Annotated in this window: 49 protein-coding genes and 2 pseudogenes; 16 read left to right on the top strand and 35 right to left on the bottom strand. The window is 73.6% G+C overall.

Translation table 11 applies throughout. The annotated features are described in order from the left end of the window. The 6 genes and pseudogenes from ACL02O_RS18480 to ACL02O_RS18455 form a co-directional block, all read right to left on the bottom strand. Positions 1-469: pseudogene (locus tag ACL02O_RS18480) on the bottom strand (phosphatidate cytidylyltransferase); the annotation flags it as partial. Positions 470-744: 275 nt separating this feature from the next. Continuing rightward, positions 745-1,302: a ribosome recycling factor gene (frr, locus tag ACL02O_RS18475; protein WP_148794906.1), complete on the bottom strand. Its 558-nt coding sequence runs from the start codon at positions 1,300-1,302 to the stop codon at positions 745-747. Positions 1,303-1,387: 85 nt separating this feature from the next. Further along, positions 1,388-2,155, bottom strand: a complete 768-nt coding sequence (gene pyrH, locus ACL02O_RS18470) for a UMP kinase (RefSeq protein ID WP_412819330.1) — start codon at positions 2,153-2,155, stop codon at positions 1,388-1,390. Between the two features lie 165 nt (positions 2,156-2,320). Beyond that, entirely contained in the window at positions 2,321-3,148 is an 828-nt protein-coding gene (gene tsf / locus ACL02O_RS18465; RefSeq protein ID WP_412819329.1) for a translation elongation factor Ts, read from the bottom strand. A 136-nt stretch (positions 3,149-3,284) separates the two neighbouring features. Beyond that, positions 3,285-4,112: a 30S ribosomal protein S2 gene (gene rpsB, locus ACL02O_RS18460; protein ID WP_412819328.1), complete on the bottom strand. Its 828-nt coding sequence runs from the start codon at positions 4,110-4,112 to the stop codon at positions 3,285-3,287. A gap of 376 nt (positions 4,113-4,488) precedes the next feature. Further along, complete coding sequence (locus tag ACL02O_RS18455) at positions 4,489-5,376, bottom strand: hypothetical protein (protein ID WP_412819327.1); 888 nt, start codon at positions 5,374-5,376, stop codon at positions 4,489-4,491. A 420-nt stretch (positions 5,377-5,796) separates the two neighbouring features. Here ACL02O_RS18455 and ACL02O_RS18450 point away from each other — a divergent pair, with 420 nt between their 5' ends. The 3 genes from ACL02O_RS18450 to ACL02O_RS18440 are packed head-to-tail and all read left to right on the top strand — an operon-like array spanning position 5,797 to position 8,866. Continuing rightward, a complete protein-coding gene (locus ACL02O_RS18450) occupies positions 5,797-6,156 on the top strand; it encodes a YraN family protein (RefSeq protein ID WP_412819326.1) in 360 nt (119 codons plus the stop codon). 2 nt (positions 6,157-6,158) lie between these two features. Beyond that, positions 6,159-7,679: a YifB family Mg chelatase-like AAA ATPase gene (locus ACL02O_RS18445; RefSeq protein WP_412819325.1), complete on the top strand. Its 1,521-nt coding sequence runs from the start codon at positions 6,159-6,161 to the stop codon at positions 7,677-7,679. Next, positions 7,676-8,866: a DNA-processing protein DprA gene (locus ACL02O_RS18440; RefSeq protein ID WP_412819324.1), complete on the top strand. Its 1,191-nt coding sequence runs from the start codon at positions 7,676-7,678 to the stop codon at positions 8,864-8,866. The genes ACL02O_RS18445 and ACL02O_RS18440 overlap by 4 nt, the downstream gene beginning before the upstream one ends. A 1-nt stretch (position 8,867) precedes the next feature. On the opposite strand, the gene ACL02O_RS18435 is transcribed toward ACL02O_RS18440, so the two are convergent. After that, on the bottom strand, positions 8,868-9,209 hold the full coding sequence (locus tag ACL02O_RS18435; protein ID WP_412819332.1) for a hypothetical protein: 342 nt from the start codon (positions 9,207-9,209) through the stop codon (positions 8,868-8,870). Positions 9,210-9,966: 757 nt separating this feature from the next. On the opposite strand from ACL02O_RS18435, the gene ACL02O_RS18430 reads away from it, so the two are divergent. Further along, entirely contained in the window at positions 9,967-10,968 is a 1,002-nt protein-coding gene (locus tag ACL02O_RS18430) for a tyrosine recombinase XerC (protein ID WP_412819331.1), read from the top strand. Positions 10,969-11,123: 155 nt separating this feature from the next. Then, complete coding sequence (locus ACL02O_RS18425; protein WP_412819323.1) at positions 11,124-12,305, top strand: aminotransferase class V-fold PLP-dependent enzyme; 1,182 nt, start codon at positions 11,124-11,126, stop codon at positions 12,303-12,305. A gap of 101 nt (positions 12,306-12,406) precedes the next feature. Here ACL02O_RS18425 and ACL02O_RS18420 read toward each other — a convergent pair. Continuing rightward, positions 12,407-13,111 (bottom strand): annotated as a pseudogene (locus tag ACL02O_RS18420) (M23 family metallopeptidase); the annotation flags it as partial. A gap of 130 nt (positions 13,112-13,241) precedes the next feature. Between ACL02O_RS18420 and ACL02O_RS18415 the strand changes: the two are divergent. Together ACL02O_RS18415 and ACL02O_RS18410 are read left to right on the top strand one after the other, a co-directional pair. Then, positions 13,242-13,916, top strand: coding sequence for a methyltransferase domain-containing protein (locus ACL02O_RS18415; protein WP_412819322.1), 675 nt, complete (start codon positions 13,242-13,244; stop codon positions 13,914-13,916). Next, positions 13,913-15,019, top strand: a complete 1,107-nt coding sequence (locus ACL02O_RS18410) for a sulfite oxidase (protein WP_412819321.1) — start codon at positions 13,913-13,915, stop codon at positions 15,017-15,019. Before ACL02O_RS18415 ends, ACL02O_RS18410 begins: the two co-directional genes overlap by 4 nt. Before the next feature lie 48 nt (positions 15,020-15,067). On the opposite strand, the gene ACL02O_RS18405 is transcribed toward ACL02O_RS18410, so the two are convergent. The 12 genes from ACL02O_RS18405 to proS form a co-directional block, all read right to left on the bottom strand. After that, complete coding sequence (locus ACL02O_RS18405) at positions 15,068-15,391, bottom strand: DUF2469 domain-containing protein (protein WP_007075222.1); 324 nt, start codon at positions 15,389-15,391, stop codon at positions 15,068-15,070. Continuing rightward, positions 15,388-16,296, bottom strand: a complete 909-nt coding sequence (locus tag ACL02O_RS18400) for a ribonuclease HII (protein WP_412819320.1) — start codon at positions 16,294-16,296, stop codon at positions 15,388-15,390. The genes ACL02O_RS18405 and ACL02O_RS18400 overlap by 4 nt, the downstream gene beginning before the upstream one ends. After that, positions 16,290-16,781 carry an NUDIX hydrolase gene (locus ACL02O_RS18395; RefSeq protein WP_412819319.1) on the bottom strand — a complete coding sequence of 164 codons (492 nt, stop codon included), beginning with the start codon at positions 16,779-16,781 and terminating at the stop codon, positions 16,290-16,292. The genes ACL02O_RS18400 and ACL02O_RS18395 overlap by 7 nt, the downstream gene beginning before the upstream one ends. A 46-nt stretch (positions 16,782-16,827) precedes the next feature. Continuing rightward, entirely contained in the window at positions 16,828-17,460 is a 633-nt protein-coding gene (gene lepB / locus ACL02O_RS18390; protein WP_412819318.1) for a signal peptidase I, read from the bottom strand. Continuing rightward, positions 17,457-18,338: a signal peptidase I gene (gene lepB / locus ACL02O_RS18385; protein ID WP_412819317.1), complete on the bottom strand. Its 882-nt coding sequence runs from the start codon at positions 18,336-18,338 to the stop codon at positions 17,457-17,459. The genes lepB (ACL02O_RS18390) and lepB (ACL02O_RS18385) overlap by 4 nt, the downstream gene beginning before the upstream one ends. A gap of 193 nt (positions 18,339-18,531) precedes the next feature. Beyond that, positions 18,532-18,891: a 50S ribosomal protein L19 gene (gene rplS, locus ACL02O_RS18380; RefSeq protein ID WP_412819316.1), complete on the bottom strand. Its 360-nt coding sequence runs from the start codon at positions 18,889-18,891 to the stop codon at positions 18,532-18,534. A gap of 144 nt (positions 18,892-19,035) precedes the next feature. Then, positions 19,036-19,824 carry a tRNA (guanosine(37)-N1)-methyltransferase TrmD gene (gene trmD / locus ACL02O_RS18375; protein WP_412819315.1) on the bottom strand — a complete coding sequence of 263 codons (789 nt, stop codon included), beginning with the start codon at positions 19,822-19,824 and terminating at the stop codon, positions 19,036-19,038. A gap of 15 nt (positions 19,825-19,839) precedes the next feature. After that, on the bottom strand, positions 19,840-20,379 hold the full coding sequence (gene rimM / locus ACL02O_RS18370) for a ribosome maturation factor RimM (protein WP_412819314.1): 540 nt from the start codon (positions 20,377-20,379) through the stop codon (positions 19,840-19,842). Continuing rightward, on the bottom strand, positions 20,379-20,639 hold the full coding sequence (locus ACL02O_RS18365; RefSeq protein ID WP_357857592.1) for an RNA-binding protein: 261 nt from the start codon (positions 20,637-20,639) through the stop codon (positions 20,379-20,381). Before ACL02O_RS18365 ends, rimM begins: the two co-directional genes overlap by 1 nt. Beyond that, positions 20,614-21,060 carry a 30S ribosomal protein S16 gene (gene rpsP, locus ACL02O_RS18360; RefSeq protein WP_412819313.1) on the bottom strand — a complete coding sequence of 149 codons (447 nt, stop codon included), beginning with the start codon at positions 21,058-21,060 and terminating at the stop codon, positions 20,614-20,616. The genes ACL02O_RS18365 and rpsP overlap by 26 nt, the downstream gene beginning before the upstream one ends. Positions 21,061-21,299: 239 nt before the next feature. Next, a complete protein-coding gene (locus tag ACL02O_RS18355; RefSeq protein ID WP_412819312.1) occupies positions 21,300-21,920 on the bottom strand; it encodes a ribonuclease FAU-1 family protein in 621 nt (206 codons plus the stop codon). A 49-nt stretch (positions 21,921-21,969) separates the two neighbouring features. Next, positions 21,970-23,376: a proline--tRNA ligase gene (proS, locus tag ACL02O_RS18350; RefSeq protein WP_412819311.1), complete on the bottom strand. Its 1,407-nt coding sequence runs from the start codon at positions 23,374-23,376 to the stop codon at positions 21,970-21,972. 91 nt (positions 23,377-23,467) lie between these two features. Between proS and ACL02O_RS18345 the strand changes: the two genes are divergently transcribed. Next, complete coding sequence (locus ACL02O_RS18345; RefSeq protein ID WP_412819310.1) at positions 23,468-24,085, top strand: TetR family transcriptional regulator; 618 nt, start codon at positions 23,468-23,470, stop codon at positions 24,083-24,085. Positions 24,086-24,188: 103 nt separating this feature from the next. Here ACL02O_RS18345 and ACL02O_RS18340 read toward each other — a convergent pair whose 3' ends face one another. Further along, positions 24,189-25,268, bottom strand: coding sequence for an amidohydrolase family protein (locus ACL02O_RS18340; protein ID WP_412819309.1), 1,080 nt, complete (start codon positions 25,266-25,268; stop codon positions 24,189-24,191). Positions 25,269-25,474: 206 nt separating this feature from the next. Between ACL02O_RS18340 and ACL02O_RS18335 the strand changes: the two genes are divergently transcribed. After that, positions 25,475-29,047, top strand: coding sequence for a S8 family serine peptidase (locus ACL02O_RS18335; RefSeq protein ID WP_412819308.1), 3,573 nt, complete (start codon positions 25,475-25,477; stop codon positions 29,045-29,047). Positions 29,048-29,105: 58 nt separating this feature from the next. Here the strand turns inward: ACL02O_RS18335 and ffh are convergent, their stop codons facing one another. The 10 genes from ffh to ftsY all read right to left on the bottom strand — a co-directional run bounded on the left by ffh (position 29,106) and on the right by ftsY (position 40,971). After that, the gene (gene ffh / locus ACL02O_RS18330; protein ID WP_412819307.1) at positions 29,106-30,659 is read right to left on the bottom strand and encodes a signal recognition particle protein; all 1,554 of its coding nucleotides are present in this window, start codon (positions 30,657-30,659) and stop codon (positions 29,106-29,108) included. Between the two features lie 376 nt (positions 30,660-31,035). Continuing rightward, positions 31,036-31,692: a response regulator transcription factor gene (locus tag ACL02O_RS18325; RefSeq protein ID WP_412819306.1), complete on the bottom strand. Its 657-nt coding sequence runs from the start codon at positions 31,690-31,692 to the stop codon at positions 31,036-31,038. Next, on the bottom strand, positions 31,689-32,816 hold the full coding sequence (locus ACL02O_RS18320; protein ID WP_412819305.1) for a sensor histidine kinase: 1,128 nt from the start codon (positions 32,814-32,816) through the stop codon (positions 31,689-31,691). The genes ACL02O_RS18325 and ACL02O_RS18320 overlap by 4 nt, the downstream gene beginning before the upstream one ends. Positions 32,817-32,837: 21 nt before the next feature. Continuing rightward, entirely contained in the window at positions 32,838-33,659 is an 822-nt protein-coding gene (locus ACL02O_RS18315; RefSeq protein WP_412819304.1) for an ABC transporter permease, read from the bottom strand. Beyond that, a complete protein-coding gene (locus ACL02O_RS18310) occupies positions 33,649-34,551 on the bottom strand; it encodes an ABC transporter ATP-binding protein (RefSeq protein ID WP_412819303.1) in 903 nt (300 codons plus the stop codon). The genes ACL02O_RS18315 and ACL02O_RS18310 overlap by 11 nt, the downstream gene beginning before the upstream one ends. Positions 34,552-34,631: 80 nt before the next feature. After that, on the bottom strand, positions 34,632-36,935 hold the full coding sequence (locus ACL02O_RS18305; protein WP_412819302.1) for a [protein-PII] uridylyltransferase: 2,304 nt from the start codon (positions 36,933-36,935) through the stop codon (positions 34,632-34,634). Positions 36,936-36,948: 13 nt separating this feature from the next. Further along, positions 36,949-37,287 carry a P-II family nitrogen regulator gene (locus tag ACL02O_RS18300; protein WP_013284578.1) on the bottom strand — a complete coding sequence of 113 codons (339 nt, stop codon included), beginning with the start codon at positions 37,285-37,287 and terminating at the stop codon, positions 36,949-36,951. A 25-nt stretch (positions 37,288-37,312) separates the two neighbouring features. After that, positions 37,313-38,671: an ammonium transporter gene (locus ACL02O_RS18295; RefSeq protein ID WP_412819301.1), complete on the bottom strand. Its 1,359-nt coding sequence runs from the start codon at positions 38,669-38,671 to the stop codon at positions 37,313-37,315. Between the two features lie 235 nt (positions 38,672-38,906). Further along, positions 38,907-39,773 carry a phosphotransferase gene (locus tag ACL02O_RS18290; RefSeq protein WP_412819300.1) on the bottom strand — a complete coding sequence of 289 codons (867 nt, stop codon included), beginning with the start codon at positions 39,771-39,773 and terminating at the stop codon, positions 38,907-38,909. Positions 39,774-39,780: 7 nt separating this feature from the next. Next, complete coding sequence (gene ftsY, locus ACL02O_RS18285; protein WP_412819299.1) at positions 39,781-40,971, bottom strand: signal recognition particle-docking protein FtsY; 1,191 nt, start codon at positions 40,969-40,971, stop codon at positions 39,781-39,783. 148 nt (positions 40,972-41,119) lie between these two features. Here ftsY and ACL02O_RS18280 point away from each other — a divergent pair, with 148 nt between their 5' ends. From ACL02O_RS18280 to ACL02O_RS18260, 5 genes are all read left to right on the top strand, one after another. Further along, positions 41,120-42,832, top strand: coding sequence for an alkaline phosphatase D family protein (locus ACL02O_RS18280; protein ID WP_412819298.1), 1,713 nt, complete (start codon positions 41,120-41,122; stop codon positions 42,830-42,832). Between the two features lie 14 nt (positions 42,833-42,846). After that, positions 42,847-43,284, top strand: coding sequence for a MarR family winged helix-turn-helix transcriptional regulator (locus ACL02O_RS18275; protein ID WP_412819297.1), 438 nt, complete (start codon positions 42,847-42,849; stop codon positions 43,282-43,284). 120 nt (positions 43,285-43,404) lie between these two features. Further along, positions 43,405-45,021, top strand: a complete 1,617-nt coding sequence (locus ACL02O_RS18270) for an MDR family MFS transporter (protein ID WP_412819296.1) — start codon at positions 43,405-43,407, stop codon at positions 45,019-45,021. 4 nt (positions 45,022-45,025) lie between these two features. Further along, on the top strand, positions 45,026-45,517 hold the full coding sequence (locus tag ACL02O_RS18265; protein WP_412819295.1) for a universal stress protein: 492 nt from the start codon (positions 45,026-45,028) through the stop codon (positions 45,515-45,517). 44 nt (positions 45,518-45,561) lie between these two features. After that, positions 45,562-46,083, top strand: a complete 522-nt coding sequence (locus tag ACL02O_RS18260; protein WP_412819294.1) for a DinB family protein — start codon at positions 45,562-45,564, stop codon at positions 46,081-46,083. A gap of 65 nt (positions 46,084-46,148) precedes the next feature. Here ACL02O_RS18260 and ACL02O_RS18255 read toward each other — a convergent pair whose 3' ends face one another. The 3 genes from ACL02O_RS18255 to ACL02O_RS18245 all read right to left on the bottom strand — a co-directional run bounded on the left by ACL02O_RS18255 (position 46,149) and on the right by ACL02O_RS18245 (position 50,870). Continuing rightward, positions 46,149-46,769, bottom strand: coding sequence for an HAD family hydrolase (locus tag ACL02O_RS18255; protein WP_412819293.1), 621 nt, complete (start codon positions 46,767-46,769; stop codon positions 46,149-46,151). Beyond that, positions 46,766-50,362 carry a chromosome segregation protein SMC gene (gene smc / locus ACL02O_RS18250; protein ID WP_412819292.1) on the bottom strand — a complete coding sequence of 1,199 codons (3,597 nt, stop codon included), beginning with the start codon at positions 50,360-50,362 and terminating at the stop codon, positions 46,766-46,768. Before smc ends, ACL02O_RS18255 begins: the two co-directional genes overlap by 4 nt. A gap of 313 nt (positions 50,363-50,675) precedes the next feature. Beyond that, positions 50,676-50,870: a hypothetical protein gene (locus ACL02O_RS18245; RefSeq protein ID WP_007456482.1), complete on the bottom strand. Its 195-nt coding sequence runs from the start codon at positions 50,868-50,870 to the stop codon at positions 50,676-50,678. Between the two features lie 358 nt (positions 50,871-51,228). Here ACL02O_RS18245 and ACL02O_RS18240 point away from each other — a divergent pair, with 358 nt between their 5' ends. After that, complete coding sequence (locus ACL02O_RS18240) at positions 51,229-52,371, top strand: CAP domain-containing protein (protein ID WP_412819291.1); 1,143 nt, start codon at positions 51,229-51,231, stop codon at positions 52,369-52,371. A 149-nt stretch (positions 52,372-52,520) separates the two neighbouring features. Continuing rightward, entirely contained in the window at positions 52,521-53,390 is an 870-nt protein-coding gene (locus tag ACL02O_RS18235; RefSeq protein WP_412819290.1) for an endo alpha-1,4 polygalactosaminidase, read from the top strand. 108 nt (positions 53,391-53,498) lie between these two features. Here the strand turns inward: ACL02O_RS18235 and ACL02O_RS18230 are convergent, their stop codons facing one another. Then, positions 53,499-53,639 carry a hypothetical protein gene (locus tag ACL02O_RS18230; RefSeq protein ID WP_412819289.1) on the bottom strand — a complete coding sequence of 47 codons (141 nt, stop codon included), beginning with the start codon at positions 53,637-53,639 and terminating at the stop codon, positions 53,499-53,501. Positions 53,640-53,893: the final 254 nt, after the last annotated feature.

Here is a 53,893-nt window from a genome sequence, read left to right as displayed (position 1 = left end):
CCCGCTCGCGCGGGTCCGGCTCGCGCCCGCGCTCCCGGGGGTCGTAACCCCGCTCGCGCGGATCCGGGTCATAACCCCGACCCCGGGCATCGCGGCGGTCGAAGCCCTCGTCGCGAGGGTGGTCGTAGCCGTCGGGCGGTCCGCCGCGGCCGGGGAAGCCCCGCTCCGCGTCCCGGTGGCCGCGACCTCGGGGGCCCCGCTCGCCCTGCTGGCGCGGTTCATCGCGCCAGCCGCGTCCGGGGGGCGGTAGCTCGTCGTACGGACGACCGTCGCGCGGCCCGTCGTAGCCGTCAGCCGGCCGCCGGTACGGGCCGGCGGCGGTCTGGGGACGACCGTACGGTCCGGCGTACGCCTCGGAGCCGGCCGGCCGCCGCCCGGGCTCGAGTTCGTTCTCCGGCCAGGGCAGTGGACGCTCCGGGCGGTCCCAGCCGCGTGGCTCGGCGGTGCCGTAGGGGTCGGGGTGGGACATCACGCACCGAAGGACGATGCGAGTGCCACCACATGACGCAAGACCAAGACCATCCCCTACAGGCGCGACTGTTCCGGTTGACCGACCCGACGGCCGGCCGATCCCCGTCGTTCATCCGTTGGTGGTCGGGAATCGTGCCGAGCCTACTGCACCCGGGAACCCGCCACGGCGGACGATGGCCCCGCGGTACGACGACGGCACCGGGCCCGCCACCCCGACGGTTCCGGACCGGGGCGGCGGCACACCGTTGCCGTGGCGGGCGCACGACGGGCCGCTCAGACCTCGAGCAGCTCGTTCTCCTTGTGCTTGACCAGCTCGTCGACGGTGGCGACGAAGCGCTGGGTCAGGTCGTCCAGCTCCTTCTCGGCGCGGCGCCCCTCGTCCTCGCCGACCTCACCGTCCTTGACCAGGCGGTCCAGCTCTTCCTTGCCCTTGCGACGGATGTTGCGGACGGCGACCTTGGCCTCCTCGCCCTTGTGCCGGGCGACCTTGATCATCTCGCGGCGCCGCTCCTCGGTCATCTGCGGGAGCAGGATGCGCAGCTGGTTGCCCTCGTTGTTCGGGTTCACGCCGAGGTCGGAGTCGCGGATCGCCTTCTCCATGGCGCCCAGCTGCGAGTTGTCGTACGGCTTGATGATCACCATGCGCGGCTCGGGAACCGCGATGGAGGCCATCTGGGGCAGCGGGGTCGGGCTGCCGTAGTAGTCGATGACGATCCGGGAGAACATGGCGGCGTTGGCGCGACCGGTGCGGATCCCGCCGAACTCCTCCTTGGCGTGCTCGATGGCACGCTCCATCTTCTCCTCCGCCTCGAGGAGGGTGTCGTCGATCACCGGTCTCCTCGCCTCCTTCTGTCGCTCGTCGTGGGCTGTGCTGGTGCTGTGTGTCGGAGGACCGCTGTCGGCTCGGACGGGCCGTTCAGGCGGTGATCAGCGTGCCGATCTTCTCACCGCCGACGGCACGGACGATCGTGTCGTCGCCCTGGGCGCCGAAGACCAACATCGGCAGGCCGTTCTCCATGCAGAGGCTGAAGGCCGCGGCGTCGGCCACCCGCAGGTTGCGACGCAGCACCTCGGAGAAGGTGATCGAGTCGAGCTTGCTCGCCGTCGGATCGACCCGGGGATCGGCGGTGTACACGGCGTCCACGCCGTTCTTGCTCATCAGCACCACGTCGGCGCGGATCTCCAGCGCCCGCTGCGCCGCGACGGTGTCGGTGGAGAAGTACGGCATGCCGGCCCCCGCACCGAAGATGACCACGCGGCCCTTCTCCAGGTGCCGGATCGCCCGCAGCGGGATGTATGGCTCGGCGACCTGGGCCATGGTGATCGCGCTCTGCACCCGGGTCTCGATGCCCTCCTTCTCCAGGAAGTCCTGGAGGGCCAGGCAGTTCATCACCGTGCCGAGCATGCCCATGTAGTCGGCCCGGGCCCGGTCCATGCCGCGCTTCTGCAGCTCGGCACCGCGGAAGAAGTTGCCGCCGCCGACCACCACGGAGACCTGCACGCCGCGGCGGACCACGGTGGCGATCTGCCGGGCGATGGCCTGTACGACGTCCGGGTCGACGCCGATCGCGCCGCCGCCGAAGACCTCGCCGGAGAGCTTCAGCACCACCCGACGGGCCCGGCCGGGCGGTGGGGCGGTCGGATCCTCCACCGCCAGGCTCCGGTCACTCACAACCTGCGTCATCCGCCCCGCCCCTTCCGTCGCGCGCCCAGTGGGCGCCGCGTACCGCGTAACTGCCGTTGCCGACCCTATGTGACGAGGAGGCCGCGGTGCCTGTCACGTACACCGGCGGCCTCCTCGTCGACGTTTTCCCTGCGCCCGGACGCGTCATGCGCCCGGTGCGACGGCTCAGGCCTGGCCGACCTCGAACCGCAGGAAGCGGGTGACCTCGATGCCGGCCTCGGCCAGCACCTGCTTCACCGTCTTCTTGTTGTCGGCGACCGAGGCCTGCTCGACCAGCACGAAGTCCTTGAAGAAGGAGTTGACCCGGCCCTCGACGATCTTCGGCAGCGCCGCCTCGGGCTTGTTCTCCTCGCGGGCGGTCTGCTCGGCGATGCGCCGCTCCGACTCGACCACGTCGGCCGGGACCTCGTCGCGGCTCAGGTACTTCGGCCGCATCGCGGCGACCTGCATGGCCACGCCGCGGGCGTCGGCGTCCGCGGCCTCGTCGGTCTTGCCGGTGTACTGCACCAGCACACCGACGGCCGGCGGCAGGTCCTGGCTCTTGCGGTGCAGGTAGACCGCGGTGGCGCCGTCCAGCTTGGCGAAGCGGTTGAGCACCAGCTTCTCGCCGATCTTGGCGGACTGCTCCTGGATCAGGTCGGCCACCGGCTTGCCGTCGATGGTGCTGGCCAGCAGCTCCTCGGCGTTGGTCGCGCCGCTGTTCTCGCCGTGCTCGACCAGCTGCTGGGCCAGGGCGATGAAAGCGTCGTTCTTGGCGACGAAGTCGGTCTCGCAGTTGAGCTCCAGCAGCGACTTGCCGGAGTGCGCGATCAGGCCGTTCGCGGCGGTGCGGCCGGCCCGCTTGCCGACGTCCTTGGCACCCTTGACGCGCAGGATCTCGATGGCCTTGTCGAAGTCGCCCTCGGCCTCGGTCAGCGCCTTCTTGGAGTCCATCATGCCGGCGCCGGTGAGGTCGCGGAGCTTCTTGACGTCCGCGGCGGTGAAGTTGGACATGACTCTCTCTTCGGTGTTTGAGACTGCGGTGGGATGGTCTGACTGCCGGTTACCCGGATCCGGGCCGGTCGTGCCCGGCGTACCCGTCGCGTCCCCACCGGCCGGGAAATCGGACGATGGGGACGCGACGGCGCGATCACTCCGCGGCGGTGGTCGCCGGCTGCTCGTCGCCCTTCTTCGGCTCCTCGAGCAGCTCGCGCTCCCACTCGGCCAGCGGCTCGTCGGTGCCGACCTGGCCCGGCTCGGGCTTCTCGTCGGTACCGCGACCGCGGCCGGAGCGGGCGATCAGACCGTCGGCGACGGCGGCGGCGACGACCTTGGTCAGCAGCTCGGCCGAGCGGATGGCGTCGTCGTTGCCCGGGATCGGGAAGTCGACCTCGTCCGGGTCGCAGTTCGTGTCGAGCACGGCGATCACCGGGATGCCCAGCTTGCGGGCCTCGTCGACGGCGATGTGCTCCTTCTTGGTGTCGACCACCCAGACCGCGGCCGGCAGCTTCTGCATGTCGCGCAGACCGCCGAGGGTCTTGGTCAGCTTCTCCTTCTCACGGGAGAGCTGCAGGGTCTCCTTCTTGGTGTAACCGGCGGCGGTGCCGCTCAGGTCGCCCAGGGCCTCCAGCTCCTTCATCCGCTGGAGCCGCTTGTACACCGTCTGGAAGTTGGTCAGCATGCCGCCGAGCCAGCGGTGGTTCACGTACGGCTGGCCGACCCGGGTCGCCTGCTCGGCGATGGCCTCCTGGGCCTGCTTCTTGGTACCGACGAAGAGGATGCTGCCACCCCCGGCGACGGTGCTGCGCACGAAACCGTACGCCTTCTCGATGTAGTCGAGGGTCTGGCGCAGGTCGATGATGTAGATACCGTTGCGCTCGGTGAAGATGAAGCGCTTCATCTTCGGGTTCCAGCGCCGGGTCTGGTGCCCGAAGTGGACACCGCTCTCCAGCAGCTGACGCATGGTCACGACGGCCATGGTGGTACTCCTAGTTCCCTGGTTGTCCCGTCCGGCCGGCGGCCGGACGCCTGGCGCCCGGTCGTCGGCCATGGTGGGCCCGATCAAGATCGGGACCAGGGGGGCCGTCGCCCCACGAGAGGTCCGTGGAGAGGGCACGCGAGGTCGACCGCGCGGGGCGGTCGCCAGTCGACCAGTGTACGCCCCTTCGCCGCGCCCCGGTCCCGGGGTGCGGGAACATCCCTTTCCGGGGCACCCCGGGATGATCGGGCCAGGGGCGCGCGGGCCACAGGTTCATGATCTACACGATCTGCGGTAGCTGGGGGCATCCGGCACCTACCGGCACCCCCGAACTCCGCAACCCGAGTGGATCATCGGGTCCCCGCGTCCGGGCGGGTCAGCGGGCGGCGAGCGCGGCGGCGACGAAGAGCACCAGGCCGACGGTCAGGTACGCCGTCGGGGGCCGCAGCCAGCCCCGGCTGCCGTCGGCGAGGGCCAGCCCGCCGGTGCGCAGCCCGTACAGTCCGGCGCCGAAGATCGGCAGCCCGACCACCAGGAACGTGCCCACCACGACGTGCGACGCGGAGACCGGGTTCCCCGTGAGTCCGTGCGCCAGCACCCGCAGCGCCGGGATCTCCAGGATCAGCACCGCCACCGCGATCAGCACCGCGAGGGCGGGCCGGCGGGTCCGGTAGACCCCGTCCCCGGGCGGCGGGGCGTCCAGCCGGGGCGCCACCGACGGCATCGGGCCGGTCGGCATCTCCAGCGGGTGCGGCACGGCCCCCGGGTCGGCCGGCCGCTCCCCCCCGGTCAGCGGTGTGGACCCGCCGAGCACCGGGCGGTCGCCGACCGCGGTCGCCGCCGGGGCGAGGGGCGGCTCGGCGGGACGGCCCGGCTCGACGATCGGGTAGCCGCCCAGCGGGCCGGACCGCAGCGGGTCGCCGCCGACGTCCCGCGCCGCTCCGGCGTGCGGATCGGCGGCCTCGCGGGCCGCCCGCCGGCCACCACGCTCGCCCGGCAGTTCACCAGAGATCTCCGCGGGGTCGTCCGGCCGGCGCGACCGCCAGCCGTCACCCTCGTCGCCCAGCGGGTCGGCGGCGCCGAACCGCCCGGTGTCGCCGTACCGGCTCTCGCCGGCGCCGCGCTGCTCGGGGGCGCGGAAGTCGTCGTCGCGGTACCGCGATTCCCCGGCCGCACGCCAGTCCGGTTCGGCGTACCCGTGGTCGCCCCAACGCGACCCCTGCTGATCATCGGGAAAGCTCCGTCGTCCGTCCACGACCGGCACGCTATGCGACCGGGCCCACCCGCGCCATCCAGGCCCCTGACCCCGTCGACGCTGGTCAATGCCGTACGCCGCGGCGACCGGGAGGCGCCGGGGGACTGCCGTGCGGCCGGCCAGGCAGCCGTGTCCCGTCGATCATGCCGGCGCGGGGCGCAGGCCGGACGGCGGCGACGGCCCGCCGCCGCCCGAGCCGGCCCCCGCCGGCACGGCGGAGGTTCGTCCGGACACCGGTGCGGCATCGGGGCGGACCGACGACGACGCCGGTCGTCGTCCGAACCCACCCGCGGCCCGGACAATGGTCGGCGGGGCAGCGCCTAGCACAGCGACCTCATGATCGTCCGCCGGTCCACAGCCGGCCCCGTCGTCCACAGGACGCGGGTCGGGGGCGGTGGCCCCGGCCCGGCGGCGCGCACCGTGACCGGCATGACGAATCGGAACCAGGCCGTCGGCGCGTACGGAGAGCGGTGCGCGGTCCGGCACCTGATCGAGACGGGGCTGCGGCCGGTCGCCCGGAACTGGCGCTGCCCCGCCGGGGAGATCGACATCATCGCCTGGGAGGGCGAGGTGCTCGCCTTCTGCGAGGTGAAGACCCGCCGGACGGACGAGTTCGGCATCCCGGCCGAGGCGGTCGTGCCAGCGAAGGCCCGCCGGCTGCGCGGCCTCGCCGCGCGCTGGCTGGCCGAGACCGGCACCACCGCCGAGGAGGTCCGCTTCGACGTGCTCTCCGTCCGGCTCCCCGCCGCCGGTCCGGCCCGGGTGGAACACCTGAAGGGCGCGTTCTGACCATGAGCTACGCGAAGGTGCTCTGCGTCGGTCTGGTCGGGATGACCGGTCACGTGGTGGAGGTGGAGGCGGACCTCGCCGCCGGACTGCCGGGCGTGGTCATCTCCGGACTGCCCGACACCGCCCTGCACGAGGCCCGGGACCGGGTCCGCGCCGCCATCGTGAACTCCGGCCAGAAGTGGCCCAACCGGCGGATCACCCTCAACCTGCTCCCAGCCACCCTGCCCAAGTACGGCTCGGCGTTCGACCTGGCCATCGCGGCGGCGGTGCTCGGCGGCTCGGGTGAGCTGCCGCTGCTGCCGCTGGACCGCACGGTGATCCTCGGCGAGCTCGGCCTCGACGGCACCGTCCGGCCGGTACGGGGGGTGCTGCCGATGGTCGCCGCCGCGGCGGGCGCCGGGCTGGACCGGGTGGTGGTGCCGGTCGGCAACGCCGCCGAGGCGGCGGTGATCCCCGGCGTGCGGGTCCGCGCGGTCGACACCCTGCACCGGCTGGTCGCGTTCGTCCGCGACGGCACCCCGCTGCTGCCCCCGCCAGGTGTCGAGCCGGCCGCCGCCGCAGACGGGCCGGACCTGGCCGACGTGGCCGGGCAGCGGCTGGGCCGCCGGGCCCTGGAGGTGGCCGCGGCTGGCGGACACCACCTGGCCCTGCTCGGCCCGCCGGGCGCCGGCAAGACCATGCTGGCCGAACGGCTCCCGTCGGTCCTGCCCGAGTTGGACGACGACGCCGCCCTGGAGGTCACCGCGTTGCACTCCATCGCCGGCCTGCTCCCGCCCGGCGGGCGGCTGCTGCGCCGCCCCCCGTTCCAGGCGCCGCACCACACCGCGACGGTGCCGTCGCTGGTCGGCGGCGGTTCCGGCCTGGCCCGCCCGGGGGCGGTGTCGCTGGCCCACCGTGGGGTGCTCTTCCTCGACGAGGCGCCCGAGTTCAGCAAGGCGTCGCTGGAGGCGCTGCGCCAGCCGCTGGAGAGCGGCCGGGCACGGGTCGCCCGGAGCCGGGGCGCCACCGAGTACCCGGCGCGCACCCAACTGGTGCTGGCCGCCAACCCCTGCCCGTGCGCGAAACCGTCGGGGGACGCCGACTGCGAGTGCACGCCCCTGGCCCGGCGGCGCTACCTGGGCCGGCTCTCCGGGCCGCTGCTGGACCGCGTCGATCTGCAGGTGCGGCTGCTGCCCGTACGCGCCGCGGAGCTGCTCGAGACGGGCGCGCCGAGTGAGTCGTCCCGGACCGTCGCCACCCGGGTCGCCGCCGCGCGCCGCGCCGCCGCCGCACGGTGGGCGGACACCAGACACCGGGTGAACGCGGACATCCCCGGCCCGTACCTGCGCCGGCCACCCTGGCGGCTGCCCGGTCGGGACACCCGGGAGCTGCGCAGGCGACTCGACTCCGGGTCGCTGTCGGCGCGGGGCTTCGACCGGGTGGTCCGGCTCGCCTGGACCATCGCCGACCTCGACGGGCGGGACCGCCCGGACGGCGGGGACATCGCCGAGGCCGTCCAGTTGCGGATGGGAGAGGGCTCATGACCGCCACAGAGGACGTGCGGCTGGCCCGGGTCGCGCTGACCTGGCTCGCCGAGCCGGGCACCCGGGCGGTGCACCGGCTGGTCGAGGAGGTCGGTCCGGTCGCCGCGCTGGACCTGCTCCTCGACGGCGGCGGGGCGGACCGGCCGATGCGGGCAGCGGTCGCGGCCCGGTCCGCCGGCGAGGACGCCCGGGCGGTGGCCGAGCAGGCCCTGGCCCGGACCGAACGGCTCGGGGCGCGGCTGGTCACCCCCGAGGACGACGAGTGGCCCGCCCGGGTCGCGGACCTGCACCGGCTGCGGCTGGCCGGGGCCGACCGCAAGGTCGACCTGGAGACAGCCCCGCCACTCTGCTTCTGGGCCCGCGGGCCCTGGCCGCTGGCGCAGGCGTTCGACCGGTCCGTGGCGGTGGTCGGTGCCCGGGCGGCCACGCCGTACGGCACGCACGTCGCCACCGAGCTGGGCTACGGGCTGGCGGACCGGGACTGGACCGTGGTCTCCGGCGGGGCCTTCGGCATCGACTCCGCCGCGCACCGGGGCGCGCTGACCGCGGGCGGTCTCACCGTCGCGGTGCTGGCCTGCGGAGTGGACCGCCCCTACCCGGCGGGCAACACGGCGCTGTTCGACCGGATCGCGGAGACCGGCCTGCTGGTCAGCGAGTGGATGCCGGGCGCCGAGCCGCTGCGGCCCCGGTTCCTCATCCGCAACCGGGTCATCGCCGCCGCGACCCTGGGCACCGTGCTGGTGGAGGCGGCGGCCCGCAGCGGCGCCATGCAGACCCTGAACCGGGCGATCGGGGTGCACCGACCGGGAATGGTGGTGCCCGGCCCGGTCACCTCCGCCATGTCGGTGGGCGCGCACGAGCTGCTGCGCGAGCAGCCCGGGGCCCGGCTGGTCACCGGCGTCGCCCACGTGCTGGAGGAGGTGGGACGGGTGGGTCACGACCTCGCCCCGCCGGCCCGGGCACCGGAACGCCCGCGCGACCGGCTCGACGACGAGGCGAGCCAGGTGCTGGAGGTGCTGCCCCGGCGCAAGGCACTCGCCCTGGAGAGCGTCGCCGCACGCGCCGGGGTGGCCCTGCGCACCGCCATGCGGAAACTGTCCATGCTGGAGGAGCTCGGCCTCGTGATCCGTCGTGACGACGGCTACGCCCTGGCCCCGGCCGCGGCCCGGACGAGCCCGCGAACCTGAGTCAGTCGGCCTCGAAGCGGATCTCGACGTCCCGGGTGTCCAGGCAGCGCCGGACGAGCAGCGCCAGCCGCCGGATGTGCTCGACCTCCGCCGGCGCCCGGGCGACCTCCGCGAGGCAGCGCAACTCGGCGAGCAACTGCGGAGCGGAACCGGCGTCCACCAGCAGTTCGCCGAGCGGGTCGAGGCGGTCCAGCAGCGGCGTCCGTCCGCCGCCGCGGACCCGCTTGAGCAGGTCCAGCAGCACGTCGTCGGGATCCGCCACCACCTGGGAGGCGACGTACGACGGTCGGCGATGGGCAGGTCCGGCGCGCACCAGCCGGTAGAGGACGGCATCCACACCCACGTCCGATTCTCCTCCTCCCGTGGGCGCCGCGTCCCTGGGGCGGCGGCGCCTGTTCCGTCCGACTCGCGAGTCACCCTTCCGCGCCGCCGTCCGGGGGGACATACCTCCTCGGCCGCCACCCGGCCACTCCCACAGGTCGGAAGGCAGCTGTCCCGGCAGCGCCGGCGGCCGGGGGTCGTTCCGCCCGGCGCGGCCGCCACCGCCCTCTTCGTGTGAACAGTTTCCCCTGTGCAGCCCCGGTTCAGCCACCCCGCACGGCGTGCCGATCCGCGGCCGGGGGCGCGTGGCGTGCCCCGGGCGGCCGGGCGGACGCGACCGGATGCCGGCACGGCCCGTATGGCGGGACGCGCCCCGGCGCCCAGGGACACCGGCGCAGGTGGTCGCGACGCCCGCGGGCGCGCCCGAGGTTCCGGCACGACAGCACCACGAGCCGGCGATTTCCTCGACCGGCAACCGCGGCGAGCGGACACCGGCCATGGTGACCGGCCGAATCGGCACCCTCGCCGTACGCTGGGCCGGTGTCCGCCGACCGCAGCCTCCGCCCAGGCACCCGCCGGTGCCGCCGGCGGACCGGCCACTGCCATCCGCAGTGGCTCCGGGTCGACCTCGGCTCCACGGCAGCCGTCAGCCACCGGTTCCGTGAGCCCCGCGGGAACGTACGGGCGGCGGCCCGGCGGGACCGGCCGGAGCCGGTCAGCAGCGACCGGAGGTGCCGGTGAGCGGCACCCGGGCGGCCCACGCGGGGCTGCCCCCGGCGATGCGGGACGCGGTGGACGACTTCGCCGACCACCTGGCCCGGGTCCGTAACCGCTCGGCGCACACCGTACGGGCCTACGTCACCGATCTGGTCTCACTGCTCGACCACGCCGTACGGATGGGCTGCGCCGACCTGTCGGAGCTGGACCTGACGGTGCTACGGAGCTGGTTGGCGAAACAGCGGACGATGGGCGCGGCCCGGACATCGCTGGCCCGCCGGGCCGCCTCGGCGCGGACGTTCAGCGCCTGGGCGCACCGGACGGGCCTGCTCGCCACCGACGTGGCCGCCGCCCTGGCCAGTCCCCGGGCCCACCGGGAGCTGCCCACCGTCCTGCGGACCGACCAGGCCGCCGCGCTGATGGACGCCCCACGCCGCCCCGCGGGCCGGGCGTCGGACCGGCAACGGAACGGCCCGCCGGGCGGGGCCCCGGGCGCGGCGCACGACCCGGGGCCGGAACCCGCCGCGGGCAACGGATCGCGCGGCACGGCGGGCGACGAGGCTGTGCTGCTGCGCGACCGGCTGCTGCTCGAACTGCTCTACGGGACCGGGGTACGCATCAGCGAGGTCTGCGGTCTGGACCTCACCGACGTCGACCACGCCCGCCGGGTGGTACGCGTGCTCGGCAAGGGCGGTCGGGAGCGGGCCGTGCCGTACGGGGTGCCTGCGCAGCACGCGCTGGACGTGTGGCTCGACCGGGGCCGCCCGGCCCTGGCCGGCCCCGGCTCGGGATCGGCGCTGCTGCTCGGGGCGCGGGGTGGGCGACTCAACCCGACCACCGCCCGCCGGCTCGTCGCCGGGTACGCCGAAGCCGCCGGACTGCCCCGGACGACGCCGCACGGGCTGCGGCACTCGGCCGCCACCCACCTGTTGGAGGGCGGCGCGGACCTGCGGGCCGTGCAGGAGCTGCTCGGCCACTCCTCACTGGCCAGCACCCAGATCTACACCCACGTGTCCGTGGAACGGCTGCGCGCGGCGTACCGGCAGGCGCATCCACGGGCCTGACCGGCCGCGCCGGCCGTCCGGGACCGCCGACGCCGGCGACCCGGCGGCACCATCGCCGGTCAGCACGTCGGCGGGTCGGCACGGGCGACCGAGGGCCGGCCGGGCGAGGCGGCTGAACGCCGAGTTGATGATCCACGACGGGCTACGATCGGCGGATGACGGTCCCGCAGCCGCCCGAGCCGATCCCCGGGGCTCGGCTGCTCTTCTCCCTCGACCCGTCGGTCAGCCACCTCAACCACGGATCGTTCGGCGCGGTGCCGATCGGCGTGCAGCGTGCCCAGCAGCGGCTGCGCGACGAGATGGAGGCGAACCCGCTCCGCTTCTTCACCCAGGGCCTCGTCGACCGGATCACTCACACCCGGCGGCATCTGGCCGGATTCCTGGGGGCGGACCCGGACGGCACGGCGCTGGTGGGCAACGCCACCACGGGCGTGGCGGTGGTGCTCCAGTCCCTCGGCCTGCGCCCGGGTGACGAGGTGCTGACCACCGACCACGGGTACGGGGCGGTCGCCTTCTCCGTGGCGCGGGAGTGCCGACGGACCGGGGCGGCGTCCCGGACCCTGCCGGTGCCGTTGGCCGCCAGCGCCGAGGAGGTCGTCGAGATCGTCCGGGCCGGGCTGCGGCCGGGGCGTACCAAGCTGCTGATCGTCGACCAGCTCACCTCGCCCACCGCCAAGCTCCTCCCGACCGCCGCGATCGTCGGCGTGGCCCGGGAGCACGGGGTGCCGGTGCTGGTCGACGCGGCGCACGCCCCGGGCATGCTGCCGATCACGGTGGCCTCGATCGGCGCCGACTTCTGGGTCGGCAACCTGCACAAGTGGGCGTACGCGCCCCGGGGCACCGCGGCGCTGGTGGTCGCCGAACCGTGGCGGGAGCGGATCCAGCCGCTGGTGGTCTCCTGGGAGCAGGAGACTGGCTTCCCGACCCGGGTCGAGTGGCAGGCGACGCTGGACTACACCGCCTGGCTGGCCGCCCCGGTGGGGTTGTTCACCCTGCGCAGCCTCGGACTGGACCGGGTCCGGGCGCACAACGCGGCGCTGGCCGCGTACGGGCAGCGGGTGGTCGGGGACGCCCTCGGGGTGGCGCCGGCCGACCTGCCGGAGCCCGACGGGCCGACGGTCGCCATGCGGCTCGTTCCGCTGCCTCCCGGCGTCGGCACCACCATCGACGCGGCCAGGGCGCTGCGTGCCCGGATCGCGGAGCAGTTCGCCGCCGAGGTGTCGGTGGCGGGCTGGAACGGCCGGGGCTGGCTGCGCCTGTGCGGCCAGGTCTACAACACCCCTGACGAGTACGACCGGCTGGCGGTCCACCTCTCCGCGCTGCTCGCCCAGGGCTGAACCGGGGCGGCACCCTCGCCGGGTGGCTGTACCGCCGGGCGGCGGCCGGGCGGCGCCCCGGTGGGGACGCGGGGCGGGTCGGCCGGGGTGGGAGCGGCCGGTTCGAGTGGGAGCAGCCGGACCGGGCCGAGGCCGAGCAGGGCGAGCGGGTCGAGATACTCCTCGCCCCGGCGCAGCCCCCAGTGCAGGCACGCCTCGGCCGGACAACCGGGATGGCCGGCGAGCAGGGTGCCGATCGGCGTGCCGACCTCCACCCGGGCGCCGGCCGACAGGCCGGGGCGTACCGGTTCGTAGGTGGTCCGCAGTCCGCCGGGGTGCCCGACGGTGACCACCGGACGCCCGGCGACCGGACCGGCGAAGAGGACGACGCCGGCACCGGCGGCACGGACCGCGCCCCCTGTGGGGCCCGCGAGGTCCACTCCGCGATGGCCGGGCAGCCACGGTTGCGGCGGCGGATCGAAGCGGCGCACGGGTCGGGGCCGGCCGGCCAGCGGCCAGTCGAACCCGGAGGCGGGGCCACCGGCGGCCGGCGCGCCGGAGGCCGGCGACGCACCCGGCCCACCGGTGCCCGGCGCCCCCGCGGCCGGCGAGGCATCCGGGCCGCGGACGCCCGGCCGCCGGAAGTCGGGCAGGTCGGCGACCGGATGTGACGCGCCGGCCGGCCCGCCGACCGGGCCGCGCCGCACCACTGCCCGCGACGCGGGTTCGCCCGACCCGGCGCCGGCCGCCGCAGGGCCGACGGCCGGCGGAGCGACGAGCAGCAGCAGGCAGAGAGCCGGGACCGCCCGGCGCAGCAGCTTCCGCATGCCCGCACCCTGCCCCGCACCAACCACTCCCGGCCAGCACCGCTGACGGCCACTGTGGACAGCAGACCGACGGTGGACGACCTGCGCGTAACGGGCTGATCTTGGTATGCACCGCGCCTATGCTGGCCGCGTGACGAAGGACTGGTACGCCTGGCACGCCGACTACGACCAGCCGGACTCGGCGCTGTCCCGGCGGCTGGCCGAGCTGCGGCACCGGATCCGGGAGGCCCTGGATCAGGCGCCGCCCGGTCCGCTCCGGGCGATCAGTCTCTGCGCCGGCCAGGGGCACGACCTGATTCCGGTGCTCGCCGACCACCCGCGGCGCGACGACGTGACGGCCCGCCTGGTCGAATTGGATCCGCGCAACGCGGAGGTCGCCCGGCGGGCCGCCGCCGAGGCCGGGCTGCCCCGGGTGGAGGTGGTGGTCGGGGACGCCGCGCGCACCGACCGGTACGCCGACCTGGCCCCGGCGGACCTCGTGCTGGCCTGCGGCGTCTTCGGCAACATCCCCGACGCGGACATCCGGAACACGGTCCGGCACTGCGCCGCCCTCTGCGCCACCGGCGGCACGGTCTTCTGGACCCGGCACCGCCGCGAGCCGGACCTGGTGCCCACCATCTGCGCCTGGTTCGCCGAGGAGGGCTTCACACCGGTCGCGGTGGGCAGTCCCGCCGACGGGGTGGGCGTGGGCGTGCACCGGTTCACCGGTACGCCGCGGCCGCTGGAGACCGGTGTGACCATGTTCGAGTTCGTCGGTTACGACCGGCTGGAATCACCCCTGACCGGCCCGAGGGAGCAGCTATGACCACTGTGGACGACATCAGCCGGCCCTCCCGGGTCGCCGGGCCCGGCGAGGCGATCAGCGCCGAGGAACTCGCGCTCGCCGCGCGCAACCACGGCATCCCCCTGGAGGCGCTGCGCTACGACGTGACCCCGGCCGGCCTGCACTATCTGCTCATCCACTACGACATCCCGGACGTCGACCCGGCGACGCACGCGCTGACCGTGGACGGGGCGGTACGGCAGCCGCTGCGGCTGGACCTGGCCGCGCTCCGGGAGCTGCCCCGGGTCACCCACCGGGTGACCCTCGAATGCGCCGGCAACGGGCGGGCGCTGCTGCAGCCGCGCCCGGTCAGCCAGCCGTGGCTGGTGGAGGCGGTGGGCAACGCCGAGTGGACGGGCACCCCGCTGGCGCCGCTACTGCGCGAGGCCGGGCTTCCCGTGGACGCGGTGGACGTGGTCTTCACCGGCGCCGACCACGGGGTGGAGCGCGGCGTCGAGCAGGACTACCAGCGGGCCCTGCCGGTCGCGGACGCGCTGCGTGCGGAGGTGCTGCTCGCGTACGAGATGAACGGGGCTCCGCTGCTGCCGCAGCACGGCGCCCCGCTCCGGCTGATCGTGCCCGGCTGGTACGGCATGGCGCACGTGAAGTGGCTCCGGAACGTCCGGGTGCTCACCGAACCGTTCGACGGCTACCAGAACGCGGTGGCGTACCGGCTGCGGCGCGACGCCGACGACCCGGGCGTGCCGGTGACCCGGATCGAGCCCCGCGCCCTGGTGCGCCCGCCGGGGTTCCCGGACTTCATGTCGCGTACGCGGGTGCTGCGGCCGGGGCCGGGCACGGTGGACGGTCGGGCCTGGTCCGGCCACGCGCCGGTGACGGCGGTGGAGGTGACCTTCGACGGCGGTACGAGCTGGACGCCGGCGAGCCTGGCGGAGCCGACCGGGGGTGAGTGGGCATGGCGGCGCTGGCACCTCGAGTGGCACCCGACGCCGGGGCGGTACGTGCTGGGGGCGCGGGCCACCGACGCCTCGGGACGCACGCAGCCGGTCGAGCAGCCGTGGAACCGGGGCGGGTTCGCCAACAACCTGGTGCAGCGGGTCGAGGTGGTGGTGCTGGCGGAGTGATCCGCCGCCGGCGCCGGGACGCGGAGCCGTCCCGGTCGCCGGGAAAGGTCAGCCGCCGAAGCCGGAATCTGCGGGAAGGGAGATGTCGGGCTTTTCGAGCTCTTCGACGTTGACGTCCTTGAACGTCATGACCCGGACGTTCTTCACGAAGCGCGCCGGGCGGTACATGTCCCACACCCAGGCGTCGTGCATCTCGACCTCGAAGTAGACCTCGCCGTCCGAGTTGCGCACGTGCAGGTCGACCTGGTTCGCCAGGTAGAACCGGCGCTCGGTCTCCACCACGTAGGAGAACTGGCGGACAATGTCGCGGTACTCCCGGTAGAGCTGCAGCTCCATCTCGGTCTCGTACTTCTCGAGATCTTCCGCGCTCATCGCACTCCGCCTTCCATGACCACATCTTCCCCCACCGGCGCCGGGGGTCGCGGCTGCTCGCTCAACGCCACGCCGACGGTACCCCCTGGCGCGCCGGAGCGCTCCATCGGCTCGTCCGGGCCGCCGGACGGAAGCTCATCCGGGCCGTCCGGGATCCCGAGGGGCAGCTCGGCTGGGACACCGGACCCGGCCACGGGGGCGGAGGGCCGGTCCGGGACGCCGACGGCGGGACGCCGGGCGCGGGGTGGCCGGCCGTCCCGGCCGGAGACGGCGGCCACGTTCACGTACGAGAAGCGGTGCTCCCGGCACGGCCCGAGCTCCCGCAGCGCGGCGGTGTGCTCGGTGGTGATGTAGCCCTTGTGCTCGGCGAAGCCGTAGCCCGGGTACCGCCCGTCCAACTCCACCATGATCCGGTCCCGGGTGACCTTGGCCAGCACGCTGGCCGCCGCCACGCAGGCGGCCACCCGGTCCCCCTTCCAGACCGCCAGCCCCGGCACGTCCAGCCCGTCGACGCCGAAGCCGTCGGTCAGCACGTACTCGGGGCGGGTGGCCAGCGAGGCGAGCGCGCGACGCATCGCGGCCAGGTTGCACACGTGCAGCCCCCGCGCGTCGACCTCGTCGGCGGGGATGACCACCACCGCGTACGCCAGCGCCCGCGCCACCACCTCGTCGTAGATCCGCTCCCGGCTGGCCGGGGTGAGCAGCTTGGAGTCGGCCAGCCCGTCGATCTCGCCGCGCCGCCCCTCCGGCAGCACCGCCGCAGCGGCCACCAGCGGACCGGCGCAGGCGCCCCGGCCGGCCTCGTCGGCTCCGGCCACGTGCCGGAAGCCCCGCCGTTGCAGGGCCCGTTCCAGGGCGTAGAGGCCGCCGTCGCGACGCACCACCGTGCGGGGCGGAGTCAGCACGCGACACCGCCGCCCTGCGCCGCCGCGCCACCGTCGCCGAGCACCCGGGTGAGACGCTCCGACAGGTCCGGCGGGTAGTAGCGCTCGGTGGTCGCGGCCAACTCGTTCACCCGCCACCAGCGGTGGCCGTGCACGCTGGCCCGCTCGACCTCGTCGAACCCCGTCGTGTCGACCTCCCAGGACGCCACCCGGACCAGGAAGAACTCCTGCTCCTGGCGGTACCAGACCCCGTCGAACGGAAACTCGACCGTCTCGGACCAGACCGGCGCCCCCAGCTCGTCCGGGCCGAGCCGCAGTCCGGTCTCCTCGGCCAGTTCCCGGGCCGCGCCCTCGGCCGGGGCCTCCCCGGCGTGCAGCCCGCCGCCCGGGGTGAACCAGTAGCCGTGGCCGGGGCGGCCCGGATCGGTGCCGGCGAACAGCAGCACCCGGTCGGCCGCGTCAACGAGCAGCACCCGGGCCGCGCGACGAGGGGTGTAGACGGTCACCGCCCAAGCCTGCCAGACGCGCCCGACGAACGCCCACGCCCTCCCGTCAGGGATTCGGGATCCCGTCGAACTGCTTCGGCACGGTGAGCCAGGTCGCCCGGCCGACCGGCCAGAAGATCGTGAAGGCCCGGCCGACAACCTGGTCCTCGGGGATGGTGGCCTCGTTGATGTCCTCGCCGGACTGCTGCCAGTGCTCCAGCGAGTCGCCGGAGGCCTCCCGGTGGTCCCCCATCACCCAGAGCCGGCCCGCCGGCACGGTGACGTCGAAGTCCTGGTCCGCCGGCCGGTTGCCGGGGAAGATGAACGGCTCGTCGATCGGCTTGCCGTTGATGATCAGCCGCTCCTGCGGGCCGCTGTGGTCGCAGCAGACCACATGGTCGCCCCCGACACCGATCACCCGCTTGATGAAGTCCTCACCCTGCGGATTACCGCTCCACTCAATGGGCGCCTTGAAGACGATCACCTCGCCCCGGTGCGGCGAGCGGAAGTCGTAGACCAGCTTGTTGACCAGCACCCGATCGTCGATCTTGAGAGTGTTCTCCATGGACGGGGACGGGATGAAGAAGGTCTGCAGCACGAAGGCACGTACCAGCACTGCGACCAGGATCGCCACGCCCAGGAGAATGGGCAGCTCCTTCCAGAAGGAGCTGCGCGGCTTTTCGGTCTGCTCGTCGATCACGGAAGGAGCCTACGTCCCCGGGTGTGGCGCAGTCGCCCCGAACCCGCGAGAACGGAAGCCGCGGCCGTGACCGGGAGGATCAGCACCACACCGCCCACCGGGTCCGGATCGACCGGCGCCGGACCGGCTGGCGCCGCGCCGGGCCGCGGCAGATTCGCGAAGGTCTCCGGTACGGGCAGGGTGGTCCACCGTTGCTGCGGCCACACGATCAGGAAGGCCCGGCCGATCACGTTGTCGATCGGCACCGGCCCCTGGCAGCGGGCGTCCTGCGAGACCAACCGGTGGTCGCCCATCACGAAGATCTGCCCCGGCGGCACGACGACCTCGGTGAACTGCCGGGAGCGGCACTCCTTGGGGTTGGGGGGCAGCTCGACCGGAGAGTCCTCGGAGACGTACGCCCGCTCGTCCAGCGGCACGCCGTTGACCACGACCCGGCCGTTGTCGCAGCACCACACATGGTCGCCGGGTAGGCCGATCACCCGCTTGATGAAGTCCTTCTCGCCGGGCCGGCTGACCCCGACCAGGTCACCGAATGTGCGCCCGACCCTGCCGAGGAAGTTGGTCGGCGGTGCCGGCGCCTCCTGGGCCACCCACTTGTCGGTGCCCCGGAACACCACCACCTCACCGCGGACCGGGTCGCGGACGTCGTAGACGACCTTGTTGACCAGTACCCGGTCACCGATGAGCAGGGTGTTCTCCATCGAGCCGGACGGGATGAAGAAGGCCTGGAGCAGGAAGGTGCGGATCAGCACCGCCAGGCAGAAGGCGACGACCAGGAGCAGCGGCAGTTCCTGCCAGAGGGGCATCTGGCGGCGGGGCCGCCGGGGCCGCCGACGCCACGGATCGACGGCGCCGTCCTCGTCAAGCATCTGCACCATGCCACTCTCCGGTCCGCGGAAACGACACTACCGCCCGGGAGCCTCGTCGTGAGGCCCCACGGGCGGTAGTGGACCGCTGTGCCACCGCGTCGAGCGACTGCGGTGCGCCGTCCTGCTGCGCCCGTACGACCAGGGTAATGGGATCCGGTCGATACGACATCCGCGCAGGTCAGGCGGCGTGGCGAACGAAAATTCAGCTCGCCGGCTGCTTCTCGCGCAGCTCCTTGATCTTGGCCTTCTTGCCGCGCAGCTCGCGCAGGTAGTAGAGCTTGGCGCGGCGCACGTCACCGCGGGTCACGACCTCGATCCGGTCGATCGCCGGGCTGTTGAGCGGGTAGGTCCGCTCCACGCCCACGCCGAAGCTGACCTTGCGGACCGAGAAGGTCTCGCGCAGACCGTCACCCTGGCGGCGGATGACGACGCCCTGGAAGATCTGGACACGGGACCGGTTGCCCTCGACGACCCGCGCGTGCACCTTGACGGTGTCACCGGCGCGGAACTGGGGGAGGTCGACCCGCTTCGACTGGGCGTCAAGGGCGTCCAGGATGTTCATCGCTGCGTCCTCGTGAGGCTCACGGCGCACCGTCAGTCGATGCGCGGATGGGTGATTCTGACCCCCGGGTGGTTGCCAGCCGGAGCCGGCCCCGGTCGAGGGTCCTCGCAGCCGCCCACGGCGTGGGCGGATGCGGCAACCCCTCTACTTTGCCACATCCCCCGGCGGCGACTGAAATCCACCCCGGTCCAGCGCCGCCCGGTCCCGCTTGTCGAGGCTCTCCGGGGGCAGCGTGGCGATCATGTCGGGGCGTCTCGTCGCGGTACGCAGCAGCGCCTCGTCGCGCCGCCAGCGGGCGATCCTGCCGTGGTCGCCGGAGCGGAGCACCTCCGGCACCTCGTGCCCGCGCCAGTTCGCCGGCTTGGTGTACATGGGCGCTTCGAGCAGCCCGTGGGCGTGCGACTCCTCGTCGAGCGAGCCGGCGTTGCCGAGCACCCCGGGCAGCAGCCGGGTGACCGCCTCCAGGATCACCAGCACGGCCACCTCGCCGCCGAAGAGCACGTAGTCACCGAGGGAGACCTCGGTGACCCGCATCCGGGCCGCCGCGTGGTCGAGCACCCGCTGGTCGATGCCCTCGTACCGGCCGCAGGCGAAGAGCAGGTGCGACTCGGCGGCCAGCTCGTGCGCCATGGCCTGGGTGAACGGCACCCCGGCCGGGGACGGTACGAGCAGCCGGGGCAGGGTGCGCCCATCCGGGCTCAGCTCGTCGGAGGCGAGGGCGTCCAGCGCCTCACCCCACGGCTCCGGCCGCATCACCATGCCGGGACCGCCGCCGTACGGCGTGTCGTCGACCGTGCGGTGCACGTCGTGGGTCCAGGTCCGCAGATCGTGCACGGCCAGCCGCAGCGTGCCGTTCGCGCGGGCCTTGCCGATCAGCGACAGGTCCAGCGGGGCGAAGTACTCGGGGAAGATCGACACGATGTCGACGCGCATCAGGGGTGGCTCCAGTCAGAGGTCGAGCAGCCCACCGGGCAGCTCCACCACCACGCGCCCGCCCGCGACGTCGACCTCGGGCACGATCGCCTTGACGAACGGGATCAGCGCGGTCCGCCCCTCGGGGCGGCGCAGCACCAGCAGGTCCGACGCGGGCGCGTGATCGATCCGGGCCACCTCGCCCAGCCGCTCCCCGGCCGGGGTGACCACGGCGAGGCCGACCAACTGGTGGTCGTTCCACTCCTCCGGGTCTTCCGGCGGGGCGACGTCGGCGCTGTCGACACCGATCAGCGTGCCCCGCAGCGCCTCGGCCACGTCGCGGTCCAGCACACCCTCGAAGGCGACCAGCAGGCGCCCCTGGTGCCAGCGGGCGGCCTCGACGGTCAGCTCCGCCGGCACCCGGTAGGCGCCGGGCTCGGGCGCGACCGCCCCCGGCGTGGTGCGCAGCACCACGCCGGGGGCGAAACGTGCTTCGGGCTCATCGGTCCGCACCTCCACGGTGACCTCACCGCGGATGCCGTGCGGCTTGCCGATCCGGCCGACGATGAGAAGCATCAGTACGAGTCGACGATGTCGACGCGCACCCCGCGCCCACCGATGGAGCCGATCACCTGGCGCAGCGCCTTGGCGGTCCGGCCGGACCGCCCGATCACCGTGCCGAGATCCTCCGGGTGCACGCGGACCTCGAGCCGCTTGCCCCGACGGGAGTCGACCATCCGCACCCGGACGTCATCCGGGTTGTCGACGATCCCCTTGACCAGGTGCTCCAGGGCGGGACGCAGCGCCATGTCAGGCCTGCTCGCCGGACTCGGCACCGGTCTGCTCCTCGGCCTTCGGCGCCTCGGCCTCCGGCTTCGCGGCCTTCTTGGCCGGCTTGGCCGGGGTCTCCGCCAGGCCGGCGGCGGCCTTCGCCTCGGCCTCGTACGCCGACTTGCGGTCGGCCCGCTCCGGGGCGACCTTCAGCGGCGCCGGGGCCGGCAGGCCCTTGAACTTCTGCCAGTCACCGGTCAGCTCCAGCAGGCGCTGCACCGCCTCGCTCGGCTGCGCGCCGACGGACAGCCAGTACTGGACCCGCTCCGACTTGACCTCGATCACCGAAGGGTCCTCCTTCGGCTGGTACACACCGACGAACTCGATCGCGCGACCGTCACGCTTGGTGCGCGAGTCGGCGACGACGATGCGGTACTGCGGGTTGCGGATCTTGCCCATCCGCAGGAGCCGGATCTTTACGGCCACAGTTGTTTCGCTCCTGTTGCGATCTCACCGGCCCGGTACGGGCGGTGTGCGGGTGAGCGCCGACCGGCACAGTGGGGTTGGGCCGGAGACTGCTCGGTGGACTGGCGACGTGCCCGGGTTAGAGGGCGCCGGACGCGCGCCGGATACCAGCGACCTATTCTGCCAGATCCGACCCGGAACTCTCACACCGGACCCGGACAGGTCACCCGGGTCATCCTGCAGGTGACGAAGGACACGCCTCAGCGGACCGGCCGCCGATCCCATCCGACCGGCAGTTCGTCCGGTACGCCCCAATCCGTCGGTGGGGTGAAGTCGCACCAGGTGCCGTCGAAGGGGAACTCCCCCGCCTCGGCGAGCCGGATCACCCGCTCCCCCTCGGCCCGGACCGCCTTCTCGTCGGGCACCCAGTAGTGCTCCGGGAAGGCGAGGCGCTCGACGAACTCCTCCTCGTCCTTCCACTCCCAACTGAGGTCCGGGCGCACCACCACGTCGAGGTCCTGGTCGACGATGTCGACCCCGGCCACCGCGCCGTCGTCCCAGCGGACGCCGGGCTCCTCCAGGTTCACGTACCAGTGGCAGAACCGGTCCCCCGCGTCACGGAACCACCAGACCGAGTGGGCGGCGCCGGTGGGCAGGAACTTCAACAGACCCGGCCCGTTCCACCGGCCGGGCACGAGCCGGTAGCCCGCGCCCAGCCACTCCGAGAAGGGCATCGCCCGCATGCCCCGGCCGTCGGCGGCCACCTCGTTCGCCACCGGGGAGGCCCGGGCCAGCCAGAGCAGCAGGCCCCGGTCGTCGTCGAGGACCACCCGGGCCGGCCGGACCCAGCCGATCCGGCCGCGCCGCACGTTGCGGTGCATGATCAGCCGACCCGGCGCGAACCGGTCCGCGGAGCCGCCCGGGCGCACGTCAGTAGGCGCGGGCGAGGATGGCGACCAGGTCCGGCTCGTCCTCGGAGTCCGGCACGGAGCCGTCGGCCCGGAGCAGGCAGCGGACGGTGACACCCTGGCCGTTCGCCTCGGCCTCGCCCTCGACGCCGACGGCCGACCACGGCACCATGGCCCAGCCGGTGGCCGCCGCCTCGATCGCCTCGGCGAGCGTGTTCACCTCCGTGGTGCGGGAGCGGCGGACCGCCAGGGCCTGGTCGTGCAGCGCCTGCTGGTCGGCCTCCAGCGCGGCGAGGACCGCGCCGACCACGTCGGCCACCGGGGTCGGCGCCTTCGAGCCGTCCGTACGCCGGACCACCACCGCGTTGCCGGCGGCCAGGTCACGGGGGCCGACCTCCACGCGGACCGGGTAGCCGCGCAGCTCGGCGTCGACGGCGCGGCGGCCGAACGCGGTGTCGGTCCGGTCGTCCAGCGCCACCCGGACGCCGGCGTCGCGCAGCGCGTCGCGCAGCTTGGCCGCGGCCTCGCCGACGCCCTCGCCGTCCTTGACGATCATCACGTACGCCTGGACCGGCGCCAGCTTCGGCGGCACCCGCAGGCCGTTGTCGTCTCCGTGGCACATGATCAGGCCGCCGAGCATCCGGGTCGAGGTGCCCCAGGAGGTGGTCCAGGCGTGCTCCCGGCCGCCCTCGGCGGAGGAGAAGCTGATGTCGAACGCCTTGGCGAAGTTCTGACCCAGCTCGTGGCTGGTGCCCATCTGCAACGCCTTGCCGTCGCCCATCATGCCTTCGCAGGTGTACGTGGCGGTGGCTCCGGCGAAGCGCTCCCGGGCGGTCTTCAGGCCGACCACCACCGGGATGCCGAGGACGTTGACCATCAGGTCCTCGTACGCCTCGTGCAGGATCCGCCGGGCGTAGCCGCGGGCGTCCTCCCGGGTGGCGTGCGCCGTGTGCCCCTCCTGCCAGAGGAACTCGCTGGTGCGCAGGAAGATCCGGGGGCGCAGCTCCCACCGGACCACGTTCGCCCACTGGTTGAGCAGCAGCGGCAGGTCCCGGTACGAGTCGATCCACTTGGCCATGAACTCGCCGATCACCGTCTCGCTGGTGGGGCGCACCACCACCGGCTCGGCGAGCTGCTTGCCGCCGCCGTGGGTGACCACCGCCAGCTCCGGCGAGAAGCCCTCGACGTGCTCGGCCTCGCGCTTGAGGTAGCTCTCCGGGATGAAGAGCGGGAAGTACGCGTTCTCCGCGCCGGCCGCCTTGATCCGGGCGTCCATCTCGGCCTGCATCCGCTCCCAGATGGCGTAGCCGGCCGGTCGGATGACCATGGTGCCCCGCACCGGGCCGTTGTCGGCCAGCTTCGCCTTGGCGATCAGGTCCTGGTACCAGCGGGGGAAGTCCTCCGCACGGGGAGTGAGCACGCGTGCCATGACCGCACATCCTATGCGCCGCCCACGCCCCCGCTGCGTCCGGGCGGCGACCCGCGCCGTGTCGTGCCGGCGACCGTAGACTTCGACCATTGTGGGTGAGCTGAGGGACTCGGCCCGGCAGCGGCTGCGGGACGCGATCGTGGACGCCGCCCGTGCCAGGGCGATCGCGTGCGGCTGGGACGGCGTACGGATGGGCGGGGTGGCGACCGCGGCCGGGGTGAGCCGGCAGACCGTCTACAACGAGTTCGGCAGCAAGGCCGGCCTGGCCGAGGCGCTCGCCCGGCGCGAGGTGGACCGGCTCGTCGGTGAGGTCCGCGCGGCGCTCGCCGCGCACGGCCCCGACGTGCGTGCCGGGGCGTACGCGGCGATCCGGCACACCCTGGCCGCGGCGGCGGACAACCCGCTGATCAAGGCGATCCTGACCAGCGCCCGGGGCGGCTCGGACGAACTGCTGCCCTACCTGACGACCCGGGCCGGGCTGGTGCTCAGCGAGTCCACCGCGGCGCTGCTGGAGTGGGCGAACCGGCATCTGCCCGAGGCCGATCCGGCGAGCCTGGCCTTCGCCGCCGACACCATCGTCCGCCTGGTGGTGAGCCACATCGTGCTCCCCCTGGCCCCCGTCGACGACACCGCCGAGCAGCTCACCGACCTCGCCACCCACCTCTTCCTGTCCGCCCCATCCCCCACCCCGTCGAGCGGCACGCGCTGATTCACGGAGAGCGTGGCCATCCGAGGCGGATCAGCCACTCTTTCCGTGAATCAGGGGCCTCCAGGAGCGTGGGGGGAGGGAGGGGGAGTGAGGGGGGACGGGGTCAGCGGATGAGCTGGCCGCGGAGGACGATGCGGGACGGGGTACGGACCACGCGCAGGTTGCGGCGGGGGTCCTCGGGGTAGACGACCAGGTCGGCGAGGCCGCCCTCGACCAGGCCGGGGAAGCCCAGCCACTCCCGGGCCCGCCAGGAGGCGGCGGCGAGCACGTCCTCGGCGGACATGCCGGCCCGTTCGTGCAGCAGCAGCATCTCCTCGGCGGCGAGCCCGTGGTCGATGCCCCCGCCCGCGTCGGTGCCGACGTAGATCGGCACTCCCGCCTCGTGCGCCGCCCGGACCACCTCGGGGAAGCGGTCGCGCAGGGCCAGCATGTGGTCGGCGTACCCGGGGAACTTGGCGCGGGCCTGCTCGGCGATGCCGCCGAAGGTCTGGATGTTGATCATCGTGGGGACCAGGGCGGTGCCCTGCCGGGCCATCAGGTCGATCAGGTCCAGGCTGAGCCCGGTGCCGTGCTCGACCGAGTCCACCCCGGCCCGCACCATGATCTCCACAGCCGACTCGCTGAAGGTGTGCACGGCGGCGCGTGCCCCGGCGGCGTGCGCGGCGGCGACGGCGGCCGTCATGGTGTCGGCGTCCCAGGCCGGCGCCAGGTCGCCCACCCCACGGTCGATCCAGTCGCCGACCAGCTTGACCCAGCCGTTGCCGGCGGCGGCCTGCGCGGCCACCGTGGCGGCCACCTCGGCCGCGCCGACCTCCACCCCGATGTCGCGCAGGTAGCGCTTGGGCGGGGCGACGTGCCGGCCGGCACGGGCCAGTCGGGGCAGTTCCGGTTCGTCGTCCAGTTCCGGGTACGGGTACGGGGAGCCGGCGTCGCGGATGGCGAGCACCCCGGCGTCCCGATCGGTGCGGGCCAGCTCGCGGGCCTGGTCGAGCGAGGTGATCGGGGCCCCACCCCGGGCGATGCCGATGTGGCAGTGGGCGTCGGTCAGGCCGGGGAGCACGAAGCCGTCGTCGGCCACGGTCTCCGCGCCGGGCACCGGTTCGAAGGTGACCCGATCGCCGATCAGCCAGACGTCCCGGACCTCGTCGTCGGGCAGGAGCACACCGCGCACATGCAGAGCCATGTGCACAGTCCTACCGGATGGCCGCCGGCCCCGCGCCGCCCCCTTACCCGAAACCACACAGAGTGCTCAACCCCCTACCCGGCGCGTAAGATTGACACATTTATTTATTTAGAGATGTCTTGATGAAGGTAAGCGCCGGTCGCAGGATTTCCAGCAAGCCTGCACGACGGGCTGTTCGCGCGTCGCCTCACCGAAGGAGCGTGACAGTGACACCACGACGATGGCGTACGGCGGTGCTCGGCCTCGCGGTCGGCCTCGCCCTCCCGATCGGCGCCACCGGCCCCGCCCACGCCGCCCCCGACCCCGACGGGGCGGCGGCCCGGGCCGAGGCCGTCGCCACCAAGGCCGAACGGAAGGTCCGCGACCGGATCGCCAAGGACGGCAAGAGCACCTTCTGGGTCTTCCTCGACAGCCAGGCCGACCTGACCGGCGCGAACCGGCTGCACCGAAAGCGGGACAAGGCCGCCTTCGTGCTCAAGGCAAAGACCGAGCAGGCCGAGCGGAGTCAGGCCGGGCTGCGCGCGATGCTGCGCAACCGGCAGGCCGACTTCACCCCGTTCTGGCTGGCCAACACCATCCAGGTCACCGGCGACGCCGCGCTGCTGGCCGACATCGCGGTACGTCCCGAGGTCGACCAGATCCTCGCCGACGACCCGGTCATCATTCCCGAGCCGGAACCCGGCGCGGAGGTCCCGGCGCTCAACGGGATCGAGTGGAACATCGACCGGATCAACGCCCCGCGGGTCTGGAACGAACTCGGTGTCCGGGGCGAGGGCATCGTGGTCGCCAACATCGACAGCGGGGTCGACTACACCCACCCCGCGGTCGCGGCCAGCTACCGCGGCCGGCAGCCCGACGGCAGCTACGACCACAACTACAGCTGGTTCGACCCGGCGGGGATCTGCCCGAGCGCGGCCCCCTGCGACAACAACGACCACGGCACGCACACCATGGGCACGATGGTCGGCCTGGACGGCACCAACGTCATCGGCGTCGCCCCGGGCGCGAGGTGGATCGCCGCCAAGGGCTGCGAGACCAGCTCCTGCTCGCGCGCCTCGCTGCTCGCCGCCGGACAGTGGGTCGTCGCGCCCACCGACCTCAGCGGGGCCAACCCCCGGCCCGATCTCGCGCCGGACATCGTGAACAATTCCTGGGGCTCCAACGCGTACGACCCCTGGTACACGGCGACCGTGTCGGCCTGGGTGGCCGCCGGCATCTTCCCGGCGTTCTCCAACGGCAACAACGGGCCGGGGTGCAACACCGCCGGCAGCCCCGGTTCGTACTCGGTCAGCTACGCCTCCGGCGCGTTCGACGTGAACAACACGATCGCCGGCTTCTCCAGCCGCGGCGCCGGCGAGAACGGCGACATCAAGCCGAACATCGCCGCCCCCGGGGTCAACGTCCGCTCCTCGATCCCCGGCGGGTACGACACGTTCAGCGGCACCTCGATGGCCTCCCCGCACACCGCGGCCACCGTGGCGCTGATGTGGTCGGCCTCGCCGGCCATTCAGGGTGACATCGCCGCCACCCGGACCATCCTGGACGACACCGCGATCGACGTGGCGGACACCAGCTGCGGCGGCACCGCCGACGACAACAACGTCTTCGGCGAGGGCCGGCTCGACGCGTACGCGGCGGTGACGGCCAGCCCGCGCGGTGCGCTCGGCGCGCTCGGCGGCCGGGTCTCCTCGGCCGGGGCCGACCTGGCCGGGGCCACCGTCGCGGTGACCGGCCCGATGAGCCGCACCGGCACCACCGGCGCCGACGGCACGTACGCCTTCGACCGGCTGATGGTCGGCGACTACACGCTGACGGTCAGCAAGTTCGGCTACCTCACCGCCACCATCACGGTGACCATCACCGAGAACGAGACCCTGACCCGGGACGTCGAGGTCACCCAGGCGCCCTCCGGCACCCTCAGCGGCACGGTGACCACCGCGGCCGGCCCGGCCGCCGGGGCGACCGTGACCGTGCTGGGGACCCCGCTGAGCACCGTCGCCGACGCGGCGGGGCACTACACCCTGACCGTGCCGTACGGCACGTACGACGTACGTTTCGCGCACAGCTACCGCTGCGCCGACCCGGTCACCCGGAGCACCAACCTGGCCGGGGACGTCACGCTGGACGTCGCACTGCCGGACCGGGTGGACGCCTTCGGGTACGCCTGCGGCGCGGCCGGCGGCTCCTTCGTCAAGGGCACCGACCTGGTGCCGCTCACCGGCGACGACAAGAGCCTTTCGATCAGCTTGCCGTTCCGGGTGCCGCTGTACGGCAAGTCGTACCGGCAGGCGTGGGTCAGCACCAACGGCGCGTTCGGCTTCGGCACGGAGTCGTCGGCCCGGGCCAACACCGCCCTGCCGAACTCGGCCGAGCCGAACCTGGCGCTCTTCCCGCTCTGGGACGACCTCTACGTGGAGACCGACTCCGGCATCTACACGGCGGTCACCGGGGCCAAGCCGAACCGCACCTTCGTGGTGGAGTGGCGCAACGTCTCGTTCTACTCCAACCGCTCGGCGCGGGTGACGTTCAGCGCGGCGATCAGCGAGGACGGCACCGTCACCTACCGGTACGCCGACGTGGACGGCACCGGCGTGGAGACCGGCGCCGAGGCGACCATTGGCCTGGAGAACGCCACCGGCACCGTCGGGTTCGAGTACTCGTACAACAGCTCGGCGGTGGCCGGCGGCACGGCGATCGCGTTCCGGCCCACCCGCAGCGCGGTGGTCTCCGGCGTGGTCACCGACGCCAACGACGGGCTGCCGGTGGCCGGGGCGACGGTGACCGCCCAGGCCGACGGCCTCGGCGTCTCCGACACCACCGACACCGACGGGTCGTACCTGGTCCAGGCGCCGGCCGGCACGGTCGCGCTGACCGTGGAGAAGCCCTACTACGAGACCGGGGCGGCCACGCTCGACCTGGCCCCGGGCGACGCGGCGAGCCGCTCGCTGGCACTGCGTACCGCCCGGATCACCACGGCCGTCGCGGACCTCACGGTGGTCGCCCCGGCGGCGCAGACCCGGACCCGGCAGCTCGGGCTGACCAACACCGGCACGCTCGGCACCGACGTCACCGTCACCGAGCTGGCGGCGGACGGCACCCCCACCGACGTCGGGTGGCTGTCGCTGACCGACACCACCGCCACGGTCGCGGCGGGCGCCCGGCACACCCTGGATGTCCTGGTCGACACCACCGACCTGGCCCCGGGCAGCTGGCATCGGGCACAGCTCCGCATCGCCTCGGCCAGCGGGCGGCGGCCGGTGGTCACCGTCCCGGTGACCGTGGTGGTGCCGAGCTACGTGCTGGCGATCGACGCCGGCGGCAAGTCCACCCACGCCGACGTCGAGGGCCAGACCTGGGGGCCGGACCCGGCCTGGGCCGCGGGCGGGGCCGGCTGGCTGGGCAACTCCAGCCAGCAGTCCACCAAGACCCCGATCACCGGTACGAACGACCCGGCCCGCTTCGCGGACCTGCGGGAGGGCATGTACGAGTACCGGGTCGACGGGCTGGTCGACGGCACGTACACGGTGGAGCTGGACTTCGCCGAGGTGCGCAGGCAGTCCCCGGACAAGCGGGTCTTCGACGTGCTGATCGAGGGGCAGGAGGTGCTGCCCTCGCTGGACGTGGCCGGCGAGGCGGGCAGCTACGCCGCGGTGAGCCGCTCGTACACGGTCCGGGTGACCGACGGGCAGCTCAACGTGCGGTTCGTGACGCACACCGGGTTCGGCAAGCCGATCCTCAACGCGCTGCGGGTCACCAACCGCCCGGACGTGGTGTCCTGACGACCTGAACACGCGGCGGGGCCCGGCCGATCCGGCCGGGCCCCGTCGGCGTACCTGGTCAGCGGGGACCCTTGTCCCCGCCCTTGCCGAGCTTGTTGAAGTCGATCTTCGGGAGCCGGAAGCCCGGCGGCAGGCCCTGACCCCCGGCCAGGTCGCCCGGGTCGAGGCCGGGCGGGAGCTGCGGCATGCCGCCCGGGAAGCCGCCCGGCACCCCGGCGCCGGTACGCGGCCGACCGCCGCCCTTGGTGCCCTTGCGCTTGTTCTTGGGCGACTTGGTCGCCTTGCGGCGCCCACCACCCGGCAGCCCCATCATGCCGCCCATCTGCTTCATCATCTTCTGCGCGTCGGCGAAGCGGTTGAGCAGCTGGTTGACGTCCATCACGGTGACGCCGGAACCGTTGGCGATGCGGGCCCGCCGGGAGCCGTTGATGATCTTCGGATTGGTGCGCTCGGCCGGGGTCATCGACCGGATGATCGCGGTGACCCGGTCGAAGTGCTTGTCGTCCAGCTCGGCGAGCTGGTCCTTCATCTGCCCCATGCCGGGCATCATGGCCAGCACGTTGGCGATCGGGCCCATCCGCCGGACCGCGATGAGCTGGTCGAGGAAGTCCTCCAGGGTGAAGGTCTCGCCGCCCATCAGCTTGGCGGTCATCTTCTCCTTCTGATCGGCGTCGAAGGCCGCCTCGGCCTGCTCGATCAGAGTGAGGACGTCGCCCATGCCGAGGATCCGGCTGGCCATCCGGTCGGGGTGGAAGACGTCGAAGTCCTCCAGCTTCTCGCCGGTGGAGGCGAAGAGGATCGGCTGACCGGTGACCTCGCGGACCGACAGCGCGGCACCGCCGCGGGCGTCGCCGTCGAGCTTGGACAGGACCACACCGGTGATGCCCACGCCGTCGCGGAACGCCTCGGCGGTGCGGACCGCGTCCTGGCCGACCATCGCGTCGATGACGAAGATGACCTCGTCGGGCTGGACCGCGTCGCGGATGTCCGCGGCCTGCTGCATCATCTCGGCGTCGATACCGAGCCGGCCGGCGGTGTCGACGATCACGATGTCCCGGGCGGCCCGCTTGGCGTGCTCGATCGAGTCGCGCGCGACCTGCACCGGGTCGCCGACGCCGTTGCCGGGCGCCGGGGCGTACACCTCGACGCCGGCGCGGCCACCGAGCACCTGGAGCTGCCCGACTGCGTTGGGGCGCTGGAGGTCCGCGGCGACCAGCAGCGGCTGGTGGCCCTGGGCCTTGAGCCAGCGGGCCAGCTTGCCGGCGAGGGTGGTCTTACCGGAGCCCTGGAGACCGGCCAGCATGATCACGGTGGGCGGGTGCTTGGCGAACTGGAGCCGCCGTCCCTCGCCACCGAGGACGTTGATCAGCTCCTCGTTGACGATCTTGACGATCTGCTGGGCCGGGTTCAGCGCCTGGGAGACCTCGGCACTCCGGGCCCGCTCCTTGACGTTCGCGATGAAGCCCTTGACCACCGGCAGGGCGACATCGGCCTCCAGCAGCGCCATGCGGATCTCGCGCGCGGTGGCGTCGATGTCGGCGTCGGTGAGCCGGCCCTTGCCGCGGAGCTTGGTGAAGATCCCGGAGAGGCGGTCACTCAAGGTGTCAAACACACGAACATCCCGTTTGTCGTTTTCGGCGGGCCTACGGCGGCCGGGCAGGCTGTCCAGCCATCGCTAGGGTAGCCCGCCGCCCGCACCCGCGCTCCCGGCCCAGCCCCGCGCCGCGCCACCACCGCGCCGCCGCACGGTCCCGCCCCACCGCCCCGCGCCACCACCGCCCCGCCGCCGTCTCGCCGCGCCGCCGTCTCGCCGCGCCACCATCTCGCCGCGCCACCGTCTCGCCGCCGCGCCACCGTCTCGCCGCCGCGCCACCGCCCCGCCGCGCGGTCCCGCCACGCCGCCCCGCCCGCCGCCCGGATGTGAGTCGTTCACGCCATCAAGTTCGTAGCGTGGCGAAGAGGCAAGGCGGCGTCGCGACCCGACCGGATCAGGAGACGACCAGGCCCGACTGGTAGGCGAAGACCACCAGCTGCGCCCGGTCGCGGGCGCCCAGTTTGACCATCGCGCGGCTGACGTGGGTACGCGCGGTGGCCGGGCTCACCACCAGCCGCTCGGCGATCTCGGCGTTGCTCAGCCCCGCGCCGACCAGCCCGACCACCTCGCGCTCCCGCTCGGTGAGGGTGTCGAGCCGGGGATGCGGCCGGGGCACCCGGGCCGGCCGGGTGGCGAACTCCCGGACCACCCGCCGGGTGACCGACGGGGAGAGCAGCGCCTCCCCCTCGGCGACCAGTCGGATGGCCCGCAGCAGCTCGGCCGGGCGGGTGTCCTTGGTCAGAAAGCCGCTGGCGCCGTGCCGGAGCGCGTCGAAGACGTACTCGTCCAGCTCGAAGGTGGTGAGCACCACGACCCGGGTGCCGCCCAGATCCGGGTCGGCGACGATCCGCCGGGTCGCCTCGATGCCGTCCACGCCGGGCATCCGGACGTCCATCAACACCACGTCGGGACGCTCGCGGCGGGCCAGCTCGACCGCGTGCAGCCCGTCGGCCGCCTCCCCCACCACCGCGAGGTCGTCCTCGCTCTCCACCAGCGCACGCAGCCCGATCCGGACCAGGTCCTGGTCGTCCGCGAGCAGCACCCTGATCATGCGGCCTCCCCCTCCACCGGCAGTGTGGCGTACACCCGGTAACCGCCGGCCGGGGCAGGGCCGGCGGTGAACGACCCGCCCAGCGCGGTGACCCGCTCCCGCATGCCGGCGAGACCGAAGCCGCCGGCCCGGGCGGGAGCAGCGGCGGCCCCGCGGCCGGTGTCGGTGATCTCGACGGCGACCTCCGCCGGCGCGTACCGGATCCGGACGGTGGCGCTGGCCGGGCCGGCGTGGCGCAGCACGTTGGTCAGCGCCTCCTGCACCACCCGGTACGCGGCCAGGTCCACCGCCACCGGCAGGGCGCGCGGCACCCCGTCGACCTCGACGGCGACCGGGACCCCGGCGCCGGCCAGCCGCTCGCGCAGCTGCGAAAGCTGGGCGAGCCCGGGGACGGGAGCCCGTTCGTCGGCGGCCTCGTCGCGACGTACCACCGTCAGCGTGACCCGCAGCTCGTCGAGGGCCTCCTTGCTGGTGCGGCTGATCGCGGTGAGTGCCGCCTCGGCCTGCTCGGGCTTGCGGGCGAGCAGGTGCAGGGCGATCTCGGCCTGCATGTGGATCGCGGCGAGCCCGTGCCCGACCACGTCGTGCACCTCCCGGGCCACCCGCAGCCGCTCCGCGTCGGCCAGCCGGCGCGCCTCGTCGACCCGGCCACGGGCCGAGTTCTCCCGAACCAGCCGCACGGTGGTACCGACCGCGAACGGCACCACCACCCAGGCGGCGGCCGGCATCAGGCCGACCAGTCCGAACGGGCGCGCCCCGACGAAGACGTGCGTCACCACCGCCACCAGCGCGGCCGCCCCGGCCACCGCGGCGGTCCGGACCTGCCGGTAGGCAGCGACCGTGTAGATCGCGACCACGAAGGAGAACAGGATCGGCCCGTACGGATAGCCGAGCAGCAGGTACGCGGTGGTCGCCGCGGCGACCACCGCCAGGGTGGCCAGCGGCCAGCGCCGGCGCACCGCGAGGGCCAGCGCGGCGACCGCGACCAGCGGGTACGTGGCCCGGCCGGTGCCGATCCCCGCGTTGACGCCGGCCGGGCCGGTGCCGACCAGTCCGATGGCGAGCAGCGCCAGGGCGATGGCGGTGTCCAGGGCGACACCGCTCCACCCGATCCGCCCCTTCACGCGCCCCTCCCCGCTCCCGGCTCAGCCGATGTCCCGCCGCCGCAGCAGCACCGCGCCGACCGCCGCGAACGCGATCAGGTACGCCGCCACGACCAGCGCCGCCTGCCCGCCCCCGACGGTCGCCGCCACCCCGGGGGTGTCCCCGGGCGCGCCGAGCGCGGCGGCCAGCGACCCGGCGTTCGGCCCGGGCAGCCCCCGCTGCGCCTGCGCCACCCAGTCGAGCAGGGGCGCGGCGATCGCGGCGAGCAGGTTCTGCACCGCGAGCATCCACACCAGGCCCAGCCCGACTGGCAGGGCCACCGCCCGCAGGGCGACGGCGAGCACGGCACCGAGCATCGCCCACATCGTCGCGATGAGCCACCCCGCCCCGATCCCGGTGAGCAGGTCGCCCAGCCCGGGCCAGCGCACCGGTTGGGACTCGGCGACCGCGATGAGCACGCTGGCCACCGCCCCGACCGCGAAGACGGCGAGCACGACGGTCAGCGCGGCGGCGGTGAGGGCGAGCAGCTTGCCGGCGTACACCTCCAGCCGGGACGGGCCCTGGGTGAGCACCGTCTTCCAGGTGGCCCAGGCGTACTCGCCGCCGACGGTGAGCACGCCGAGGATGAGCACGATCGACCCGAGGAAGACCGGCAGCCCGCCGAGCGAGTTCCCGACCAGATGGTCCGGCAGGAGCATGGGCAGGGTCCGGTCGGCGTTCGGCCCGTCCGTGCCGCCGGCGATGCCGGCGTACGGGAACAGGTAGGTGAAGATCAGCGCGAGGGCCAGCGTGATGGCCAGCAGCAGCGAGCTCGCCGGCCGGCGGACCAGCTTGATCGTCTCGGCGCGGAGGCTACCCGACATCGACCGTTCCCTTCTCGATGAGGTCGAAGAAGATCTGTTCCAGGTCCCGTTGCCGGGGGCGCAGCTCACGGACGGCGACCCCGGCGGAGACCAGCTCGGCGTTGAGCCAGGCGGCCCGCTCGGGCGGCACCGCCAGTTCCAGCCCGCCGTCGACCACCCGGACGCGGTCCGCGCCGACCAGCTCCCGGGTCCGCGCCACCGCCTCGTCGAGCGGGGCGGCGAGCACCCGCAGCCCGGCCGTGCCGCGCAGCTCGGCGACGGTCCCCTCGGCGATCAGCCGCCCCCGGGAGATCACCCCGACGCGGTCGCAGAACTGCTCGACCTCGCCGAGCAGGTGGCTGGAGACCAGCACGGTGCACCCGCCCGCGCCGAGCCGGCGGATCAGCGTGCGCATGTCCGCCATGCCGGCCGGGTCGAGTCCGTTGGTCGGCTCGTCCAGGATCAGCAGGCGCGGGTCCTTCAGCAGGGCGGCGGCCACCCCGAGCCGCTGCTTCATGCCCAACGAGTACCCGGCGTACCGGTCGCCGGCCCGGTCGGTGAGGTCCACCAGGTCGAGCACCAGCGCCACCCGGTCGGCGCCCACCCCGGCGTAGCGGGCCAGCACGCGCAGGTTGTCCCGCCCCGAGAGGTACGGGTAGAAGGCCGGCCCCTCGATCAGCGCCCCGACGCCGCTCAGCCGGCCGGCGCCGGACGGGCGGCCGAGCAGCCGTACCGTACCGGCGGCGGGGCGGACCAGCCCGAGCAGCATGCGCAGGGTGGTGGTCTTCCCGGCGCCGTTGGGGCCGAGGAAGCCGTACACCTCCCCGGCCCGGACGGTCAGGTTGAGGTCCCGCACTGCGGTCAGGCCGCCGTACCGTTTGGTGAGCCCTTCGGTCTGCACTGGCAGGTTCATGCCCCGAGGGTGCCGCCGGCGCGGCCGCGGCGCGTCGCCCGTGCGGCGGCTGCCGGTCTACGTCGACGGACGTAGCCGGCTCAGACGGCGGCCAGCACAGCGGCCTCGATCCGGTCCCGTTCCGCGTCCGACGGCCACCCGCCGACCAGGTAGAAGGTGTCCACCACGTTCCCGCCGAGGGTGGAGATGCGGGCCGCCCGCACCTGCGCGCCGGCCTCGTCGAGGGCGCAGGAGACCCGGTACAGCAGCCCGGCGGCGTCGGCGGCGCGCAGCTCCAGCAGCACCGCGTCGGTGGCCGCTTCCCGGTGCCAGACCACCCGGGGGGCGGCGCCCTGGCCGCGGGCGGCGAGGGCCCGGCCGCGCAGCCGCTGGGTGACCGACACGTCGCCGGTGACCGCGCGGCGCAGGTCGGCGGTGAGCGGGATCGGGTCGGGCGCCAGCCCGTAGCGGGGCTGCACCCGGCACTCGACCAGGGCCCGGCCGTCGACCGTGGAGGCGTCCGCGGAGATCACCTCCAGCCGGTGCAGGGCCAGGCAGCCGGCGACCGTCGCGAGCAGGCCGCGCCGGTCGGCCGCGGCCACCGACACCCGGTCCTCCCCGAGGTGTACGACCGGCAGCGGCCCGGCGACCAGCGCCGGGTCGGGGGCCGGCGGGGCGGGCACCTCCCCGGTGTCCAGCGCGGTCCGCACCCGGGCGACCAGTTCGGCGACCAGCCGTCCCTTCCAGTCCGACCACGCGGCCGGCCCGGTGGCGGCGGCGTCGGCCCGGACCAGGGCGTGCAGCAGCTCCAGGGTGGTGGTGTCGCCGACCTGCCCGGCGACCGCGGCGACGGTCTTCGGGTCGGACAGGTCGCGCCGGGTGGCCACGTCGGGCAGCAGCAGGTGCAGCCGGACCAGGGTGCCGATCAGCGCCGCCTCGGCCTCGGGCAGCCCGATCCGGGCGGCCACCGCCTCGGCCAGTGGCGCGCCCGCCGTGCTGTGGTCACCGGGGAGACCCTTGCCGATGTCGTGCAGGAACGCGCCGATCAGCAGCAGGTCGGGCCGGTCCACGTCGCGGGTGTGCCGGCTGGCCTCGTACGCGGTCTGCACCAGGTGCCGGTCGAGGGTGAACCGGTGCACCGGGTTGTGCTGGGGCAGGCTGCGCAGCCGGGTCCACTCGGGCAGCCAGCCGTCGATCAGGCCGTACCGGTCGCAGGTCTCCCAGGCGGGCACCAGTCCGGGACCCGCGCCGAGGAGGGTGATCAGGGCGGCCCGGGCGGCCGGCGGCCAGGGCGCGGGCAACGGCGGGCAGTACGCGGCCAGCCACTCGCAGGTGGCCCGGGCGATGGGCAGCCGGGTGGTGGCCGCGGCGGCGGCGACCCGCAGCGACAGGCTCGGGTCCGGACGGGCGCCGATGGCGGTGCGGGCGAGCACCAGTTCGCCGTCGTGTTCGACGACGTCCCGGGCGACCGGCCGGCGCACCGGTCGGCCGTCGGCGCCCCGGCGGCGGCCGGAGCGGAGCCGGTCGGCGGCCCACCAGGCGTCGTCGAGGGCGTGGCTGACGGTCCGGGCGTCCCCGGCCATCCGGCGCAGCAGCGCGTCCCCGTCGCCGACGTCCCCGCCGGCCTCGGATCCGCGCAGCCCGAGCAGCGCCGCGACGCCGTCGCGTTCCTGGGCGACGAGCCGGTCGACCCGGCGGCCGACCTGCTGGTGCAGGGCGTCCCGGGTGTCCAGCAGCCGGCGGTGGGCGGCGTGCACGGCCGGGCGCAGCGCGTCGGTGACTCCGGCGGTGGCGATGGCCCGCAGGATGCCCACGTCCCGCAACCCGCCGGCCGCCTCCTTGAGGTCGCCTTCGAGGAGGAAGGCCAGTTCGCCGTGGGTCTCCCAGCGGGCGGCGGTGATCTCCCGCAGCCTCGGCAGTTGCCGGACCGCGGTGCGCCGCCAGTGGTCGGTGGCGGTGTGGATGAGCTGGTCGGCCAGGGCCCGGTCGCCGGCCACGTGGCGGGCGTCGAGCAGGCCGAGGGCGACCTTGACGTCGTCCTGGGCGACGGAGAGCGCCTCGGCGACGGTGCGTACGGAGTGGTCCAGCCGCAGTCCGGCGTCCCAGATCGGGTACCAGAGCGAGGCGGCCAACTCGTCGGTGCCGGGCACCCCGGCGTGCAGCAGCACCAGGTCGAGGTCCCCGTACGGGGCGCACTGCCGGCGGCCGAGCCCGCCGACGGCGATCAGGGCGATCCCCGGCCGGGCCGGGAAGATCGACCGAAGCCAGCCGTCGAGCACGTCGGCCCGGCGGGCCCGGGCCTCGGTGCCGATCCCGGCGGGAACGCCGACGACCTCGTTGACCACGAGGCCCGCGTCACCGTTGCCGGGGTGTCCTGACGCGTCGGTCGTGGTCAACGAGGTCATCTATGCGTGCTCCCTACAGGGCGTCCAGGCCGCGCTCGCCGGTGCGGACCCGGACGACCTCCTCGACTCCGGTCACCCAGACCTTGCCGTCGCCGATCTTGCCGGTCCGGGCGGCGCCCACGATGGCGTCGACGATCTTGTCGACGTCCATCTCGTCGGTGAGCACCTCGACCCGGATCTTGGGCAGGAACTCGACCGTGTACTCGGCACCCCGGTAGACCTCGGTGTGCCCCTTCTGCCGGCCGTAGCCCTGGACCTCGCTGACGGTCAGGCCGGCCACGCCGAGGGCGTGCAGGGCCTCCTTCACCGCGTCCAGCTGGTACGGCTTGATGACCGCGGTCACCAGCTTCATGTCCAACCCCTCCATCCCTGGAACGTTAACCGGCGACCTTCTCGCTGACGGGCGCGGCGGGCTCCTCGGCCCCGTCGGTGGGCTCCGGAGCCGGCTTCGTGGCGCCGATCCCGGCCATCGCGAACGCCCCGCCGCTGCTGCCCGTGGTGGGCGACAGGTCGTACGCGCTCTCCGCGTGCTCGGCGACGTCGATGCCGTCGACCTCCGCCTCGGCGGAGATCCGGAAGCCGATCGTCTTGTCGATCACGAGGCCGAGGCCGTACGCGACGGCGAAGGAGTAGACCGTGACGATCAGCGCGCCGAGCGCCTGCTTGCCGAGCAGCGTGGCGTCGCCACCGACCAGCAGCCCGTCGCTGGCGACCAGCGAGCTGACCGAGGCGGTGCCGAACAGGCCGATCCACAGGCAGCCGATCCAGCCACCGACGAAGTGCACGCCGACCACGTCGAGGGAGTCGTCGTAGCCGAACCGGTACTTCAGGCCCACGGCCAGGGCGCAGACCGCACCGGCGACGAGACCCAGCAGCACCGATGCGGCCGGGGTGATGAAGGCACAGGCCGGGGTGATCGCGACCAGGCCGGCCACGGCGCCGGACGAGGCCCCGACCAGGGTCGGCTTGCCGTCACGCACCCACTCCACCACGATCCAGCCGAGCAGCGCGGCGGCCGTGGCGACCTGGGTGTTGATGAAGGCCAGCGCGGTGACCCCGTCGGCGGTCAGCTCCGAGCCGGCGTTGAAGCCGAACCAGCCGAACCAGAGCAGACCGGCGCCGAGCGCGACCAGCGGCACGTTGTGCGGCTTGGCGCTCTCCCGGGGCCAGCCGACCCGCTTGCCGAGGACCAGCACCAGGGCGAGCGCGGCGGCACCGGCGTTGATGTGCACCGCCGTTCCACCGGCGAAGTCGAGGGCGCCGATGTTGCCGCCGATCAGGCCGCCGCCCCAGACCATGTGGGCGACCGGGAAGTAGACCAGCGTGGCCCACCCGGCGGCGAACACCAGCCAACCGGCGAACTTCGTCCGGTCGGAGAGGGCGCCGCTGATCAGGGCGACGGTGATGATGGCGAACATCATCTGGAAGGCGATGAAGACGTAGAGCGGGATACCGGTCTCGCCCCACAGGTCACTCTCGCCGACGAACGTCTTGGTGCCCAGGTACTGGCCCAGGTCACCCCAGAGCTTGCCGCCTTCGCCGAAGGCGACGGTGAAGCCGTAGAAAAGCCACAGGATGCTGATGAGCCCGATGGACGAGAAGCTCATCATCATCATGTTGAGCATGCCCTTGGATCGGTTCAGGCCGCCGTAGAACAGGGCCAGACCGGGCGTCATGAGCAGCACGAGCGCAGTCGAAACAAGCAGCCAGGCAGTGTTCCCGGTATCGATCTCCACGCTGCCTCCTCTCGGTGTCGTATTCCTCCCTCCGACTGAGACCTGGCAGCATCGCCCGTCAGCCGGTTGCGCGGAAGCTTGCTCGGCGGCTGTTTCCTTCACCGACACCGCTCGATTTCCGACACGTGACGGGTTGTTTCCGGCGTGTGAAGTACGCCGGTCACGATCGGAAAAAACGGAAAGAGTGACCGTTCCGACGAGGAACCGGCCACTCTTCCGTCCGATGGGGGGTCAGTCAGCGGAGCGCGTACTCCAGGGCGTGTCGCTCGTAGTCGAGCAGCCGCAGGTCGCGCATCGGTCGCCGGAGGTGACCCTTGTGCACGATCCGGACGAACGCCGGCTCACCGGCCGCGGCCATCCGGCGGATGCCCTCGACGTGGTCGACGATCCGCTTGCGGATGGTCCGGATCAGCCGGTGCCGGTCCCGCGGGATGAGTCCGTACGCGTCGGCGAAGAGCCGCAGCCGGCGCGGCCGGTCCGGGTGTTTCCACCCGAGGGTGATGGAGTCCCGGTCGGAGAAGATCGGCACCCAGGTCCAGGCCGCGTACGCCACATCGTAGATCCGGGCGCCGGGCGAGGCGAGGTCGAAGTCGATCAGGCCGAGCGTGCCGTCGGGGCGCCAGATCACGTTGTGCGGGGCGGCGTCGTGGTGGCAGATCACCTCGGTGTCCGGCGGGGGCGGGCCGAACGAGCGCCAGACCGCCCCCGGCGGCGGGGTGAAGCCGTACTGGGCGTCGTGGAACATACGCAGCATGGTCGCCACGGTGACCAGGGCCTCGTCGGTGACCCAGTGCGGGGCCAGCGGGTACTCCCCGCACTCCCCCTCCAGGTACGACAGGACCTCCCGGTTGCGCTCGTCCATGCCCAGGGCGCGGGGGGCGCCGGTGAAGCCGACGTACTCCAGGTGGCGCAGCAGGGCGTGCACCGAGGGGGTCCAGGGACCGGCGTTGCGCCGGACCGTGTCCCCGACCCGGACCACGGTGCTCACGTTCCCGCCGTGCAGCGGGATCTCCTGCGAAGTCACGTACGGTCTCCCGAGGCGCGGCGCCAGGTGGTGGCTGGGGTCGCGCCACCCCGCGTAGGCGCGATCGTCAGTCGTCACGTCGAGGCTACGCGTCCCGGGCGAGCGGCTCGGTGCCGAGCAACGCGTCGACGAACTGTGCCGGATCGAACGGGGCCAGGTCGTCCGGACCCTCGCCGAGGCCGACCAGCTTGACCGGAATGCCGAGCTTGCGCTGCACGGCGATCACGATGCCACCCTTGGCGGTCCCGTCGAGCTTGGTCAGCGCCACACCCGTCACGTTGACCACCTCGGTGAAGACCCGGGCCTGCTCCAGCCCGTTCTGGCCGGTGGTGGCGTCGAGCACCAGCAGGGTCTCGTCGATCGGCCCGTGCTTCTCCACCACCCGCTTGACCTTGCCCAGCTCGTCCATCAGGCCGACCTTGTTCTGCAGCCGGCCGGCGGTGTCGACCAGCACGGTGTCGATCTTGGTGTCGATGCCCCGCTTGACCGCGTCGAAGGCGACGCTGGCCGGGTCCGCGGCCTCGGGCCCGCGGACGGTCTCCGCGCCGACCCGGCCGCCCCAGGTCTCGAGCTGGTCGGCGGCGGCGGCCCGGAAGGTGTCGGCCGCGCCGAGCAGCACGGTCCGCCCGTCCGCGATCAACACGCGGGCGATCTTGCCGCAGGTGGTGGTCTTGCCGGCGCCGTTGACCCCGACGACCAGCACCACGGCCGGCACGTCCACCTTCGGGGCGGTCTTCAGCGACCGGTCCAGGGTCGGATCGAGCGCGTTGACCAGTTCCGCGGCGAGGAGAGCGCGCAGCTCACCGGCGGTGCGGGTGCCGAGCACCCGGGTCCGCTCGCGGAGCCGGTCGACGATCTCCCGGGTGGCGTCGATGCCGACGTCGGCGGTGATCAGGCTGTCCTCGATCTCCTCCCAGGTGTCCTCGTCGAGGTGTTCCCGGCTGAGCAGGCCGAGCAGGCCCTTGCCGAGGACGTTCTGCGAGCGGGACAGCCGGGAGCGCAGCCGGACCAGCCGGCCGGCGGTGGGCTCGGGGACCTCGATGGTGGGCACCGGCGCCTCGACCACCGGCGGGGGCTCGACCAGCACGCCGGTGGCGAGATCCGACTCCGGAGCTTCGACCGGCGGGCCGGCCAGGTCCTCCTCGGCCCGGGTCTCGACCTCCGTCTTCGGCAGCGGCGGCTCGGGGCGCCGGCGCAGCCGCGGCACCACCAGGCTGAGGCCGCCGATGATCAGCACGCCGAGCAGGGCGAGTACGACGAGGAGGTATTCCTTCATGCCCGAAATCCTGTCAGATGCCGGCGACGGCGTCCCACTCACCGCCTCGGCACGTGAACAAGCTGCGGGTACGCTCGCGGCAGGCCGGCGTGCCGCGACCGCCGACCGGGTAGGAGAAGGCCGAACGTTCATTCCTCGGAGGTGCCCCGTGCCCAGTTCCCGCCTGCTCATCGGTCCGCTGCTGCGGCGGGTCGTCGGCACGCGGGCGACCGTCTGGGTGGAGACCAGCGCCCCCGCGGTGGTCACCGTCCGCACGGCCGACGGCGCCCGGGGCAGCGCGCCCACCTTCTCGGCGTACGACCACCACTACGCGATCGTGGTGGTGGAGGGGTTGACCCCGGACAGCACCAGCCCGTACGAGGTGCTGATCGACGACGAGGTCGCCTGGCCGATGCCGGAGAGCGGCTTCCCGGCCAGCGTGATCCGGACCCGGGTGGCGGACGACCGGGACCAGCCGGTCAACCTGATCTTCGGCTCGTGCCGGGAGACCACCCAGCACGCGACCGCCCGCAAGCTGCCCCCGGACGCGCTCGACGCGTACGCCCGGCGGCTGATGGCCGACCCCGATCCGGCCGCCTGGCCCGACCTGCTGGTGCTCCTGGGCGACCAGGTCTACGCCGACGTCACCTCGCCGACCGTGCGCAAGCTGCTCCGCCGGCGCCGGCGCCGGCCGAAGGACGCCCCGGCGACCCAGGTGGTCAGCTTCGACGAGTACACCAAGCTCTACCTGGAGTCGTGGCGTGACCCGGAGATCCGCTGGCTGCTCTCCACCGTGCCGAGCGTGATGATCTTCGACGATCACGAGGTGATCGACGACTGGAACACCTCGGCGTCGTGGCGGGCGGACATGCGCCGGCAGCCGTGGTGGGCGGAGCGGATCCGCAGCGGGCTCGCCTCCTACTGGGTCTACCAGCACCTGGGCAACCTCGCCCCGGACGAGATCGCCGCCGACCCGGTGTACGCCAAGGTGACGGCGGCCGAGGATGCCACGGGCGTGCTGCACGAGTTCGGCGAGCGGGTCGACAAGGAGGCCGACGTCGCGCACGACACGGAGCGCTGGCGGGCCGTGCAGTACCAGTGGAGCTACGCCCTCGACCTGGGGCGGACCCGCCTGGTGATGCTGGACAACCGGTCCAGCCGGGTGCTCGAGTCGAACAACCGGGCGATGCTGCCGCCGGGCGAGTGGTCCTGGGTCGTGGACCGGGCGCACGGCGTCTACGACCACCTGGTGGTCGGTGCTTCGCTGCCCTGGCTGCTGCCGCCCGGCATCCATCACGTCGAGGCGTGGAACGAGAAGCTCGCCGATTCCCGCCGCCCCTGGATCGCGAAGGTCTCCGAGCAGCTGCGCCGGGCCATGGACCTGGAGCACTGGGCGTCGTTCCGGCGCTCGTTCGACGCTCTCGGGGAGCTCTTCGCCCGGCTGGGCAGCGGCCGGGTGGCCGAGCCGGGGGCGCGGGTGGGCGCGGGCCCGGCGTACGCCGCGCCGGCGTCGATCAGCGTGCTCTCCGGGGACGTGCACCACTCGTACGTGGCCCGGGCCCGGTTCGCCGCCCGGGACGTGCGCACCCCGGTGCACCAGCTCACCTGCTCGCCGATCCACAACCAGGTGCCGGCGGCGGTACGTCCGCTGATGACGCTCGGCTGGAACCCCGGGCCGGCCGCCGCCACCCGGGCCCTGGCCCGCTCCGCCGGGGTACGCCGGCCGTTCGTGCGCTGGAAGAAGCTGGCCGGGCCGTACTTCGGCAACGCAATCGCCACGCTGACCCACCGGGGCCGGGCGGCGGAGGTGTTGATCGAGGGCACCACCGACGACGGTCACCTGCGCACCGTGGCGCGGCAGCGGCTCAGCGAGGAATCCTGAGTACGCTCTCCTCCGTGGACGATCACCTGCCGGAAACGCTGCGCGCCGTGGAGCACGAGCTGACCGCGCTGCTGCGCCGCGGCCGCGCGCTGTCCTGGGAGATCGCCCGGGAGGTGCATCCCCACCTCGAGCCGAACACCTACGGGCTGCTGCTCTGGCTGCGCCGGTCCGGCTCGATCCGGCTGACCGACCTGGCCGCGCAGCTCGGCATCGGCAAGGGCACCCTGAGCCGGCAGATCCACGGGCTGGAGTCGCTGGGCCTGGTCCGCCGGGACCCGGATCCCACCGACCGCCGGGCCGCCCAGCTCAGCCTGACCGAGGAGGGCACCCGGCGGTTCGACACCGCCCGCGCGGCCCGGCTCGGACAGATCCGGCGCAACCTCGAAAGCTGGCCGAAGCAGGACGTCGAGGACTTCGCCCGGCTGATGCACAAGTTCAACGAGACCTTCTGACCTGCGGCCGGGCCGGGGAATAGAGCTACGCCACGTCCGGTTGTTGCTTGAGGCAACCAAGCCATACGGTTGCCCGAGGCAACCCTCTTCTCCCCGACATCGCTGTGGAGGCACCCCCCGATGACCCAGGCGACAGCGCCCACCCGGGCGACCGCCGTCGGCATGACCCACCGGCAGATCCTGGAGGCGCTCTCCGGCCTGCTGCTGGGCATGTTCGTCGCGATCCTCTCCTCCACGGTCGTCTCGAACGCGCTGCCGCGGATCATCACCGACCTGCACGGCGGCCAGTCCGCGTACACCTGGGTGGTCACCTCCACCCTGCTGGCGACCACCGCGACCACCCCGATCTGGGGCAAGCTCGCCGACCTGACCAGCAAGAAGATCCTGGTCCAGCTCGCCCTGACGATCTTCGTACTGGGCTCGGTGCTGGCCGGCCTCTCCCAGTCCACCGGACAGCTCATCGCCTGCCGGGTGCTCCAGGGCGTCGGCGCGGGCGGCCTGACCGCGCTGGCCCAGGTGATCATGGCGACGATGATCGCCCCGCGCGAGCGCGGCCGCTACAGCGGCTACCTGGGCGCGGTCATGGCCGTCGGCACCATCGGCGGCCCGCTGATCGGTGGCGTCATCGTCGACACCGACTGGCTCGGCTGGCGCTGGTGCTTCTACGTCGGCGTGCCGTTCGCCATCCTCGCCCTGGTCGTGCTCCAGAAGACCCTGCACCTGCCGGTGGTGAAGCGCTCGGTGAAGATCGACTGGTGGGGCGCCACCCTGATCACCGCGGCCGTCTCGCTGCTGCTCATCTGGATCACCCTGGCCGGCGACAAGTACGACTGGATCTCCTGGCAGAGCGCCGTGATGGTGGTCGGGGCGCTGCTGCTCGGCGCGCTCGCCATCCGGGTGGAGCAGCGGGTCGACGAGCCGATGATCCCGCCCCGCCTGTTCCGCAACCGGACCATCACCCTCGCCGTGATCGCCAGCATCGCGGTCGGCGTGGGCATGTTCGGCGCCTCGGTCTTCCTCGGCCAGTACTTCCAGATCAGCCGGGGCGAGAGCCCGACCATGTCCGGCCTGATGACCCTGCCCATGATCATGGGCCTGCTGGTGGCCTCCACCGTGGTCGGCCGGATCATCACCAGCACCGGCCGCTGGAAGCGGTACCTGGTCACCGGCTCGGCCCTGCTCACCGCCGGCTTCGCCACGATGGGCACGCTGCGCGCCGACACCCCGTACTGGCGGGTCAGCATCTTCATGGCGCTGATCGGCCTCGGACTCGGCATGACCATGCAGAACCTGGTCCTCGCCGTGCAGAACACCGTCGGCACGCACGAGCTCGGCGCGGCCAGCTCGGTGGTCGCCTTCTTCCGCAGCCTCGGCGGCGCGATCGGCGTGAGCGCCCTCGGCGCGGTGCTCGGCCACAAGGTCAAGGACTACATCGCCGACGGGCTGGCCGGGCTGGGCATCAAGGCCACCTCCTCCGGTGGCGGCAGCCTGCCCGACGTGCATGCCCTGCCCGCCCCGATCCGGGCCGTCGTCGAGTCCGCGTACGGGCACGGGGCCGGGGACATCTTCCTGGCCGCCGCCCCGTTCGGGCTGGTCGCCCTGATCGCGGTCGTCCTCATCAAGGAGGTTCCCCTGCGCCGGCACATCGGCGACGCGATCTCCGCCGAGGTCGAGCGGGAGTCGATCGTCGCCGCCGGCGGAACGGCCGCGGTGGTGCGCACCGGCGCGCGGGACTGAACCGATGAGCGCCTCTGTCGAACGTGAGGAGTACGGCCCGGAGCACCGCCCGCTGCCGTTCGAGCGCGGCACGGACGGGCCCCGGGTGGTGCTGGTCGGGGTGGACGGCACCCGCACCTCGCTGCGGGCCGCCTCGTACGCGGCGGGGCTGGCCCGCCGGCAGGGAGCCGGGCTGGTCGTGGTCTTCGTCAGCGCACCGGCCCCGTACGCGGGGATCATGTCCGGCGTGGTGGCCGGGGCGGTTCAGCAGACCCACGACGAGCTGGCCGCCGAGCTGCGCGCCGAGTGCCGGCGCGGGGCCGAGCAACTGGGCCTGCCGGTGACCTTCCTGTGCCGGCGCGGGGACGCCTACGCCGAACTCTGCGCGGCGGCCGACGAGCACCGCGCGGACCTGGTGGTGGTCGGGTCGTCCGAGCAGGCCGGGCACCGCCTGGTCGGCTCGGTCGCCACCCGGCTGGTGCGCACCGGCCGCTGGCCGGTCGTGGTGGTGCCCTGATATCCGGTCGCGGATCGCCCGGATCCCCGGCCAGGATGGCCCGCATGACCTGGAGAGCCCCGGAGATCGTCCGGACCCCCGAGACCACCGTCGGCGACGAGCGCACCATGCTGGAGAGCTGGCTCGACTTCCACCGGCAGACGTTGCTGATGAAGTGTGCCGGGCTGACCGCCGAGCAGTTGGGCACGGCGAGCGTCGAACCTTCCGCGCTGACCCTGCTCGGGTTGGTCCGGCACATGGCCGAGGTGGAGGCCTGGTGGTTCCGGGAGAACTTCGCCGGCCAACGGGTCGACTACCCGTACTTCACCCCGGAGCATCCGGACGCCGACCACGACGTCAGCACCGCCGACGCCGAGGCCGACTTCGCCACGTACCGGCGGGAGGTCGAGCTGGCCCGGGCCGCTGCGGCGGGGCGTGGCCTGGACGAGACCTTCACCGAGGTCGGCGCCAAGAAGCGCACCTTCAACCTGCGCTGGGTGTACGTCCACATGATCGAGGAGTACGCCCGGCACAACGGCCACGCCGACCTGATCCGGGAGCGGATCGACGGGGTAACCGGGGCCTGATCCGTCCGGCGCGGTGGTGGCACCGCGGCGGGCCCGGCCGCCACCACCGCGGGGTGCCGGACCGGTCAGTAGGCCAGCGCGGCGCGCAGGTAGCGCAGGTCGTCCGGGCCGGACCAGCGGTGCGCGGAGAGCCCGGCCACCCGGGCACCGGCCACCGCCCGGTCCTCGTCGTCGGTGAAGAGCACCCGCGCCGGCGGGGTCTCCAGCGCCTCGCAGGCCGTCTGGAAGTACTCCTTCGCCGGCTTGTTCACTCCGACCACGGAGGAGTTGACCACCACGTCCAGCTCGTCGGTGAGGCCGAGCGCGGCCAGGTCGACGTCGAGCAGGTCGGTGGCGTTGGTACCCAGCCCGACCCGGATGCCGGCCGCGCGTACCTCGCGGATGAATGCCAGCACGTCCTCGTCGACCTCGCCCCGGTAGCGCTGCCACTCGTCCACGGCGGCGCGGGCCCGGGCGGGGTCACCGACCGACGGGGTGAGCGCGTCGGCCACGCTGGCCATCCACTGGGCGTGGCTGACCTGACCGGTGAGCACCGGCTGGAGCAGCCCCCAGGACATGGCGATCTCGCCGAGGACCCCCTCGGTGAGCCCGTACTCCCGCTCCACGCCGGCGGCCACCGCCGGGTCCCAGCGGCGCAGCACGCCGTCGAAGTCCACCAGGAGCGCCGTCGCACGTTCCCGACTCACTCGTTCTTCTCCTGCCCGTCGTCGGCCCGGTTGAGCCGCTGGCTGATCACCTGGGTGACGCCGCTGCGCATGGTCACGCCGTAGAGCGCGTCGGCGATCTCCATGGTCCGTTTCTGGTGGGTGATCACGATCAGCTGGCTCTTCTCCCGTAGCTGTGCCAGCAGCGTGATCAGGCGACCCAGGTTGACGTCGTCGAGGGCCGCCTCCACCTCGTCCATGATGTAGAACGGGCTGGGCCGGGCGCGGAAAATCGCGACCAGCATGGCCACCGCGGTCAGCGACCGCTCACCGCCGGAGAGCAGGCTGAGCCGCTTGATCTTCTTGCCCGGCGGCCGCGCCTCCACCTCCACCCCGGTGGTGAGCAGGTCCTCCGGGTCGGTGAGCACCAGGCGCCCCTCGCCGCCGGGGAAGAGCACGGTGAAGACCTGCTCGAACTCCCGGGCGGTGTCCTCGAACGCGCTGGCGAAGACCTCCAGGATCCGGTCGTCCACGTCCTTGACGACGGTGAGCAGGTCACGCCGGGTGGCCTTGAGGTCCTCCAACTGCTCGGAGAGGAACTTGTAGCGCTCCTCCAGCGCGGCGAACTCCTCCAGGGCGAGAGGGTTGACCTTGCCGAGCAGCGCCAGCTCCCGCTCCGCCTTGGCGGCCCGCTTCTCCTGCACCGGGCGCTCGTAGCGGACCGGCTCGGGCACCGGCCGGCCCTCCTTCTCCGCCAGCGCGACATCGGCCTGGGTGGGCGGGACGAGCTGCGCCGGGCCGTACTCGGCGACCAGGGTGTCGACGTCGAGTCCGAAGTCCTCGGCGGCCTTGGCCTCCAGCTGCTCGATGCGCAGCCGCTGCTCGGCGCGGGCCACCTCGTCCCGGTGCACCTGACTGGTCAGCCGTTCCAGCTCGGCGCCGAGCCGCTTGGCCGCGCCGCGTACCTCCGACAGCTCGGCCTCCCGGGCGGCCCGCTCGCGGGCGACCTCGTCGCGGTGCTCCTCGGCCCGCACGATCGACCCGCCGAGCCGGGTCAGCGCCTCACGGGCCCCGCCGACCACGGCCCGGGCGATCTCTGCGCCGCGGGTGCGGGCGGCGCGCCGGGCTGCGGCGCGCTCCCGTGCGGCCCGCTCGGCGTTCGCCTGCCGGGCCAGCGAGTCGGCCCGGCCGGCGATCGAGGAGACCCGCTCCTCGGCGGTACGCACGGCGAGCCGGACCTCCATCTCGTTCTGCCGGGCGTGCGGCACCATCGCGGCGAGTTGGTCGCGTTCCTCGGTGGACGGTTCGGCGTCGAGTGGCGTGGCCTCGGCCAGCCGCAGCCGCTCCTCCAGCTCGGCGAGGGCCTGCAGGTCGCGTTCCCGGGCCGCCTCGGCCCGGGACCGGGAGTCGCCGAGCCGGTCGGTCTCCGCCTTGGCCGAGCGGGCGGCGGCGCCCAGCTCGGCGAGCCGGCGGGCGGCGGCGTTGCGGTGGCTCTCCGCCTCCCGCTTGGCGGCGGCGGCGTGTTGCACGGCCTCCTTCGCGGCGGCCACCACGGCGCGGGCCTCGACCAGTTGCTCGCGCAGTTCGGTGCTGGCCTGCTCGGCGGCGGTCCGGTTGGCCCGAGCCTCCTCGACGGCCGCCTGCACCTCGATGAAGCTGGGCGCCTTGGCCGACCCGCCGGCCGCCGCGTACGCCCCGACGACGTCGCCGTCCGGGGTGACCGCGCGCAGCTCCGGGTTGCCGGCGACCAGCTCGGCCGCCGCGCCGAGGTCGTCGACCAGCACCACGTCGCGCAGCGCCCGGTGCACCGCCGGGCGGATCTCGGTGGAGCACTCCACCAGGTCGGGCGCCCAGCGGGCACCGGCGGGCAGCTTCGGGCGCAGCGCGTCGGCCGGGCCGTCCATGCCGGGCCCGGCGGGGCTGCCGACCAGCAGGCCGGCCCGACCGGCGTCGGAGATCTTCAGCAGCCGCATCGCCTCCACGGCCTCGTCCACGCCGCTGACCGCGACGGCGTCGGCGAGCCCGCCGAGCGCGGCCGCGAGCGCCGCCTCGTGGCCGGGGGCGACGGTGAGCAGCCCGGAGAGGCCGCCGAGCAGGCCGGGCACCTGGTCGGCCCGGGCCAGCAGGGCCCCGGTGCCGTCCTTGCGGCGCAGGCCGAGGGCGAGCGCCTCCTCCCGGGCCTTCCAGGTGGCCGCGTCCTTCTCGGCGGCACGCTCGGCGTCGGAGAGGCTGCGGACCGTGGCCTGCGCCTGTTCGTGGGCGGCGACGGCCTCGGCGTGCCGGGTGTCCAGGTCGGCGTTGTCCCGGTCCGCCTCGGTGGACTGCTCGGCGACCGCGTCGAGGTCGGCCTGGGCCTTCTCGGCACGGGCGAGCGCGTCGGCGTGCGCGGCGGCGAGCCGTTCGATCTCCTCGCCGGCGCTGGTGGTCCGGGCGCGGGCCGAGTTGACCTGGCCGGTCAGCCGGGCCAGCCCCTCCCGCCGGTCGGCGATGGCCTTGGCGGCGGCGACCAGTTCCCGCTCGGCGGCGGCGAGCTGCCGTTCCAGCTCCTGCCGGTGCTCGACCGCCTCGGCGAGCCGGATCTGGTCCTCGGTGAGCGCGGCGCGCAGCTCCTCCTCCTGCTCCCGGACCCGCCGGGACTCGGCCTCGAGCTGGTCGGGGTCGCGGCCGGGGCGCTCGTCGTCCGGGGTGGCGCTGAGGTGGCGCAGCCGTTCCCGGGCGAGCTGCTCGATGGAGCGGAACCGCTCCTGGAGGGCGGAGAGCTTGTACCAGGTGTCCTGAGCGGCGGCGAGCAGTGGGGCGTCCTCGGCCAGGGCGGCCTCCAGCTCACCGAGGCGGGCCTGCACCTCGGTGTGCTCCGCCTCGATCTGCTCGCGCCGCTCGCGCACCGCGGTCTCGTCGGCGATCTCCCTGTCCAGCGTGGTGCGCAGGGTGTGCAGGTCGTCGGCGAGCAGGCGCAGCCGGGCGTCGCGCAGGTTGGCCTGGATGGCCGCGGCCCGCCGGGCCACCTCGGCCTGCCGGCCCAGCGGCTTGAGCTGGCGGCGCAGCTCGGCGGTCAGGTCGGTGAGCCGGTTGAGGTTGGTCTGCATCGCGTCGAGCTTCCGCAGCGCCTTCTCCTTGCGCTTGCGGTGCTTGAGGACGCCGGCCGCCTCCTCGATGAACGCCCGCCGGTCCTCGGGCTTGGCGTGCAGCATCCCGTCGAGCCGGCCCTGCCCGACGATGATGTGCATCTCCCGGCCGATGCCGGAGTCCGACAGCAGTTCCTGGATGTCGAGCAGGCGGCAGGAGTCACCGTTGATCTCGTACTCGCTCTCGCCGGAGCGGAACATCCGGCGGGTGATGGAGACCTCGGTGTACTCGATCGGCAGTGCGCCGTCGGTGTTGTCGATGGTGAGGGTGACCTCGGCCCGGCCGAGCGGCGCCCGCCCGGCGGTGCCGGCGAAGATGACGTCCTCCATCTTGCCGCCGCGCAGCGCCTTCGCACCCTGCTCGCCGAGCACCCAGGCGATGGCGTCGACGACGTTGGACTTGCCGGAGCCGTTCGGGCCCACCACACAGGTGATCCCGGGCTCCAGCTTCAGCGTCGTCGCGGAGGCGAAGGATTTGAACCCCTTCACCGTCAGGCTCTTGAGATGCACCTTCTCGATCCTCGTCCGGTGGCCGCCGTACCGTCGCCGGCTGCGCGGACCTGGTGAACCCGCAGACTAACCCGCGGTCGGGAACACCGGTACTCGACCCACCCCACGCCGGGAGTGTCCGATTTTCCGGTCGCCCTGACGAGCGGCCGGAAAGCGCAAGATCATAATTTCCGGCGTGCAATTCCGCCGCGCCGTCCAAGATCGGAAGGAACGGCCCGGAAAACAAAAAGACAACACACAAAGCGGCGCGCCGGCACTGCGGTGTCGGCGCGCTTTTCGTGTGGTGCTATTCAGTTTTCCCGAGGACCGGAGATCAGGTCAGTGCGGGCTCGGCCAGCCGGAGGAGGTCGTCAGCCTCCGCCGCAGCCGCCGCCAGCCGATCGTTGTCGGCACGCAGACGCGTGATCTCGAACTCCAGTGCCTGGACCCTGGCACGCAGCCGGGTGACCTCGTCGAGCAGGCGCCGGTCGGGCGCTGCACCTACGTGGCCGTAGAGGGCCTTCGCCATGCTGACTCCTTGATATGCGCTGCCGGAAAGGCCGGCCAACGCGCGCCCATTGGTTCGCGGCTGTCACCCCGGGCAAAATCCGGGCATGACTGGGCGCGACTGGCGACACCTATATATTGAGCCGAACCCCCCTCCTTCGTCAAGTTCCCGCAGGCCGTAGATCATCTCGATGTCGGCCGGTCCACTCGCCGGGGGGCTGCCGTGAGGCGCGGACACGCTCTGTCCGGACGACATAACTGTACGCCCGGAAATGTGTGAACGCCTCACCCTCGGTGTCGGGTTCCCCTTAACTCTCTCTTAGCCAGGTTGCCGCAGTTCACGGCGCACACGTAGCGTCACCCCGGCCTACAACCGACCCGTGGAGGGGACAGGCGTGTACCGCTGGACCGACCCGAGCGAACCGGGTGACGTTCCCCGCCGCCGGGAGCAGCCGACCGACGAGGAACCGGCCTGGCTCACCGACCGGCCCGGACCGCGGTCGTCCTACCTGTTCGGTGACGAGCCGGAGCAGCCGGCCCCGGACTGGGCCGACGCCCCGACCGACGTCTGGCGGGTCGACGCGACGGACTCCCCGCGGCGCAGCGCCCCGACCGGGCCCGACCGGACCGCGTACCTCACCCCGATGGACGACCGGACCGGGTACGCCCCGGCCGCCGACCACACCGCCGCGTACCCACCGCCGCACCCGTACGAGCGGGGCACCGGGGAGCAGCCGACGGTTGCCTGGCAGCCGGTCACCGACGAGCCGGCCGGAGAGCGCGGCCGGCACCGGCAGAAGCGCGGTTTTCCGCGTCCCCTGGTGATCGGTGGGGCCGCCGCCGCGGCGACCCTCGTGGTGAGTCTGGGAGTGGCTGCGCTGATGCTGCCGGGCAGCGACGAACAGACCGAGCCGACCTCGGCCGGCGGCGCGATCGCCGCCGCCCCGGCCGCCCCGGACACCGAGACCCCCGCCGACTCGCTCGCCGCCCCCTCCCCCAGCACCTCACCGAGCAGCCTCCGGCCGAGCCCGACCCGGACCGCCACCCCGAAGTCCAGCCGGACCACCGCCCCGTCCCGGCAGCTCCAACGCAGCTCCGTGCCGAGCGGCACCGGTGCCGGGACCACCACGTCGAACGGCATCACCGCCGAGCTCCAGGAGGTCGTCGACCTGGTCAACAAGGAGCGGGCCAAGGCCGGCTGCAAGGCGCTGACCATCGACGACAAGCTCATGCTGGCCGCCCAGCGGCACAGCCAGGACCAGGCCGACCACAAGACCATGTCGCACGACGGCAGCGACGGCAGCAACGTCGGCGACCGCCTCGACGAGGTCGGCTACGCCTGGCGGGCGTACGGCGAGAACGTGGCCTGGAACCAGCAGACGCCCGCCGCGGTCATGGACGCCTGGATGAACAGCCCGGGTCACCGGGCGAACATTTTGAACTGCTCGTTCACCGAGATCGGCGTCGGCGTGGCGCGGAGCAACGGGCCGTACTGGACCCAGGACTTCGGAACCCCGCGCTGAATCGCGCGTCGTCACCGGGCCCGCGCTCGTTTGACCGGGTGAGGTACGCCGACCCGGTCGGCAGGTGCCGGCCGCGGGCCGGCGCGCCGGTCCGCTCGGCGTACCGGTCAGGGGGCGGCAGGTAGCCGCCCGCGACCCGGGAGCTGTCGATGCGGATCCGGCGGACGTGGGCCGTGCCGCTCCCCCGGCCGGCCCACGTCCGCCGACGTGGGCCGGGGCGGGGCGTGGCGGCGCTGCTGACCGTGCTGCTACTCGGCCCGGTGCCCGGCTGTCGGGAGCAGCTCGTCCCACCCGGGGCACCGACCCCGTGGCCGACGGCCCTGAGCCGCCAGTGGCAGTGGCAGTGGCAGCTCACCGGCCCGCTGGACGTCGCGGCCGACGCGGACGTCTTCCTGCTCGACCCGGTGCACACCACCTCCACCGAGACCGCCGCGCTGCGGGCCCGGGACCGCCGGCTGGTGTGCCAGGTACGCGTCGGGTCGTACGCGGCCGACGACCCGGACGTCGACCGGTTCCCGGCGGACGTGCGCGGCGCGCCGGTGGCGGGCCGGTCCGGCAGCCGGTGGCTCGACGTACGCCGGTGGGACTCGCTGGCGCCGGTGCTCGCCGACCGGCTCCGGCTCTGCCGGGGCAAGGGCTTCGGCGCGGTGGCGCTGGACGACGCCGACGGCTACCTGCACCAGTCCGGCTTCCCGCTCGGCTTCGACGACCAACTGCTGTTCAACCGGCGGTTGGCCAGGCTCGCCCGCTCCCTGGACCTCTCCCCCGGGCTGGTCGACGACGTTCCGCAGGTCGCCGCGCTGGCGCCCGACTTCGACTTCGCGGTCAATCAGGAGTGCGTCCGCCGTCGGGAGTGCGGCAAGCTGCTGCCCTTCGCCGACGCGCACAAGCCGGTCTTCCACGTCGAGTACACCGGCGACCCGGCCGGGTTCTGCGTCACCACGGTCGGCTACGGCTTCGCCTCCATCCGCAAGGACCGCGCCCTGGACGCCTGGCGCGACCCCTGCCCCCTCCCCTGACCTCCCCCCGCCCCCTGGGTGCCGCCCGGGGCGTTTCTGCGGTGCGCACCTCCGGGCAGGGCGACGCCGCCGCCGGGCCCGGACGGGCCGGGGCGGCGTCGACGGCGGTCAGCCGGCGGCCGGCGCCGGGGTGCCGCGCGGCGCCGGAATGCCGGCGTGCTCGGCGCTGAGCGGGGTCGCGAGCTCCTCCAGCGACTTCCCCTCGGCCTTGACGCCGAGGGCCAGCGCGACCGGGCCGCCGACGATCATGACGGAGGCGACGCCGCGATGGCCATGGCCCGGGTCTCCATCGGGAAGATCTCGCTGACCGTCAGGTACGCCGCGCTGGCTCCGCCGAGGCGACGAAGAGCACCACGCACCGGCAGGCAGTCATGGTCACCGCCTGGCGCAGGCCGTGGCCTCCGACTTTCCGGAATCCACGACCTGCCGCGAGCCGGCTGGATCACGAGCAGAAGGGCGAGCGCGGGACGGGCGGCGCCGGCCGGGCGGGACGGGCGGGACGG

The organism is Micromonospora mangrovicola, from assembly GCF_047200535.1.
Classification (GTDB): domain Bacteria; phylum Actinomycetota; class Actinomycetes; order Mycobacteriales; family Micromonosporaceae; genus Micromonospora.
This window is presented reverse-complemented; position numbering and strand designations above follow the sequence as displayed.

Bases quoted from the DNA above. Each gene is read 5' to 3' on its own strand.
- pyrH (WP_412819330.1), bottom strand. From the start codon at position 2,155: ATGACGCAGGTTGTGAGTGACCGGAGCCTGGCGGTGGAGGATCCGACC.
- tsf (WP_412819329.1), bottom strand. From the start codon at position 3,148: ATGTCCAACTTCACCGCCGCGGACGTCAAGAAGCTCCGCGACCTCACC.
- rpsB (WP_412819328.1), bottom strand. From the start codon at position 4,112: ATGGCCGTCGTGACCATGCGTCAGCTGCTGGAGAGCGGTGTCCACTTC.
- ACL02O_RS18450 (WP_412819326.1), top strand. From the start codon at position 5,797: ATGACGAATCGGAACCAGGCCGTCGGCGCGTACGGAGAGCGGTGCGCG.
- ACL02O_RS18445 (WP_412819325.1), top strand. From the start codon at position 6,159: ATGAGCTACGCGAAGGTGCTCTGCGTCGGTCTGGTCGGGATGACCGGT.
- ACL02O_RS18440 (WP_412819324.1), top strand. From the start codon at position 7,676: ATGACCGCCACAGAGGACGTGCGGCTGGCCCGGGTCGCGCTGACCTGG.
- ACL02O_RS18430 (WP_412819331.1), top strand. From the start codon at position 9,967: ATGCGGGACGCGGTGGACGACTTCGCCGACCACCTGGCCCGGGTCCGT.
- ACL02O_RS18425 (WP_412819323.1), top strand. From the start codon at position 11,124: ATGACGGTCCCGCAGCCGCCCGAGCCGATCCCCGGGGCTCGGCTGCTC.
- ACL02O_RS18410 (WP_412819321.1), top strand. From the start codon at position 13,913: ATGACCACTGTGGACGACATCAGCCGGCCCTCCCGGGTCGCCGGGCCC.
- ACL02O_RS18405 (WP_007075222.1), bottom strand. From the start codon at position 15,391: ATGAGCGCGGAAGATCTCGAGAAGTACGAGACCGAGATGGAGCTGCAG.
- lepB (WP_412819317.1), bottom strand. From the start codon at position 18,338: ATGGTGCAGATGCTTGACGAGGACGGCGCCGTCGATCCGTGGCGTCGG.
- rplS (WP_412819316.1), bottom strand. From the start codon at position 18,891: ATGAACATCCTGGACGCCCTTGACGCCCAGTCGAAGCGGGTCGACCTC.
- trmD (WP_412819315.1), bottom strand. From the start codon at position 19,824: ATGCGCGTCGACATCGTGTCGATCTTCCCCGAGTACTTCGCCCCGCTG.
- rimM (WP_412819314.1), bottom strand. From the start codon at position 20,379: ATGCTTCTCATCGTCGGCCGGATCGGCAAGCCGCACGGCATCCGCGGT.
- ACL02O_RS18355 (WP_412819312.1), bottom strand. From the start codon at position 21,920: ATGCACCGCAACGTGCGGCGCGGCCGGATCGGCTGGGTCCGGCCGGCC.
- proS (WP_412819311.1), bottom strand. From the start codon at position 23,376: ATGGCACGCGTGCTCACTCCCCGTGCGGAGGACTTCCCCCGCTGGTAC.
- ACL02O_RS18340 (WP_412819309.1), bottom strand. From the start codon at position 25,268: ATGGCTCTGCATGTGCGCGGTGTGCTCCTGCCCGACGACGAGGTCCGG.
- ACL02O_RS18325 (WP_412819306.1), bottom strand. From the start codon at position 31,692: ATGATCAGGGTGCTGCTCGCGGACGACCAGGACCTGGTCCGGATCGGG.
- ACL02O_RS18315 (WP_412819304.1), bottom strand. From the start codon at position 33,659: ATGTCGGGTAGCCTCCGCGCCGAGACGATCAAGCTGGTCCGCCGGCCG.
- ACL02O_RS18310 (WP_412819303.1), bottom strand. From the start codon at position 34,551: ATGAACCTGCCAGTGCAGACCGAAGGGCTCACCAAACGGTACGGCGGC.
- ACL02O_RS18305 (WP_412819302.1), bottom strand. From the start codon at position 36,935: ATGACCTCGTTGACCACGACCGACGCGTCAGGACACCCCGGCAACGGT.
- ACL02O_RS18300 (WP_013284578.1), bottom strand. From the start codon at position 37,287: ATGAAGCTGGTGACCGCGGTCATCAAGCCGTACCAGCTGGACGCGGTG.
- ftsY (WP_412819299.1), bottom strand. From the start codon at position 40,971: ATGAAGGAATACCTCCTCGTCGTACTCGCCCTGCTCGGCGTGCTGATC.
- ACL02O_RS18270 (WP_412819296.1), top strand. From the start codon at position 43,405: ATGACCCAGGCGACAGCGCCCACCCGGGCGACCGCCGTCGGCATGACC.
- ACL02O_RS18265 (WP_412819295.1), top strand. From the start codon at position 45,026: ATGAGCGCCTCTGTCGAACGTGAGGAGTACGGCCCGGAGCACCGCCCG.
- ACL02O_RS18260 (WP_412819294.1), top strand. From the start codon at position 45,562: ATGACCTGGAGAGCCCCGGAGATCGTCCGGACCCCCGAGACCACCGTC.
- ACL02O_RS18245 (WP_007456482.1), bottom strand. From the start codon at position 50,870: ATGGCGAAGGCCCTCTACGGCCACGTAGGTGCAGCGCCCGACCGGCGC.
- ACL02O_RS18235 (WP_412819290.1), top strand. From the start codon at position 52,521: ATGCGGATCCGGCGGACGTGGGCCGTGCCGCTCCCCCGGCCGGCCCAC.
- ACL02O_RS18230 (WP_412819289.1), bottom strand. From the start codon at position 53,639: ATGATCGTCGGCGGCCCGGTCGCGCTGGCCCTCGGCGTCAAGGCCGAG.